This is a genomic window from Marinoscillum sp. HNIBRBA16962 (genome assembly GCF_057801515.1).
This window is the reverse complement of record NZ_CM173603.1, coordinates 1,522,846-1,580,516: the sequence shown is the minus strand read 5'-3', so window position 1 is coordinate 1,580,516 and position 57,671 is coordinate 1,522,846. Positions and strand designations below refer to the sequence as shown.

The 57,671-nt window shown below is 43.4% G+C and carries 47 protein-coding genes, 1 tRNA gene and 1 other RNA gene (2 of these 49 only partly in view); 15 read left to right on the top strand and 34 right to left on the bottom strand.

The window, feature by feature from the left end:
• The 6 genes from AC3E9V_RS06750 to AC3E9V_RS06725 form a co-directional block, all read right to left on the bottom strand.
• Positions 1–130: the 5' portion of an acyl-CoA thioesterase gene (locus AC3E9V_RS06750; RefSeq protein WP_488752432.1), read on the bottom strand. 275 nt of this gene lie to the left of the window's left edge; 130 of the gene's 405 nt are visible here — the first part of the coding sequence; it begins with the start codon at positions 128–130; its stop codon lies beyond the left edge, outside the window.
• Between the two features lie 284 nt (positions 131–414).
• Positions 415–1,302: a hypothetical protein gene (locus tag AC3E9V_RS06745; RefSeq protein ID WP_488752431.1), complete on the bottom strand. Its 888-nt coding sequence runs from the start codon at positions 1,300–1,302 to the stop codon at positions 415–417.
• Between the two features lie 94 nt (positions 1,303–1,396).
• Entirely contained in the window at positions 1,397–3,313 is a 1,917-nt protein-coding gene (locus tag AC3E9V_RS06740) for a hypothetical protein (RefSeq protein WP_488752430.1), read from the bottom strand.
• 10 nt (positions 3,314–3,323) lie between these two features.
• On the bottom strand, positions 3,324–5,192 hold the full coding sequence (locus AC3E9V_RS06735) for a 3-keto-alpha-glucoside-1,2-lyase-like domain-containing protein (RefSeq protein ID WP_488752429.1): 1,869 nt from the start codon (positions 5,190–5,192) through the stop codon (positions 3,324–3,326).
• A 252-nt stretch (positions 5,193–5,444) separates the two neighbouring features.
• Complete coding sequence (locus AC3E9V_RS06730; RefSeq protein WP_488752428.1) at positions 5,445–8,822, bottom strand: methylmalonyl-CoA mutase family protein; 3,378 nt, start codon at positions 8,820–8,822, stop codon at positions 5,445–5,447.
• A gap of 684 nt (positions 8,823–9,506) precedes the next feature.
• Entirely contained in the window at positions 9,507–10,604 is a 1,098-nt protein-coding gene (locus AC3E9V_RS06725; RefSeq protein WP_488752427.1) for a hypothetical protein, read from the bottom strand.
• 230 nt (positions 10,605–10,834) lie between these two features.
• Here AC3E9V_RS06725 and AC3E9V_RS06720 point away from each other — a divergent pair, with 230 nt between their 5' ends.
• The gene (locus AC3E9V_RS06720; RefSeq protein WP_488752426.1) at positions 10,835–11,845 is read left to right on the top strand and encodes a helix-turn-helix domain-containing protein; all 1,011 of its coding nucleotides are present in this window, start codon (positions 10,835–10,837) and stop codon (positions 11,843–11,845) included.
• Between the two features lie 6 nt (positions 11,846–11,851).
• On the opposite strand, the gene AC3E9V_RS06715 is transcribed toward AC3E9V_RS06720, so the two are convergent.
• Positions 11,852–12,334, bottom strand: coding sequence for a DoxX family membrane protein (locus AC3E9V_RS06715; RefSeq protein ID WP_488752425.1), 483 nt, complete (start codon positions 12,332–12,334; stop codon positions 11,852–11,854).
• 126 nt (positions 12,335–12,460) lie between these two features.
• Positions 12,461–13,729, bottom strand: coding sequence for a DJ-1/PfpI family protein (locus AC3E9V_RS06710; RefSeq protein WP_488752424.1), 1,269 nt, complete (start codon positions 13,727–13,729; stop codon positions 12,461–12,463).
• A 140-nt stretch (positions 13,730–13,869) separates the two neighbouring features.
• On the opposite strand from AC3E9V_RS06710, the gene AC3E9V_RS06705 reads away from it, so the two are divergent.
• The 3 genes from AC3E9V_RS06705 (at position 13,870) to AC3E9V_RS06695 (ending at position 17,969) form a co-directional block, all read left to right on the top strand.
• On the top strand, positions 13,870–14,862 hold the full coding sequence (locus tag AC3E9V_RS06705; protein WP_488752423.1) for a GlxA family transcriptional regulator: 993 nt from the start codon (positions 13,870–13,872) through the stop codon (positions 14,860–14,862).
• Between the two features lie 240 nt (positions 14,863–15,102).
• Positions 15,103–16,272: a PDZ domain-containing protein gene (locus tag AC3E9V_RS06700; RefSeq protein ID WP_488752422.1), complete on the top strand. Its 1,170-nt coding sequence runs from the start codon at positions 15,103–15,105 to the stop codon at positions 16,270–16,272.
• Positions 16,273–16,478: 206 nt separating this feature from the next.
• Positions 16,479–17,969: a TolB family protein gene (locus AC3E9V_RS06695; protein ID WP_488752421.1), complete on the top strand. Its 1,491-nt coding sequence runs from the start codon at positions 16,479–16,481 to the stop codon at positions 17,967–17,969.
• A gap of 1 nt (position 17,970) precedes the next feature.
• Here the strand turns inward: AC3E9V_RS06695 and AC3E9V_RS06690 are convergent, their stop codons facing one another.
• Positions 17,971–20,250, bottom strand: a complete 2,280-nt coding sequence (locus AC3E9V_RS06690; RefSeq protein WP_488752420.1) for a patatin-like phospholipase family protein — start codon at positions 20,248–20,250, stop codon at positions 17,971–17,973.
• 59 nt (positions 20,251–20,309) lie between these two features.
• Here AC3E9V_RS06690 and AC3E9V_RS06685 point away from each other — a divergent pair, with 59 nt between their 5' ends.
• On the top strand, positions 20,310–21,131 hold the full coding sequence (locus AC3E9V_RS06685) for an alpha/beta hydrolase (protein WP_488752419.1): 822 nt from the start codon (positions 20,310–20,312) through the stop codon (positions 21,129–21,131).
• A 56-nt stretch (positions 21,132–21,187) separates the two neighbouring features.
• Here AC3E9V_RS06685 and AC3E9V_RS06680 read toward each other — a convergent pair whose 3' ends face one another.
• From AC3E9V_RS06680 to AC3E9V_RS06645, 8 genes are all read right to left on the bottom strand, one after another.
• Complete coding sequence (locus tag AC3E9V_RS06680; protein ID WP_488752418.1) at positions 21,188–21,604, bottom strand: hypothetical protein; 417 nt, start codon at positions 21,602–21,604, stop codon at positions 21,188–21,190.
• A gap of 146 nt (positions 21,605–21,750) precedes the next feature.
• Entirely contained in the window at positions 21,751–23,391 is a 1,641-nt protein-coding gene (gene glgP / locus AC3E9V_RS06675; RefSeq protein WP_488752417.1) for an alpha-glucan family phosphorylase, read from the bottom strand.
• Between the two features lie 433 nt (positions 23,392–23,824).
• Positions 23,825–24,763 (bottom strand): succinylglutamate desuccinylase/aspartoacylase family protein, encoded by a 939-nt coding sequence (locus AC3E9V_RS06670; RefSeq protein WP_488752416.1) that lies wholly within the window; start codon positions 24,761–24,763, stop codon positions 23,825–23,827.
• Complete coding sequence (locus tag AC3E9V_RS06665; RefSeq protein WP_488752415.1) at positions 24,763–25,452, bottom strand: N-formylglutamate amidohydrolase; 690 nt, start codon at positions 25,450–25,452, stop codon at positions 24,763–24,765. Before AC3E9V_RS06665 ends, AC3E9V_RS06670 begins: the two co-directional genes overlap by 1 nt.
• The gene (locus AC3E9V_RS06660) at positions 25,449–26,690 is read right to left on the bottom strand and encodes a carboxylate-amine ligase (RefSeq protein WP_488752414.1); all 1,242 of its coding nucleotides are present in this window, start codon (positions 26,688–26,690) and stop codon (positions 25,449–25,451) included. The genes AC3E9V_RS06665 and AC3E9V_RS06660 overlap by 4 nt, the downstream gene beginning before the upstream one ends.
• Position 26,691: 1 nt before the next feature.
• Positions 26,692–28,143 carry a RimK family ATP-grasp domain-containing protein gene (locus AC3E9V_RS06655; RefSeq protein WP_488752413.1) on the bottom strand — a complete coding sequence of 484 codons (1,452 nt, stop codon included), beginning with the start codon at positions 28,141–28,143 and terminating at the stop codon, positions 26,692–26,694.
• Positions 28,128–28,844 carry a C39 family peptidase gene (locus tag AC3E9V_RS06650; RefSeq protein WP_488752412.1) on the bottom strand — a complete coding sequence of 239 codons (717 nt, stop codon included), beginning with the start codon at positions 28,842–28,844 and terminating at the stop codon, positions 28,128–28,130. The genes AC3E9V_RS06655 and AC3E9V_RS06650 overlap by 16 nt, the downstream gene beginning before the upstream one ends.
• A gap of 21 nt (positions 28,845–28,865) precedes the next feature.
• Positions 28,866–30,185 carry an NAD(P)/FAD-dependent oxidoreductase gene (locus AC3E9V_RS06645; protein ID WP_488752411.1) on the bottom strand — a complete coding sequence of 440 codons (1,320 nt, stop codon included), beginning with the start codon at positions 30,183–30,185 and terminating at the stop codon, positions 28,866–28,868.
• A 270-nt stretch (positions 30,186–30,455) separates the two neighbouring features.
• On the opposite strand from AC3E9V_RS06645, the gene AC3E9V_RS06640 reads away from it, so the two are divergent.
• Complete coding sequence (locus tag AC3E9V_RS06640) at positions 30,456–31,742, top strand: MFS transporter (RefSeq protein ID WP_488752410.1); 1,287 nt, start codon at positions 30,456–30,458, stop codon at positions 31,740–31,742.
• 15 nt (positions 31,743–31,757) lie between these two features.
• Here AC3E9V_RS06640 and AC3E9V_RS06635 read toward each other — a convergent pair whose 3' ends face one another.
• Positions 31,758–33,704 (bottom strand): glycoside hydrolase family 97 protein, encoded by a 1,947-nt coding sequence (locus AC3E9V_RS06635; protein ID WP_488752409.1) that lies wholly within the window; start codon positions 33,702–33,704, stop codon positions 31,758–31,760.
• A gap of 165 nt (positions 33,705–33,869) precedes the next feature.
• Between AC3E9V_RS06635 and AC3E9V_RS06630 the strand changes: the two genes are divergently transcribed.
• On the top strand, positions 33,870–34,310 hold the full coding sequence (locus tag AC3E9V_RS06630) for a type I restriction enzyme HsdR N-terminal domain-containing protein (RefSeq protein WP_488752408.1): 441 nt from the start codon (positions 33,870–33,872) through the stop codon (positions 34,308–34,310).
• Between the two features lie 6 nt (positions 34,311–34,316).
• On the opposite strand, the gene ald is transcribed toward AC3E9V_RS06630, so the two are convergent.
• A complete protein-coding gene (ald, locus tag AC3E9V_RS06625) occupies positions 34,317–35,429 on the bottom strand; it encodes an alanine dehydrogenase (RefSeq protein WP_488752407.1) in 1,113 nt (370 codons plus the stop codon).
• A gap of 284 nt (positions 35,430–35,713) precedes the next feature.
• On the opposite strand from ald, the gene AC3E9V_RS06620 reads away from it, so the two are divergent.
• Positions 35,714–38,119 carry an alpha-ketoacid dehydrogenase subunit alpha/beta gene (locus AC3E9V_RS06620; RefSeq protein WP_488752406.1) on the top strand — a complete coding sequence of 802 codons (2,406 nt, stop codon included), beginning with the start codon at positions 35,714–35,716 and terminating at the stop codon, positions 38,117–38,119.
• A 4-nt stretch (positions 38,120–38,123) separates the two neighbouring features.
• Here AC3E9V_RS06620 and AC3E9V_RS06615 read toward each other — a convergent pair whose 3' ends face one another.
• Positions 38,124–38,867 carry a hypothetical protein gene (locus AC3E9V_RS06615; RefSeq protein ID WP_488752405.1) on the bottom strand — a complete coding sequence of 248 codons (744 nt, stop codon included), beginning with the start codon at positions 38,865–38,867 and terminating at the stop codon, positions 38,124–38,126.
• A gap of 50 nt (positions 38,868–38,917) precedes the next feature.
• Here AC3E9V_RS06615 and AC3E9V_RS06610 point away from each other — a divergent pair, with 50 nt between their 5' ends.
• Complete coding sequence (locus tag AC3E9V_RS06610; RefSeq protein ID WP_488752404.1) at positions 38,918–39,889, top strand: LuxE/PaaK family acyltransferase; 972 nt, start codon at positions 38,918–38,920, stop codon at positions 39,887–39,889.
• A 256-nt stretch (positions 39,890–40,145) separates the two neighbouring features.
• On the opposite strand, the gene AC3E9V_RS06605 is transcribed toward AC3E9V_RS06610, so the two are convergent.
• The 5 genes from AC3E9V_RS06605 to AC3E9V_RS06585 form a co-directional block, all read right to left on the bottom strand.
• A complete protein-coding gene (locus tag AC3E9V_RS06605) occupies positions 40,146–41,303 on the bottom strand; it encodes a sigma-54-dependent transcriptional regulator (RefSeq protein ID WP_488752403.1) in 1,158 nt (385 codons plus the stop codon).
• A 27-nt stretch (positions 41,304–41,330) separates the two neighbouring features.
• Positions 41,331–41,781: RNase P RNA component class A (rnpB, locus tag AC3E9V_RS06600), an RNA gene on the bottom strand.
• Between the two features lie 14 nt (positions 41,782–41,795).
• Positions 41,796–42,194, bottom strand: coding sequence for a type III secretion system chaperone family protein (locus tag AC3E9V_RS06595; protein WP_488752402.1), 399 nt, complete (start codon positions 42,192–42,194; stop codon positions 41,796–41,798).
• A gap of 40 nt (positions 42,195–42,234) precedes the next feature.
• Positions 42,235–43,527 carry a cryptochrome/photolyase family protein gene (locus AC3E9V_RS06590; protein ID WP_488752401.1) on the bottom strand — a complete coding sequence of 431 codons (1,293 nt, stop codon included), beginning with the start codon at positions 43,525–43,527 and terminating at the stop codon, positions 42,235–42,237.
• A 69-nt stretch (positions 43,528–43,596) separates the two neighbouring features.
• Positions 43,597–48,087 carry a translocation/assembly module TamB domain-containing protein gene (locus tag AC3E9V_RS06585; protein WP_488752400.1) on the bottom strand — a complete coding sequence of 1,497 codons (4,491 nt, stop codon included), beginning with the start codon at positions 48,085–48,087 and terminating at the stop codon, positions 43,597–43,599.
• 42 nt (positions 48,088–48,129) lie between these two features.
• On the opposite strand from AC3E9V_RS06585, the gene tsaD reads away from it, so the two are divergent.
• Genes tsaD through AC3E9V_RS06555 form a run of 6 tightly spaced genes read left to right on the top strand, consistent with a single transcriptional unit; the run spans position 48,130 to position 52,351 of the window.
• Positions 48,130–49,134 carry a tRNA (adenosine(37)-N6)-threonylcarbamoyltransferase complex transferase subunit TsaD gene (gene tsaD, locus AC3E9V_RS06580; protein ID WP_488752399.1) on the top strand — a complete coding sequence of 335 codons (1,005 nt, stop codon included), beginning with the start codon at positions 48,130–48,132 and terminating at the stop codon, positions 49,132–49,134.
• Between the two features lie 57 nt (positions 49,135–49,191).
• On the top strand, positions 49,192–49,659 hold the full coding sequence (gene smpB / locus AC3E9V_RS06575) for an SsrA-binding protein SmpB (protein ID WP_488752398.1): 468 nt from the start codon (positions 49,192–49,194) through the stop codon (positions 49,657–49,659).
• Positions 49,659–50,165, top strand: a complete 507-nt coding sequence (locus AC3E9V_RS06570) for an HNH endonuclease (protein ID WP_488752397.1) — start codon at positions 49,659–49,661, stop codon at positions 50,163–50,165. Before smpB ends, AC3E9V_RS06570 begins: the two co-directional genes overlap by 1 nt.
• 1 nt (position 50,166) lies before the next feature.
• Positions 50,167–51,537 (top strand): NAD-dependent succinate-semialdehyde dehydrogenase, encoded by a 1,371-nt coding sequence (locus AC3E9V_RS06565; RefSeq protein ID WP_488752396.1) that lies wholly within the window; start codon positions 50,167–50,169, stop codon positions 51,535–51,537.
• A 54-nt stretch (positions 51,538–51,591) separates the two neighbouring features.
• Positions 51,592–51,981 carry a thioredoxin domain-containing protein gene (locus tag AC3E9V_RS06560; RefSeq protein WP_488752395.1) on the top strand — a complete coding sequence of 130 codons (390 nt, stop codon included), beginning with the start codon at positions 51,592–51,594 and terminating at the stop codon, positions 51,979–51,981.
• Positions 51,965–52,351 carry a hypothetical protein gene (locus AC3E9V_RS06555; protein WP_488752394.1) on the top strand — a complete coding sequence of 129 codons (387 nt, stop codon included), beginning with the start codon at positions 51,965–51,967 and terminating at the stop codon, positions 52,349–52,351. The genes AC3E9V_RS06560 and AC3E9V_RS06555 overlap by 17 nt, the downstream gene beginning before the upstream one ends.
• 56 nt (positions 52,352–52,407) lie before the next feature.
• Here the strand turns inward: AC3E9V_RS06555 and AC3E9V_RS06550 are convergent, their stop codons facing one another.
• The 9 genes from AC3E9V_RS06550 to AC3E9V_RS06510 all read right to left on the bottom strand — a co-directional run.
• The gene (locus tag AC3E9V_RS06550) at positions 52,408–52,872 is read right to left on the bottom strand and encodes an ExbD/TolR family protein (protein WP_488752393.1); all 465 of its coding nucleotides are present in this window, start codon (positions 52,870–52,872) and stop codon (positions 52,408–52,410) included.
• 11 nt (positions 52,873–52,883) lie between these two features.
• Positions 52,884–53,525, bottom strand: coding sequence for an ExbD/TolR family protein (locus AC3E9V_RS06545; RefSeq protein WP_488752392.1), 642 nt, complete (start codon positions 53,523–53,525; stop codon positions 52,884–52,886).
• Complete coding sequence (locus AC3E9V_RS06540) at positions 53,525–53,830, bottom strand: hypothetical protein (protein ID WP_488752391.1); 306 nt, start codon at positions 53,828–53,830, stop codon at positions 53,525–53,527. Before AC3E9V_RS06540 ends, AC3E9V_RS06545 begins: the two co-directional genes overlap by 1 nt.
• 21 nt (positions 53,831–53,851) lie before the next feature.
• The gene (locus AC3E9V_RS06535; RefSeq protein ID WP_488752390.1) at positions 53,852–54,679 is read right to left on the bottom strand and encodes a MotA/TolQ/ExbB proton channel family protein; all 828 of its coding nucleotides are present in this window, start codon (positions 54,677–54,679) and stop codon (positions 53,852–53,854) included.
• A 75-nt stretch (positions 54,680–54,754) separates the two neighbouring features.
• Positions 54,755–54,843, bottom strand: a tRNA-Ser gene (locus AC3E9V_RS06530).
• Between the two features lie 86 nt (positions 54,844–54,929).
• The gene (locus AC3E9V_RS06525) at positions 54,930–55,997 is read right to left on the bottom strand and encodes an asparaginase (protein ID WP_488752389.1); all 1,068 of its coding nucleotides are present in this window, start codon (positions 55,995–55,997) and stop codon (positions 54,930–54,932) included.
• The gene (locus AC3E9V_RS06520) at positions 55,994–56,764 is read right to left on the bottom strand and encodes a TatD family hydrolase (protein WP_488752388.1); all 771 of its coding nucleotides are present in this window, start codon (positions 56,762–56,764) and stop codon (positions 55,994–55,996) included. The genes AC3E9V_RS06525 and AC3E9V_RS06520 overlap by 4 nt, the downstream gene beginning before the upstream one ends.
• Positions 56,751–57,380: a polysaccharide deacetylase family protein gene (locus AC3E9V_RS06515; RefSeq protein WP_488752387.1), complete on the bottom strand. Its 630-nt coding sequence runs from the start codon at positions 57,378–57,380 to the stop codon at positions 56,751–56,753. Before AC3E9V_RS06515 ends, AC3E9V_RS06520 begins: the two co-directional genes overlap by 14 nt.
• Positions 57,377–57,671, bottom strand: partial view of a PP2C family protein-serine/threonine phosphatase gene (locus AC3E9V_RS06510; protein WP_488752386.1) — the 3' portion only. It continues 899 nt past the right edge of the window; 295 of the gene's 1,194 nt are visible here — the last part of the coding sequence; its start codon lies beyond the right edge, outside the window; the stop codon is at positions 57,377–57,379. The genes AC3E9V_RS06515 and AC3E9V_RS06510 overlap by 4 nt, the downstream gene beginning before the upstream one ends.

Here is a 57,671-nt window from a genome sequence, read left to right as displayed (position 1 = left end):
AGTGGGTTTCTGCTATGTTTTGTACCCATTTCAGGTAAACTATATTGTTCACATGATCCAGTCCATCAATATCCGCTTTGGTGACTTTAATATTGAGGGTAAAAACTTCAGCTTCAGACGTTTGATTCATGCAAGAAAGTTACAGGAAGGAATACATATAAAGAAGCCCCGACGTTACAGTCGGGGCCACAAGTGAATTAATTTAATGCGGGTATGAAATTAATTCCTTACTAAAATAAGATAATTTCATGGGATGAAAAAATATTATTATTGACGAGGTGTTAGATTATGACTACAAAAAGTTCCTTTACAGACCCTGAGGTGGAATATTATGTCGAAAAATGAAAATTTAAAAAACGGGAGCCGACCTTTGGCCGTCTCCCGTTAAATCCATCAGGAAGACAAAACAAAAGTCTATTTATCGGTTCTGGAACGATAAGTTGTACGACTCTTTCCACCGCTGCTATTTCCGCGATCTCCCCTCTTACTTCGGTCGTCTTCAGTATATTTATTTCCGTCACCTCTACCTCTTCCTAAACCGTTTCCTTTTCCGGTATCCTTACCCCGACCGTAGGCATTTCCGTTATTTCCGCGATTTCCGCCACGCCCATAACCTTTTCCATCATTCCCTTTATCATCTCCACGGTCATACCCTCCGCCATGACCGCCTTTTCCATGATCATGGTCTCTTCCACCCCGATTTGTATTGAGTCTTGATTTTTCGTAATTAGAAGTCACTCGTACAGAACCGGACCTTCGGGTCGGATATCGCGCATCGTAATCAATCCGATGGCTCTTATTATCCTCATAGTGACCGTGACCTTTTTTCTTATAATATCCATAAGCGTTTCCCTTGGGATGATGGTAATGCTTATTTACCACAACAGGTCGATACACTACATGATTATGTCCGTGGTGATGTGCACTTCCACAGTAGCTATGGTGACTTACATAATAGTCTGAGTGGTATCCGCAAAAGTCATTACATACGTGATTATACAATGGATAGTCATAGGTAACCACACGTCTGAAAATCCTTCCCCTGCGGTCAATGCTCACTCGTACAAACATATCTCCACGCTGTAGCAGCACGTCGAAGTACAAACCATTTTGATCATATACTCTGCTGGCATGAACCCAGTTATATCCAAAATAATGGTGGTCCACTGTGTAGAATACATCATACGGGATGTCCCATCGCTGCTCTACGCCAAAAGATGTGATAAACCTAAAACCCTGTGCCTGACTTTTAGAAGCTAAAAGAAAAACACCTAACACCGAGAGTAAAACTACCTTTTTCATGACTTCCAAACATTTGATTATGCCAGTGTATAACCAAGGATAATGCCAGATTTGAAAAAATCACTTCAAGTAGCTCAAAGCCAATACCTTATAATCAATCTCCAGATCTCAATGAATTGATCCATGCGGCAATTTTCAATGCCTCCTCTTCAGGAACCTGCGGCATTGGCGCCATGGGTGTTGCATAATCCGGCCAGTTTTCGGGCTCAGGACTATAGATCAGCTCTACAATTCTCTTGTTTGAATATCGCCTTTTAGCAATTTCCTTAAACGCCGGACCTACTACCCTTTGATCTAACTGATGACAGGCATTGCAGGTATAGCTCGCCAGAAGTGGCTTGATTTCTTCGTAGGTGAGTACTTCCTGCTTCGGTTTTTGCACCGGTTTAGCTTTTTGTACCGGTTGCTTTTTTACTGCAACGGTTCGAATGGTAGTAAGCTCATTATCACTTAGCTTCTGACCTTCCGGAATGTTATTTAAGGTATAATAGGCTGTAGGATGCAGCACTGGCAAACCTTCATCCCGGGATTTGATCCCGGTGACTTGCAGCTCATGCAGGTAGTATTGCTTCAGGTTTTCTATAACCAAACGTACCTTCATGCCATCTTCAGAAACTTTAACTCCTTTGATCTTCAGCTGCTCATTATCAATAGTAGGGCTCCCGTAAACAGAATGGTACTTATATATAAAACTCTGCCCTGAATAGCTATCAAGATCCTTTGCTGAAGCCATATCTACGGGCCTGGTAAACTCTATTTCAAAACCATCGGGTCTGGCGCTTACCGTTTTCATTTCCATTGGCACTTTTCCAAGCCAGACAAGCCGCTCAAATCCTGAATTCTTACTTCCGGCTGAACCCCAGCCACGGTTTGTTTCACCGACAAACAGTGAGCCATCGTTTCCCCAATCCATTCTCAAAACTCCTGATTGAAATCCTTCTTTAAAATCAAAGGCAACACCCTGGTACTCTCCGTCAACCTTTTCCATAACCACTCGCATGATCTTACTCTGCCCCTGATCACCCACAAAGATCTGCCCCTCGAAAGGACCAAAAGACCCGCCGGTCTCGTCTTTTAAGATCTCAGAATTGGAAATACCCAAAATAGCATGGGGCAACCAAACGGCAGGAAGCCTTACTTCAGGAAACTGCTCTGCGGCTTTGGCCATGGTGAGTGGATTCTCTTCGTTCCGGATGTTCTCCGGTTTGACAGCACGACCGTTCTCTCTCCTTCTTCTTTCATCGTAAGTACTGTAAAACTGCTCCTGAGTTACTTCAACAGGTGAATTAGATTCTGATGCCCACTTCAAACCAGCCGGATGCCCGGTAAAACTACCTTTTTTCACATGCCAGACTGCCCCGGAACCGATCCAGTCACCCTGGTTATCAGCATAGAAAAATTCATCATCAATCAAACCAATTCCACACGGCGAACGCATGCCGGTAGCCCATGGCTCCATGGTGCCATTCTGTGATATTTTCATGGTCCACCCTCTCCAGGGTACCCGGCTTTCTCCTCTCCACCATTCTTCTTCACCAAAAGCAACATTGGTGGTCACATACATATCTCCGGACTCCGTAATCTTGGGACCATAGGAGTACTCATGGTAGTGACCTGAGAGCGGCCAGGCATACACCGTTTCATAAACATCCGCACGATCATCGCCGTTTGTATCCACGAGTTTGGTGAGCTCACCTCGCTGTGCTGTATAAAGGGCATTTTGATAATAGGCGAGGCCCAGAGACTCATGAAGACCTGTAGCGAATAAGGTATATTTCGGCACATTGCTGATCTCCATATAAGGGTCCTCCACCAGCCACACATCTCCCCTTCTGGTAGACAGGGCCACCCTGCCATCGGGTAAAGTAGCTACACCGCCCACCTCCAACAATATACCTTCAGGCACCGGAACGGTTAATATTTTATAATAATCTTCCTCGGTAGGTTGTGCGGTAACCACAACATACAACATAGAAAAAAGTAGGGTCAGAATATAATTGCTTCTTTTCATAGTTATAGGCTTACCAGGTTAATGTATATGTAATTGGGGTATTGTCTACAGCAATAATCAGCTCTTTTTGTCCTTCAGATGACCGGACCATTGGTTCATGACCGGACGAAACACTTATATAGTATTGTTTCCCATCAATGGCATACCAACCATTAGGCAGCTTTTCTATGTTACTGGCTTCTGCCACTTTCAGATACATATTTTCACCAGGATTTTCAACTGTGACCTTTCGAATAAACTGCTTCATGTCCTCATCGGGCTTGATTTCATCCGTAACTTTCACATCTCCCATTTCATACTTAAATGCAGGACGGCCAGACTCTGGGTCAACAGAATATCCTTTGCTCACATAATTTTCACCGCTGGTAAACGGAGCGCTCATGTTATCAAGTGGAGCAAGTGCAGGACCGGTAAAAAGATACTGAATCATTCCAAGAGGCCTGAATGAACCGTCCCCGCGATCATGCCACATGGGGGTAGCATCCACAAAGGGACCTTTCCATACACAAACCAGATTCCCTGCCTTCAAATCATAGATGTAATGGATCCCGGATGGTTCTCCTACGCCAACAGTATGAGTAAGTCGCTGGTCTCGCTTGCCTTCAAAGTCCAGAAAAGCACGTAACAATCGGGGTCTGCTTTCAGGTTCGATCAAAATAGGTGATACACTGCCCCCGCCGGGAGGAGCTGAACTTAACGCATGTAAATTCCGTGGATAAGTAGTTGCCGTGGAGACAGTCAAGCCCAAACGCGGAGACACCCAACCTGTGGATTTATAATAGACGAGCTCAAACGGATAAGCACCCTCCTCCAGATAGATAGAACCTTTCCCTCGTCTCCATCCGGAAAAAACCGCTTTACTATTGACTCTCAAAGATGCGGACCCACCTATTTCTCCGGAAAACCAGTATTCTCCGGCTTCAGGGATATTTAACGTTCCACGATATACGATTCCAAAATTGTTGTCCAGATCCGCTACGTCATAGGTTAACTGCTCAATTTTACCATTGCTTTCTACCGGAGCAGATAAAACCGCTTCCGAATTGACAAACTCACCGTTTTTAGTTTCATAGGTAATGCTCGTCAACGAAACACCAGATGGTCGCATATGCTTGTACCGGATATTCCTGAAAGCTACAGCGCCATGATCTCCCTGTATCATGATCGGACCCTCAGCCACTTCATTGTTTTCCACCGGTCCACCTGTTGGTTTTGGGATTTCAACGTTCTCATGGATTTTCACTCCGTTGAGTTCGGCGGAGATTATTCTTGCATTGGCTATCTTGTTTCCCTGCGGATCAAATCTGGGTGCCTGAAAAGCTATCTTCAGTTGCTGCCACAACCCGGGGGCCTTAGCGGCATTTAATAAGGGCGCTTTGCCCATGTAGCTTTTTTCAGGGTCGCTTTCCCAGTTCCGGTAGATACCCCCAATATCCGTAAACCGGGCAGTCTTCACTCCCCAGCTATCGAAAAGCTGAACTTCGTATCTTCCCTGCAGGTAGAGACCGGAATTAGAACCTTTTGGGAGCATCACCTCCAGTTCTATTTCAATATCTCCATGACTCCAGTTTGTTACCAGGTTGTCTTTCTTGTCTTCCGAGGGTAAGTTTACAAGCACACCAGCACCAGGTTGAGTGATAATGGGGGCAGGTTCATCCCCTTTTTTCTTTTTCTTCTTTTTAGAGGTTTGTTCCTCATGATGGATGTCTTGCGTTGGGTCCATTGTTACATCTCCCACAATCTGCCAGTTTCCCGCTTGCTCCTGAAAAGCAGACAGGTCTTCCAAAGGCATGTTTCTCATGCCATCATCCTGGGCTAACAACGAAAGGTGTGAAACAAAAAAGAATCCAACAATAAACAGTTTTTGGGTGTTGCTCATTTATTCAAAAAGTAAGGGTTGATTTTGAAGGCTTTAAACTAGTTAAAAAAATGGTGTCCGGCAAAACGACCCATTTTCTAACCCTACTTCAAGTTGCGATTAAGTAGTAAAGGAGTATGGGTTTCATAAATTTCTTAACAACCCCCTTGGCCAGGCAGGATATTAAAGACGCTGCTAAATGGTACAATGAAGGCAAGCCCGGACTAGGCAAACGGTTCATCTATTCCTGAAAATTTGGAAGTCAGAACCAGATCACATATTCCTTCTATACTGACCACCCACTTCAAACATGGCCCGGGTGATCTGCCCCAGGGAGCAAAATTTAGCTGTCTCCATCAGTTGCTCAAAAGTATTTTCATTATTCAAAGCAACTTCCTGCAACTTTTTCAGCGTTTCATCAGAGCGCGCTTCATTCCGGTGATGTAGCGCATTCAGGTTTTGGATCTGCGCTTCCTTTTCATCCTTTGTCGCACGGATCACTTCATCGGGAATGATCGTAGGTGAACCCTTTGAGGAAAGGAAAGTATTCACTCCAATGATCGGCAGCTCGCCGTTATGCTTTTTGGTTTCATAATAAAGACTCTCCTCCTGGATCTTACCACGCTGGTACATGCTTTCCATAGCGCCCAGCACACCTCCTCTTTCAGTAATGCGGTCAAACTCCATCATCACCGCCTCCTCAACCAGATCCGTTAACTCTTCCGTGATAAAAGACCCCTGCATCGGGTTTTCGTTTTTGGCCAGTCCCAGTTCCTTGTTGATGATCAGTTGAATGGCCATTGCCCGGCGAACTGATCCTTCTGTAGGGGTGGTTATCGCTTCATCATAGGCATTGGTATGCAGCGAGTTACAGTTATCATAGATCGCATAAAGCGCCTGCAGGGTAGTTCGGATATCATTGAAGTCGATTTCCTGTGCATGCAATGACCGACCGGAAGTCTGGATATGATACTTCAATTTTTGTGACCGGTCATCCGCGCCATATTTTTCTTTCATGGCTTTTGCCCATATCCTCCTGGCTACTCGTCCGATCACTGCATATTCAGCATCTACTCCATTGGAAAAGAAAAAGGACAGGTTCGGAGCAAACTTATTGATGTCCATTCCGCGTGACAGGTAGTACTCAACAAAAGTGAATCCATTCGCCAGTGTAAAGGCCAGCTGTGTGATCGGATTGGCACCAGCTTCCGCAATGTGATACCCCGAGATGGAAACCGAATAAAAATTCCGGACAGCATTATTGATAAAATACTGCTGCACATCGCCCATCAATCGAAGCGAAAACTCAGTTGAAAAAATGCAGGTATTTTGCGCCTGGTCTTCCTTCAGAATATCTGCCTGGACTGTACCTCTAACGGTTGAAAGCGTCCTGGCTTTTATTTCCTCATAGACATCCTTCGGCAACACATCCTCACCCGTCACTCCGAGCAGCATTAACCCTAGTCCGTTATGCCCCTGAGGAAGCTCACCTTTATATGTGGGCCGCTCACTTCCGAGATCAGCATATATCTTTTTGATCTTTCCTTCGATCTCTTTTTCCATCCCCTGCTCCCTGATGTACAACTCACACTGCTGATCGATGGCCGCATTCATAAAAAAGGCCGTAATGGTAGCCGCCGGACCATTAATGGTCATGGAAACAGAGGTAGTAGGATCACAAAGATTGAAACCTGAATACAATTTCTTAGCATCATCGAGGCAGCAGATACTTACCCCGGAGTTACCGATCTTCCCGTAAATGTCCGGACGATGATCCGGGTCCTCACCATATAGCGTTACGGAATCAAATGCCGTGGACAGCCGGGCCGCAGGTAACCCGAAAGAGAGATAATGGAACCGTTTATTGGTCCGCTCCGGGCCGCCTTCCCCGGCAAACATCCGGGTTGGATCTTCCCCTTTTCTTTTGAAAGGGAATACGCCGGCAGTATAAGGAAATTCCCCGGGCACATTTTCCTGTAAGCTCCACTTCAGGATGTCGCCCCAGGCCTCATATCCTGGTAAACTTACTTTTGGGATCCTGGTATGTGAAAGGGATTGCATGGAGGTTTCCACCTCGATCTTCTTCCCTCGCACTTCATAGGTAAAAGAGTCTCCCGCATAGAGCTCCTTTTTCTTTGGCCATTCTTCCAGCAGCTTTTTATTGCGCGGATCCAGATCAAGCTCCAGCTTCTCCTTCGCTTCTTCTATGGCTTTGATAGCAGCCTCTTTATCCAGAGACCTCATCACCTCCAGGGACTTATCCAGACCATACAGTTTTTGCGCAATCTCCCGCTGCTTTTCAGCTGCCTCGTTATAGCCTCGAATGGTTTCGGATATTTCCGAAAGGTATCGGGTACGCTTGGGTGGAATGATGTATATCTTTTCAGAAAGTTCTTTGGAGGTGGCAAAATCAGACTTCAGGTCAGCGCCCGTTTTCTCTACAAGCCGATCCATGATCGCCTTATAAAGCTGATTCATGCCCGGGTCATTGAACTGCGAAGCTATGGTTCCGTAAACGGGCAAGTCATCGTCTTCCGTTTCCCAAAGTCCGTGATTTCGCTTGTACTGCTTTTTCACATCGCGCAGAGCATCCAGAGCACCGCGTTTATCAAACTTATTGAGGGCGATCACATCTGCAAAGTCCAGCATATCGATCTTTTCCAGCTGAGTGGCTGCGCCATATTCTGGCGTCATCACATAAAGCGAAAGGTCCGAGTGATCGGTAATTTCTGTATCAGACTGTCCTATTCCGGAGGTTTCTAAAATGATCAGGTCAAAACCGGCAGCTTTGGTGATATCCACTGCATCTTTCACATATTTAGAAAGGGCCAGATTGGACTGGCGGGTAGCAAGCGAGCGCATGTACACCCGATCACTAAAGATGGAATTCATCCGGATACGGTCGCCCAGCAATGCTCCACCTGTTTTTCTTTTGGATGGGTCCACAGAAATAACTGCAATATTTCGATCCTCGAAATCCATCAAAAACCGGCGCACCAACTCATCTACCAAAGATGACTTTCCGGCTCCTCCTGTACCCGTAATTCCGAGGACCGGAGCGGTTTTTTTCTCCTTAATGGTTTTGCGGATCTCATCCAGGATCGTTTTATTTTCTTCCGGATAATTTTCAGCAGCAGAGATTACCCTTGCTATGGCATTTACATCTTTCCTGGTTAGTTCCCGGATCTGGCCATTCAGGTTTTGACCAATGGCAAAATCACAGTTCTTCACCAGGTCATTGATCATGCCCTGGAGACCCATTTCCCGGCCGTCATCAGGTGAATAGATACGGGTAATGCCGTAATCATGCAGTTCTTTGATCTCCTCAGGCAGAATGGTGCCGCCTCCTCCACCAAAGATCTTGATCTGGGATGCCCCGCGCTCCTTTAATAAGTCATACATGTACTTGAAGTACTCTACATGACCACCCTGATACGAAGTGATGGCAATGGCTTGTGCATCTTCCTGGATCGCACAATCCACTATCTCCTGCACGGAGCGGTTATGGCCCAGGTGGATCACTTCACAGCCGGTAGACTGGATGATCCGGCGCATAATATTGATAGCGGCATCATGTCCATCAAACAGGGATGCTGCTGTGACAATCCTTACATGATTTTTGGGTTTGTATGGGGCAATGGTCTGCGACATAAAACTCTTTTAAGTTTTGGGTAATGATGTATTATTTGGGTACCCACAAAATTAAGGAAAAAGACCCGCTTGATACTCGTATTTTGAAACTTGGTGGAAATGGAAAGGTTTGTTGGGGAGTTGGGTGATTAGGTTTTTGGGTTATGGGGCAGTTGGAGTGGAAGGTTCTTAGACAAAAATTCCAATCCCGAAGGGATGAAACAATTGTAGCATTGTCATAAATTATTTTAATCAACCCCGAAGGGGTGGTATTATAGTTTCACCCCTACGAGATTTAAAGGTGAATTATATCTTATTTCTTACCTCTGTATTTAGCGCATGGGACTAAATCAAGGATCGTGATCGTTATTCCGTCAGGTTTTTGGATCAATCTTGTGACAGGATCGATGCTCCGTCAGATTTTTGAAGCAATCTTGCGGCAAGATCGATACTCCGCCAGGTTTTTAGATCAATCTTGCGACAGGATCGATACTCCGCCAGTTTTTTGGATCAAGTAATATTTTCGGGGCTGAAAAAATGAAACCCTCCAAATCGTAGCGGTCAAATATCTCCCGCTCCGAAGGAAGGACAGAATCGGCGGGAAACTTAACCTTACTACCCCAAGAGTATAGTCCCATCATAAAAAAGCAGGAGCCGACAATAGATATTGCCAGCTCCTATATATAGGCGGTGAACCTGAAGAGATTAGAATGAAGGTTTTTTTGTGGTATTGAACCCTATCGTCAGCCCAATAATCGATCCGTCTTTTACCGGAGAGTAAAATACATTTACGGGAATATTGAGGTATCCGGATTTAAACGTCTTGCCACCTGCCAGGATTATGCCCACGGAAGGACGAATCTCCCCACGGCTATCGATCAAATCCATAATTTCCACACCCTGTGGTACTACTTCTACTTCAGAGACCCGGGTCCACGTTCCGTCCCGATAAAAGCCTTCCTCTGTTTTCAGTAATCTGAGAACTGGTCCCAGAGCAAACTCAAACCCGGATTTATTGAACCGAAAGCCATTTAGCAAGGTGATCGAAGGGATCACTGTTCCACTTTCCAGGCCATTTACAGCCGGAATTACTTCCACCAGCGCCTGAAAGTCGCCTGAGGACATGTACTGCTTCTCGAACTGATACCCAAACATGGAAGTAACCGGAAACATGTTGTACCCGCCATTCCCTTTTGGATCTCTTAAACGCTCCCCATTTTTGCCCATCATATGCACGACACCCATGCGGGGTCCGTTCAGGCTGACGGTGGTCTTGCGGGTGGTAATGGGTAAATTGTAGTTGATCAGCAGATCCACCAGGTGCGGGTCGTTCTCAATACCCAGGAGGTCATTGAGCGAGATCATACACATGGTCTGGATCTCCTGCTGAGCGTTGAGGTATTCCATGACGCTCGTTTGCTCCACGGTTTTGGTTTTCACATCGATCAATCGCAGGATCATGATGATCTTGTCACCAAACAACTCTGCGCTCCCACTCAGCATTTTATCTGCCTCCAGTAGCTGACCGACCTTAATGAGGGAATTCTTCCCAAAAGTCTTGTCCGGATTGATGTTATTGGATTCCAGTGTATTGTTAACGTCATATTTATCCAAAACCTCAAAACGATCGATCTTTTCAAGTTCAAACCGCACCACGTTGGCCATCGTGGTATTATCCCAGTCAAGATTCCTCGAATCAATACTGATCAAGGCGATTTTTTCTTTACCCTGACCATAGACTGCTGATAACAGACCTATGATCATCATCAATAAAAAAAGTAGTCTTTGAATTGGTTTGCTCATTTTATTAAGCCTCTTTGGTTGACGGGTCAAATATCAGCGTAGACAAGATCCATCAAAAACGGATTTTAGAAGGAAATGCTATGGAGCTGGTATTTATCACAATTGGAATGCTCTATTCTCCGGGATCATGGCTCTAATTTGTGATAGTCAATGTCTTGATGATCAAATTGGGGTTTTCTGCAAAAAACATTACCTTCATTTGCAAATTTTGCAAATAATATAGTGTACCAATGAAGCTTGAAAAGCAAATAGCCTTTCTGATTAGTATTGATCAGGTACGGAGAAGCCCTATGTCCTATGTCAATGAGCTGGCCGAACTACTGGAGATCAGCAACGACAGTGCTTACCGGAGATTGCGAGGTGAAACCTCTCTGACCTTTGATGAGATCAGCAAGCTTTGCAAGCATTATGGTATCTCATTCGACTCTTTCAACGCTGATGAGCAATCGAGGGTAGTATCCTTTCACTATCAAAAAATGGTAGGCTCGTATGAGAATTTTAACAACTACTTCGCCGACCTGTTTGAGTCAATGGACAAAGTCAGGGAAAGCAGAGCGGAGGAAAAACAGATCATTTATGCCGGTCAGGGAATGCCTATTTTTCATTATTTCAAGTTTCCGGCCCTGTCAGCCTTCAAGGTATTTCACTGGCTGACCACCGGAGTAAGCAATGGAAACGGATCAGAGCGCTTTGATCCCGGTAAAGTAGATCCCGGCATCATGGAGATTGGTAAAAAGCTTTTTAACAGCTATCTGCAAATACCCTCTACGGAGATCTGGTCGGATACCATTGTTATGGGCACCATTCACCAAATCCAGTTTTATTGGGATTCAGGTATGTTTGCCAATGCGGATGTTGCTCTGCAGGTATGTAATGAATTCAGGTTGCTACTGGAGTATGTACAGGATATGTGTATGCTGGGGAAAAAGCAGGATGATTTTGAAAATCCTACTATCCGTGGAAGCAAACTAAGATTGTATTACTGTGAGATTGAGTTGGAAAAGGTCTGTGTGTTGGTAAAAATGGACGATTTTCAGCGGATCTATCTGGGCCAGCTCACCTTTGGATCGATGTACACTGAAAATAAGGAGTACTACAACGAAACGGAAGAGTGGCTCAACTCCATCATTAAGAAATCCAACCTGATCAGCGAAGTTTCGCAAACCATTCGTCACCAATTCTTTAAGCGTGGATTGAAAAACCTGAATAAGCTGGAAGAGAGGATTAAAGCTGAATCCTGAGTAAAACTACCGCTCCACCTTCTTTTCTTCCATCCTTTTACTGGTATGGTAATAGATCACCAGGAGTGCGGAAATGATGATCAGGTTTTTGAAAATGTATTGACCAACTATCGAAAAGCTAAAAGGATCGGAATTAAAGGCCTGGTCCGGCAATAAAAACAAAGGCAAAAAAGTACACAGCATGTGCCAGAGTGCTAACAGGATCACTCTTCTTACCCAAATATTAAAAATCAACGCCAGGCCGATCACCGTTTCTAAAATAGCCAGGAGTAAGCAAGCCATCCCACTCGAAATCAGGTCAAAAGTCATCATACAGATGGTGTCTGATGCCAGCTTCTCAGCTGGACTGAACCTTGGAAAAAATTTAAGCACCCCGAAAACCAGGTAAATGAGTCCAATGCTGATCCTTAAAATATTGATGGAATGACGATGCAAAAAAGAAAAAATGTGGTCCTCTACTGCATTAAAAAATAACGTCAGTCTCTTCATACTTCTTCAGTTACAGTTGTAAATACTTCTTCAACTGACTAAAATACTCAGAATAACCAATTTATCAAGATGACTTTTATCAGGGCTTCACTGTCCGGGTGGTGGGTCACCACAATGGTGGTTTTGTTATCCCTTCTGTTCGAGTTCTTTGATTGCTTTCCTGGCTGACTCCATTTCCGGGTCCAGTTCCAGGGCTTTTTCATAATATTTCAAAGCCTGCTTTTTATCTCCTTTTTTTAAATTAGCCTCTCCCAGGCTGTCATAAACATTTGGTGAATCGGGATACACCTCTGCATTTAATTTGAAAAATGCGATCGCCATCTCGTATTGTTCCTGCTGCAGATACCTGTACCCAACATAATTTACATAGCTTTCTCTAGCCACCAGCCAGCCAGGATAGGTCTCTCTGGCTTTTCGAAATACGTCAACAGCTCCTTGAGGGTCCTGCTCCATTGCCAAATCCATGAATTCACGTTCCCCCGGAGGAGCAAATTTCCCTTGCTTCTCATACACACCACTTAGTGCTTCATAAGAAGACACAGAGGTTGGGTAAGCTTTCACTGCCATTTCTAAAACCAAAGCCGCCTTATCCCAAACCTCTTGATCAATGTACTCGAAGGCCAGGTTTTTTAATTCTCCCTCATAAAAAGACACTTCTCCTTCTTTTGAATTAACTATACCCGCAGTGACCATATTTTCAACACCTCCTGATTCAATAGACGCAATAAGCGAATTTTCATAATCTACCTGACCATCTCCCCGCTCCCATTTGTCGTACTCCATATATTTAGCTGTAGATTCAGCCACATCTTTCCCTTTGATCCGGTCTACTAAATGAAGCGCTCCGTCAATGCCGGCGGATACCCCGGCAGTGGTTAGGATCTTTCCACTATCTACAAATCGAGTGTTTTCCAGGACTGTAGCGTTTGGAAGCATTTTCTGTAAGCTCCCTGTAAACCCGTACCAGGTGGTAACATTTAAACTATCAAGTAAACCTGAAGCTGCAAGGACCCGGGCACCTGTACATACGGACATTTGAATCGCTCCCTGACGATGGAGGTCTTTTACCCATTTCATAACCCGTGGATCCTCAGATGATGCTCTGGCCCCACCTCCCGGATACACTACAATATCCGGAGCAGGAACATTTTCAAGAGAGTACTCGGGATCTACAGTAACAAAACCCTGAGACTTTATCGGTTCTCCATCCACAGAGACAGTGTATGCTTCAAAACCATTAGTCGCACCGAAAACCTCTCCCGGACCACTAAAATCCAAAAGTTCTACACCATCATAAAGAAAGATAGCCACCTTATAGGTATCCTTTCCCTGGGCATGTAGTTGAGTCATCGTTATAAATAGAAAAAATGGAATAAACAGTATATATCTCTTCATAATTATGTCTTTATTAGTCCCATGATGGAACTTTTTATGGAAAATTTCTATCTCTTTGACACGAATAAGTGATCAGGCAAGATTCTCCTTTAAGAGTATGTTGTCCATAAAAGTCCGGTATTTGTCTATAACCTTCACCTATGAGTCGCAAAATCGTTTTTGTTCTGTTACAGAAAACACACCTGCTGGACCTGTCCGGACCAGCCCAGGTTTTTTATGAGGCCAATCAGATAGGTAGTCTCGGAATAGAGGTAGCTTTTTGCTCATTGAATGAACAATGTACAACTGAGCAGGGGCTGAAACTGTATGACCTGATAAATCCGGAAAAAGTATATGTGACTCAGTCGGATTTCATTATTGTGCCGGGGGTCGACTTTGCTGCATTTCACCGGGGTGAACTCAACGCGGAGATCTTCCAGCTTGCTCCCTGGCTGAATGAGATGCATAGTAAAGGAGTTAATATTGCTTCCATATGCTCCGGAGCGCTGGTTTTAGCAAAAGCCGGAGTATTAAACGGTCATCAGTGCACATCACATTGGAAATGCCTGGACTACATGATCAAAAACTTCCCGAAAATCAAAGTGCAAAAAGACCGGATCTTTGTTAAAGACCGGAATGTTTACACAAGCGCTGGCATGACTTCAGGTATGGACATGAGCCTGTCCATTCTAGAACAGCTATACGGCCCGGTATTGACATCAAAAGTGGCCAGGGAAATGGTTATTTTTTTGCGGCGCGACGATGGACATAGTCAGGAGTCCATTTACCTCGATTACCAAACACATTTTAATGCGGCAATTCACCAGGTTCAAAATCACATTATTTCAAGTCCTGATAAAAATCCTACACTTAAGGAGCTGGCGGATATCGCCAACATGAGTGAGCGAAACCTCACCCGAACCTTCAAAGATGTAACCGGCCGGACTATCACAGAATTCAAGCATGCAGTGAAAATGGACCTGATCAAAACGTATTTACACAACCCTGACCTATCTACTACCGATATAGCACATCGATGTGGGTTTTCCACCCCACGCCATTTGAGAAGGATCTGGAAAGAAAACACAGGTAGCAGCATACGAGAAACCCGTCGGCAATTACAAGCATTAAGTGGCAGCATTAAACTACATTAAAATGTGTCGCAAATAGTTGATTTCCAGTTCGTTGTTTCTATTTACCCTGACAAAAATTTCCTTGAAGCCGGAATTTTTCGTCTTGGTTGATTATTTGTACCATTAGACACTGGGATCAAGGTCTACTTGCTAATATTTATTTTCTTTTTCTTCACCAAATCCACAAAAAAGTTCACGTAACTTTCATTTTACCTGGAATATCCATATTTTCATACCTCCAAAAATTATTGCCTTTAAACCATGAAAAAGTCACTCCTAACCATCTCTGGCATTTTCTTTTTGTTTGCTCTTAATGCTCAGAAGCCTATCACATCCATCCCTTTCCAGCTCTTTGGGGATCACATGATCATCAAGGTCAGTATAGATAATTCCGAGCCTTTGGACTTTATTTTTGATACAGGGTCGGGTCTGACTGTCATAGACAAAGAGGTAGCTGACCGGCTCAACTTAAAAGGAAAGGAAGTCCGTATGAATGAGACTACCAACACCTTTGAGCTGATCAAACACAATGAGATAGAAATCAATGGTTTTCCGATGGAAAAAAATATCAAGGTGTACGCTACGGACCTGGATCACCTGGAGATCAGCCTCGGTCGTGATTTTGATGGCATAGTAGGCTATGACCTGATGCACCATCATACACTTCGTATCAACTATGACACCCAGACAATGGAAATATACGATCACGGAAAGGGTCCGAAAGAAGGCGATGCGGTACCTTTTCACTTACATATATCCATTCCTGTAATTAAAGGCAAAGTTGTTTTAAACAACGACGAACCACATGACGGCACCTTTTTCGTCATGACAGGGGCAGGTACTACGTTGGATTTTAACTCACCTTATGCTGAAAAATATGACGTGATCCATAAAACCGGTAAACACTACTCCTACCTGGTAAAGGGAATAGGTAAGGATGAAACCCCTCATTATGAAGGGCATGTTCTTTCCTTTTCATTTGGAAATGAAATTATTGAGGACCTGCCCATTGGAATCAGTACAGCTAATCACGGCATCCAGGCTGATCCCACTGTATCGGGTATTTTAGGAAATGAAGTGTTAAGCAAGTTCAATATTACCATCGATGTACCAGGAAAAATGCTCTATTTCCAGAAAAACTCACATTATGGTGAGAAGCTCATCGTCAATTGCAGTGGTATTGATGTGCAGCTTGCACCCGATAAAAAAACGGTGCTCATTCACCAGGTCTACGAAGACAGTCCTGCATCAGAAGCAGGAATAAAACTTAATGACGAGCTCTTGGCCGTCAATGAGTTTTCCACCCGAGACATTACTCTCCCGCAGATCAAAATGCTTTTGAAAGAGGTGGGTGAAACTGTGAACGTGAAAGTAAAGCGTGACGGAGAAGAAAAAGATTTTTCCTTTACGCTCAGGTCAATGATCGATTAACTTTTTTTAAAGACGTCCAAAAACAGTGAAGCGTTTTCAAACGGCTCCCACAGGTCGTGATCTCGGTGACTAATAAGATCTTAAAAGGGTATGAGCTAAGGTTTTAACCCCATCGTTTGATTCCAATCAGCGTTCAATCTGTCTTTTGTTCGCTGATAAATCAATGACTCTACGTAAATTTCCTTATCGAACATCCATTCAAAATCATGAAGTGGTCCATACTATTTCTGTCAATCATGCTTTATACCTCGGCAAAGGGTCAGGATCTACAACTCGGCCTTTTTGATTCAAATACTGATGTAGGAGCTCCCGCGATCAGTGGCAATACCCGTTACAATGCCGAAACTCAGGAGTACACACTCAGTGGTAGCGGAACCAATATGTGGGACCGTAAGGATGAGTTTCACTTTGCTTATAAAAAAATCAAAGGCGATTTTATCCTCCGTGCCCGGGCATCTTTTATTGGAGAGGGAGTGGACCCACACCGGAAAATCGGCTGGTCAATCAGGCCTGATCTATCAGGAGCCGGGCAGCATGTAAGCGCTGAGGTACATGGAGACGGACTTACCTCTTTACAATTCAGAAAAGAGCCAGGCGGGCTCACTGAAGAAGTCACCTCTCCGGATAAAGCTCCGGATATTATCCAGCTGGAACGCAAAGGAAACATATACACTATGTCCACAGCCAAATACGGTGAAGAATTCACGTCAGTCACCTTAGAAGATTTTGATTTACCTGAAGAGCTTTATGCAGGGATATTTATTTGTGCGCACAATCCTGATGTAACCGAAAAAGTGATTTATAAAAATGTAAGGATCATCAGGCCCGCCGACGATGATTTTGTGCCTTATCAGGATTATATAGGCAGCAACCTGGAGATTATGGATATAGAAACAGGTCACCGTAAGATCCTCCATCAGGCTCCAAACTCTATACAAGCTCCAAACTGGACTGCTGATGGCAAAACGCTGATCTACAATAGCGAGGGAAAGCTTTACAACTTTGATCTGGCTACCTGTCAATCGTCTGAGTTAAATACCGGATTTGCCACTAACAATAATAATGATCATGTGCTCACATTTGATGGCCAGACATTGGGTATCAGTCATCATAGTGGGAACGATAACGGTCAGTCTATCATTTACTACCTCCCCGTCAGTGGGGGAATACCGGTAAGAGTTACACCACTGGGTCCCTCCTACTTTCATGGGTGGTCACCCGACGGAGAGGAGTTGGTTTACACCGGAGGCAGAAATAATATTTACAACATCTACAAAATCAATAAATCCGGAGGTGACGAAACGCAGCTAACACATACTGAAACACTGGATGACGGGCCGGAATATTCACCGGATGGTAAATACATCTATTTCAACTCAAACCGCACAGGCACCATGCAGATCTGGCGGATGGAAGCAGACGGAAGCAATCCGGAGCAGCTCACGTTTGATAAATACAACGACTGGTTCCCACACATATCGCCTGACGGAAAACAGATGGTTATCCTCTCATTTCCTGCTGACATTGATCCTGCGGATCATCCGTTTTACAAAAGAGTTTATCTGCGTATAATGTCCGTAGAGGGTGGCCAGCCAAAAGTGATCGGCTATGTGTATGGTGGACAAGGCACCATCAATGTACCCTCCTGGTCACCTGATGGGAAGAAGATTGCTTTTGTGAGTAATACGAAGCTTTAAACTACTTCTGATCATTCATTATATTTTTCAGCTTCTTTAAAGCAATCTGATTGTTTTCGAGTTGAATGTTCCGGATAATGTTCTGTTTTTCTCTGGTTGTCAGGTGCCAGCTCAGTGAGGCCCGTTCCAGCTCCTTCCGCTCGATCTCTTTGGAGGATAAGAGGTATTCTTCGCTGATATTAGTGTAGGTATTGTACTCCAGACTGACCACATGGACAGGCAGGTCCATGTAGTCCTTTAATGACTCGATCCGCGCATCATTATTAATATCCTGGATATTTCCCAGGTTATTATAAACACTGGCTATGGGAAAAGTCATTCGCTCAAATAAAGACTGGTTGGAGCGTGGCTCAATGGGTGCGGTTTTTCGGGTATCCCGAATGATAAGTAGAGTGATTCCGTTTGTATTCTCTTCAAACCAATCCTTAAAAACCTGAATAAACCGGATAGCATCTCCCACTCCGAAGTTGTCAGAGATACCAGCATCCATTATTTCGATGGCAGGATCGCTGGGAAGAGAAATCGTGGGAGTGATGTAAGGGAAAGAAGCGGACATCCTCAGAGCAGAGAGAAAACTTAATCGCTCAGCGTCCTGATCATGAAAGAGCTGATTGAAATCAACTCCACGGATCTTATACTCAGTACCGATTTTTACTTCTTTTGATACATTCATGTACGTTACTCCCTGAGGTGAAAGGTAGAGCTTCCGTCCATCATTAGCTATCACCGGGGCCATAAGCATCATGGGGATTTTGGCAGCCGCTTCAGGCTCCTTATAGTCCATCAATGACTTTGAAAAAACTCCATCCAGATTCTTGTTCAGATTTTGCTCAAAGACAAAACCCCGGTCTTTCACATAAGATTTTCCATCATAATCAACCGTCCTGATCCTGAAGAAAGAATCATTAACCAGCAATGAGAATATAATCGAATTGAGATTGTCTTTCCCAATTGCTTTTATCTGAGCATCGATATTCGGGATCTCTTTGCCTTGCTTCTCCATCAGCTCAAGTTCGCGATAGTAAGCAGCCCCAATGATACCTCCGGACGCCCCGGTAATAAGAAGGGTTTTATCCATAAGCCCTCCCCCTGTTACGCTATCTGCATGATACAGTGCGTTTACAGTCCACAGCGCAGCTCTTTGGCCGCCCCCGCTTACACACAGAAAAGTAGCCTGGGGCTTGGTAGTATCCTGCTTTGCCTTCCAGTTATTGAGAATTTGAAGGGTAGCATCCCGGTCTTTTAAGAAATGTTCTTCATTATTCAGCTTCTGAAGGTTTTCAATGGAATAGTCAGCCTTCTCTGTCCGGTAGTCGAGTCCGCGAGCCTGATAGGTTCCTTTGATAAGTCCGGTTTTAACAAGAATATTGGCGGTCAGGAAAAGTGCAAACACAAAAGGAACACTCCAGCTCCTAAACCAAAAAGACACAGCCCCTACCAGCATAACCAAAATAGAAAACATCAGGAGTGAACTGGCTGCCGCAGGGATCTGCACAATTGGATAGTCCATAAAGGTTCCTAAAAAAAGGATCAGCAAAATAATGGCCAGCTCTATGACTACTGAATTAAAGTGATTCTGATCAAATACCTTCAGAATAGCCTCCTTATCATAGAAATCCTGAAGATTGGCGCATGACCTTAGCCGCAACTTCAGATCAAAGTAAGAATTTACCGTGTATTTGCGCTCTCTTGTTTCCTTGAGCCTGGTCATCATTCTCCCCCGGCTCACCTTTGATTTTCTGAGACGCCTATCTACCGAACCGGCCAGAAACTTAAAAATATCCTGATTTGTAAGCCGGAAATAGAAGAAAAAAAAGCTGGTCATGACCAAAACTCCGGTGATGAGTCCTAAAATATTGAAAAGTAAGCTCACTCCGCTGCTAAACTCATTATTGATCTGAAACCGGATAATAAGAACGATATAGATGATCAACGACACCAGTGGAATGATGCTGTTATTAAGTGAAAACTTGGCAAACGGACGCTCCAGTATCCCTATAAACGTAAACTGATGGCTATCCAGGATATAGCATGTGATGTGAAAGGCCATCATAAGGTTACCAAAGGCAAGGCCTACCAGGAAAAAACTCCTGAAATCAACTCGATTTAAATATTCAGGATCCAGAAACAAATAATGGATCCCATAGATCTTACCTATGCCTCCGGAAACAGTAGCAATTAAAATGACCCAGATGGCTATAAGCGCAAGGTTCCTTTTGAGGTGATGAAATAAAAGCTGGGAAGGAAAAGCGTAGACAATTTTGTCTAAAATTCTGGGCATTGATGAATATCTGTTTTAGTCATGGATAATTTATATAATTTCGTTTGAAAGCAATGCTCATGACCGAAGAAACCGATTACTTTTTGAGTCAGGATGGACTAAAGCTGTATTACCGATTTTGGACCGGGGAGACGCCAAAACGTATACTGTGCATAGTACATGGACTTGGTGAACACAGTGGCAGATATGAACACCTCGCACAAACCCTGACAGGTCACGACATAGCAGTTTTTGCTATGGACGTTCGGGGGCACGGGCTTTCGAAGGGTAAAAAGGGGCATTCCAAAAGCTACGAGTTGCTGCTTAGCGATATAGAGGAATTGCTGAAAACTGCCAGGGCCACATATACGGAATTACCCATGTACCTTATGGGACACAGTATGGGAGGCAACCTGGTGGCCAACTACATGATCCGGATGAACACCAATGAAATTGAAGGCTTTATCCTTTCTTCTCCGTGGTTCAGGCTGGCCTTTGACCCGCCCCCGTGGAAGCTAAAACTTGGTAAGATCATTGTGAAAATAGTACCGTCGCTTACCCAGCCAAACGATCTTGAAGCTTCGCACCTCAGCAAAGATGATAGCGTGGTAGAGGCATATAAAAACGACCCCCTTGTGCATGACAGGATCAGTGCAGCCTTGTTTGATCAAATAACCAAAGCTGGTAACAGGGCCTTAAAAAATGCTGCAGCTATTGAAAAAAAGGGACTGATCTATCATGGAGATATGGATCAGATCATTGACTGGAAAGCAACAGAGGAATTTGCAACTAAGTGCAAGACGTGTGAATGGAAGCAGTTGAAAGGAGTATATCACGAACCTCATAATGACCTGGAAAAAGAGGATGTTTTGAAATTGCTTAGCGCCTGGATAAAAAAATAAGCTACCCACAAAAGATCTGCAGGTAGCTTTTCCTCTACAACTGGTCACCTATATTTTCAGGGCAGATGATCTGCCACTTTTGTCATTTGCTTTTGTGTTGCAAGCTTCCCTCGAAAGTGAAAGTTGTACGTGGTTCCATTAAAAAAATGGACTGCAACATGAAAAAAGAGAGATCCCGATCCTGCTAATCTTCCACCATGTACATTGGGCTTTCTAAATACCGATCCCCCCAGCCCGGACAAAATATAATCCCGTGCTACTCGCTCCTCTACCAACATCATGATACCCTCCTCCTGGTCTGACAACATTGCTCTGAACGAAAAGGCCCTTTCATCAAACGTGAAGTGAACTTTTACAAGCAGATCATTAAGTCTCACAACCTCTACACTTATATCGGAAGCTCTCTCTGAAACTGAATCTACCAGAAACCCATTGTACCTGGCAATCACCCTGTCCGCTAAATTCCTCTCCATCTCTGACAGATCTAATTCTTAAATTTGAATTAAAGATGAAGAAAAGGAGACTACCTAAATAATTTTCCCGAATGAGCGGGAATAAAGGCAGGATAAAACCGAAATAGCCTTATGATCCGTAAAAGTCGTGAATCCTGTGCTCCCAGTTAGTAATAAAGATCATTGTAATACTGATCCGCCATACGGTTGCTTCCAAACTCGGGGACCACATCCTCCATGCTTTTAAAAACAATGTCCGACCACTTATCTGATTTTTCATAATAAGTCGGGATAACTTTTTGCTCCAGGATGTAATACAGGCTTTCATAATCCTGCCGGTCATGTTCTTCCACAGACACTTTCAGATCAGCCGGTGGTAATACAAAACAGTTTTCGCCATCTTTTGCAAACTCGGGAATCCACCCATCATAAGTAGATAGATTTACTGAGCCATTCATAGCAGCGGTCATGCCACTGGTGCCGGAAGCTTCCCGAGTGATACGGGGAGTATTCAACCATACGTCGGAACCTGCTTTGAGTAGACGGGACAGCTCCAGCTCGTAACCGACCAGAACTGCCACATTTTTTCGATACCAACTAAAATGATGCAGTTTATTGAAGGTGTCAATGGCCTGAAAATCCCGGGGATAAGGTTTCCCTGCCCAGATAATCTGAACAGGTTGCCTGTCATTGCTCAGAATCTTTTCAAACCGGTCCCTGTCGCACAGCAGCAGGTCGGCACGCTTATATCCCGCAAAACGCCTCGCCCATACAATGGTGAGCACCTCGGGATCAAACAGCTTACCGGTCTGATCCGCCACTTCTTTAAAAAGCTGTGATTTAAGCTCCCGTTTACGAGTGACCAGGGCCTGGGCATCTCTTTTTTCGACTGCCCCCCGTAGTATAGGGTCCTGCCAGTACTTTTGGTTTTGGGCATTGGTGATAGGAATGATATCGCTGATGTTAGTGAACCCTTTCCACATATCCTTCGAGATTTTTGCGTGGATCTTTGATACCGCATTGGATCTCTTGGATAGCCTCAAGGCTGCAACAGTGTAGCTCAGATTACCATTATTAATCACCTCGCTTTTAAGCTCTTTAGCGCTCAGCTTGCGTCCAAAGAAACCCATTTCATTGAGAAAATTCCCGTCGTGCTCTTCATTTCCTGCTTTCTCAGGCGTATGGGTAGTAAAGACAAACTGATCCCTGGACAAACCTCTATCTTTCAGGTAATAAAAAGCAGGCAATCCATGACCTTCATTGAGGTGATAGACATCAGCTCCGCCCAGCTCCTCCACCACCTTGGCACCGCCAATGCCCAATACAATGCTTTGAGATATTCGGGTCAGCTCATTGGCGTCATAAAGGCGGTCGGTAATGGTTTGTGACAAGTGATCATTTTCCGGCACATTGGTGGTCAGAAAATACATAGGAACGGTCTCAAAGATCTCCGGACGTAAACAAAAAGCTTTGACGTGTACATCCGGGTTATGCAGGATCTGTACTTTTACCCGAATGCCGGTATCCTCCAGGTATGGATAGATCTTTTCGATGAATTTAGTCTCCAGAGAGCCATCCTGATTTCTAGACTGATCGTAATAACCGTATCGCCAGAGCATGCCGATCCCTATCATATTTTGCTTTAGCTCATAAGCGCTCCGCATATGGGAGCCCGCCAAAAAACCAAGACCTCCTGAGTAAGTCTTAAGCGCCTGATCCACTGCAAACTCCATACTGAAGTAGACTGCTTTTTTAGCGTATTTTTCATCCGGTGTATAGGGGTGATTCCACTTATTATATTCACTCATTTTATCGAAAGTCTAATAATAATCCCTCGAAATTACGGTTTATAATCCTTATACAGAGAGGTTTAGAGCACGAATTTCGACGAAAAAAGATACAAACGTTTTCAATCGAAGCTGGGCAGATTTTTCAGTTTTGCGCCTATTCACGCTGATCCTTAATGCCGCGCCTTTGCTATCAAATGATTTTTAATTGTAAAATTACTGGTTACTCCAATTCAGTTTGATAAACATATATTTTTGCGTTTTGAATCATCCAAAGATGGGTTATTTATCATTATGGCGGTGAGTCCCTGTCGGTTTTCAGGCAGGGATTTTGTTTTTTTAGGGTTAAATTCCGCTCTTTCGGATTACAAATCCGAAAGAGCACGGGCACTCCTTTGGAGCACCAAACTCCAGGATTCGGATTGTAAATCCAAATCAGCACAGGGCTCAGCTATCAGGATGAACTACTCCCCAAATGAAACAACGCATCTCCCCTGTTCACCACCGGGTTATTATTCACTCCAATGATGTATCCTTTATGAGGGGCTTTGACCTTTACCTCATAGCTTCCATAAGGATCGCTTACAGTCCCGATCACTGTCCTGGCTTCAATGGACGAACCATTCCTGAAATGGGCATAGTGAAGCCCGGCTGACTTTGCCCTCAGCCACGAAGACCTCTCAATCAATATAGAGGGTGAATCAGGACTTTTCGCTTCATTTCGCATGCCTAAATATTTCATCACCCGCAGCATCCCTTCTATTCCCTCATCGATGGCACTTTTCCTCAAACGCAGCGATTCACCTCCCTCATAAACAAGGATTCGCTTGCCAAGCTTAAAGGCTTCTTTCCTCAATGACCGGTCCCTGAATGGAGAGTTAATAATGAAATGCGTATTGAAAGCATGAGCCAGCCTCAGGTTTTCTTCATCATCTGCCTTCACCCGGATCTGTGGGTAATTGTTAATGCGGGCGCCACCAGTGTGAAAATCGATACCATAATCAATATGGGGGATTATCTCCTCCATCAGGAAGTGAGCCACCTGGCTGGCCAGTGACCCGGTTTTAGATCCCGGAAAAGAACGGTTAATATCTTTACCATCAGGCACATCCCTGGAGAAATTGATAAACCCGTAAATATTAATAATAGGTATACAGATAACCATACCGGCATCTACTTTGTAATATTTCTCTGTGATGATCCGCCGCATGATCTCTACACCGTTTATCTCATCACCATGCATGCCGGCAATGAGTAGCAAAGACGGGCCGGGCTTTTTAGCGCGGTATACCACGACAGGTATATCTATCAGGGTTCCGGATGGTAGTTTGGCTATATTGATATCTATTTTGGTGGTCTCTCCCTTTGAGACCTCACTTCCGGCTATTTTCATTAGCTAAATGTTTTCTCTAATGTTGTACAAAGGACCTTTGTAATATCCTCCAGGCCTGAATTTACAAATTTTTGGCTCACCTCCAGCTCCAGCCCGAGATACTGCTCTCCGGTAAATTTGGTTCTCAGGTAAGTAGTAAAGCCATCATCGGCACCTTTGTAAGGTTGATTAAACAAAACCCTGTAGCCGGAAAGGCTTTGTATATGCTGTGCCCACGCCTCGCAAAAGGATTTTTCGGCTTGCCTTTCTTCATCAAAAAGCAAACCTATCTCCACCTCCCTTTGCTTGCCTTCCCAGGCAGGGGTAAAGGTATGAACAGACAGGTGAACCACTCTAAGCCCCAAATCCACTTTTTCACGGATCAATTCAGTTACCCCTTTTCGGTATGGCTTATAGTAATTTTCGATCAGATAGCGCCTGACTGCCGGACTCAGTGATTTGGTATAAGTCGAAAATAGCGCCGGATGCCCGACAGAGCGATTTACCTCCACCAGTAAGCGGGAAAGAAGGTGGTAATGATATTCACAACCCAGGTGAGCAGCAATGGACCTGGTAATGAAAAGTGCACCGGGGTCCCACCCCTGATGGCTTTCCAGGTCTGCCTCTGCGGCTCTAAACAAATATGAATAAGCTTTAGGAATCTGGTTGCCGGCATGCTCGCAGGTTAAAACCAGCACGTTGATTTTCAAGGCAGAAAGAGCGCGTTAGTTTTCAGACAGTGGGCCAACCGGCTGTAGGTTCTGTGCAGATCCTCATGGGTGAAATGATCACCCAGGTCATGCAATATCCGTTCAGCCAGAGTACCTTTCTGATTGATCAGCAGGAGCTGAGCAACGGTGTTACTTAAAGCATCCGGATATGCAGCTGAAGCCTTTTCAATCAAAAAAGCCCAGATATCGCGAGACTTTGCAGGTTCACTAAACCCTAAGGCATCCAGATAGGCCCTATCCTCCACGGTTGCCGTGCTGGCATACTTCACATTGCTTTTGTAAATGGGATAAAGCTGGTCCGTTTCAAAAGATTGTTGCACATCAAAGGAGATCCACTTTTCACTGACAAGCAGTTTGATCAGGTGTACCAGTAAATTTACAACAGCCAGGTCAGCCGCCGGGCACTCCTGTATATCCACAATTCTGATCTCAATGGCTCCCCGGTCAAAACGGGCCATAGCTCCCCGGGAATTCAACCAGACAGGTTTTAGTATGCTATCGGTATCAAAAGGTTTTATAGCGCTGGCGATCCGGTCATAAATATGCTTCTGATAGCTATGCCTTGTGAATAGCTTTTCGGGGATCACCTTCCCGGCAAGTATTGGAATTTTCGATTGGTTTTTTTCATAATAATAAAGCCTCTTGTCCTGGTAACCGGTAAACTTACCATCCAAAACCGGCGAAGATGCGGTAAGCGCAGGGATCATGGGCATCAAAAAACGAATGGCTGTGTGCAACCTGGCAAATTCCTCATCGTCATAAAAGGGCAAATTAATGTGTGTGCTCTGGAGATTGGACCAGCCATGACCTTTACAATTAAAAATGCGGTCATACGCACGATAGATCTCATATGAGTCGTATTCCCAGAGTTTTGTTTCTGTAGCAGGATTCATCCACGGGTGAGCCGCTCCCGGCAGCAACTGAGCGCCATGCTTCTCGAGCTCCCTGTTGATCAGGTTGATATCCTCTACAAATTTCTTTTCAAGGCCTGGCAGGTCAGCCGTAGGGCCATTGCTTTTGAGTTCAATCACGTGACTTACCAACTCATTGCTCCATGCTGTGAGGCCATGCTCTATTTCTCCCTCTACCTCTTTTCGCTCATTGCGGAGGAGAACATCGGCAATTGGTCGCACGTTCAGAGATTCCTGGTCTACAATCATGTATTCCAGCTCTACTCCATAAGCCTCAAACAAATGGAGTTTAGGTTTATTTTCCATCTTAAATCAATCGATTCATAAATTCCTGCATGATCGTGAGGTACAGCTGGCTTTTCAGCACCTGATCCTCCACCCCCTCATCCAGGTTGGGGTTGTCATTGATCTCAATGACGTAAAATTTATTGCCTCGCTGCTTAATGTCCACTCCATAAAGTCCATTACCGATCAGTGAGGTTGCTTTGACGGCCAGGTCCAGCAGTGCTTTAGGGGCCTGGTCTACAGGCAGCGTTTCCGAATCGCCCTCTTCGGGTTTACTGCCGGCTCCCTGCCAGTTGACAATCTGCCAGTGATTGGCCGCCATATAGTATTTACAGACATACAAAGGCTTTTTATTCAGTACTCCTACACGCCAGTCAAAATCAGTAGGTATAAACTCCTGGGCTATTACCAATTCCGAGGTTTGGAAAAAGACTTTTAAAACCTCCAGAAACTCCTTTTCATCCTTCGCCTTTTTTACTCCTTTGGAAAAGGAGCCATCCGGCTGCTTGAGGATGATCGGAAATTCCAGCCGTTCCCTTTTCAGCTGACTGAGCTTATCTTTTTTGATAATCCAGTACTTAGGTGTAGGGATCTGATTAGCGCTAAGCAGTTCACTCAGGTAAACCTTATTGGTGCACCTGAGAATAGAATCAGGATCATCCATCACAATGATCCCCTCGGAAGCCGCCTTCTTAGCAAACTTAAACGTATGGTGGTTCACATTGGTCGTCTCCCGAATAAACAAAGCGTCATACTGAATCAGCTTCGCGAAATCATTTTTAGTGATCAGATCCACGTTAAACCCTATCTTTTCTCCCGCTTTTACAAAATTCTGAATAGCTTTTTTATCTGAAGGTGGCGTCTGTTCGTCCGGGTTCACCAAAATGGCCAGGTCATATTTCTTTCTACTATACTGCTTGCTGAGTCGGTTTTTGCCCTGCAGGTATTCATCCAAAGCCTGCTTCAAATGCGCATGATGATCAGCAGGAAGCTCATTCAGGTTTAGCGGCTTCAACTGGTTTAAGGTCCACTTATCCTTTTTCAAAAACACAGCTTTCAATATCGGGACCTGAAAGAGGTTAAAAATCAGCGTTCCCACCCTGCTGAGGCTGGATATGTGAGGTTTACCAAAACAGATAAAAAGATCAATCCTGTCCTCCACATGTTTTTTAAAAGCTTCCTGAATGAGGCTGTCAAAATCCTCAGCATCCTCCTTTACCAAAGAAGGAAACCGAAAGTCCTGGAGGGTGGCTACCTCAGGCATCACTTTATGTCCCCTGGCTTCTGCCAGCAGGGAAACATAGTAGCCAATACTTTGGTACTGGATCGACCTGCAGAGGTTGACTACCCGGTACTTTCTGGACTTCTGATAAATTGCTCCGGAAAAGTAATCTCCCGGGGTTACAACTTCCACCTCCGGAATAGAGCTTATCCACTCTTCGGGAGTTTCGGTGATGATTAATTTTTGTGCCATTTCTTCGGCTTGATAACTAACAGGTTAGCATCGTAAGTTACAATACCCAGTAAAATTGAATTTATTAGTCGCTGTAATTTGACCTTATAATGTTGCTCATCGCTGATTGGGTTCTTCTCCAAAGGATCTGCTATATGCGCCATCCTGAGAATAGGGTCATACCCCTGAATCACTACAAAATGTCCGACTGGTTCGCCTTTAATGCTATCATAGGTGTTTGTTTCGCCAATTTCCCGGGCACAGTCATACAGATAGGTAGCGCTCAGCCCGGTAAGAATCGGGGTGCCATGGTTCAGTATTTTTTTAATCATTTTGGCTGTCAGCTCCTCAAATCTGATTTTGCCGCCCTGCTCTAAAAAACGGATGTACGCATCAGAAGCAAATTGAAATTTTTTAGAGGTTTTATAGGTCCGCTGCTCCTTTAGCCGGTCAACAATGGATCCGCGCTCTCTAAACCATGTCGGGTCAAACATCATGAGGTTATAGGTATACAATGTTGCTTTGTAACCTCTGCCAAGGGCATGATTTCCAAGAAGGACGGCCAGGGTTCCTCCGGTTTTAAGGGTTTTTACCTGGCTGATAACCTCTGCAAGTGTGATATCATCATCAAAATACCGATACACAGCCTGCAAAGAGGTAGGCCCACATGTTTCGTCGTTGGGCTGTGCGTGGATATCAAGATCAAGTGTCTTGCTACCCATAGAAATACTCTTTAGCAACGCTTAGTCATCATCTAGATCTTTATTGATAATCAATCGATTACCCTGCTTGTAGGTGAAATAGTTCCAAACCCAGTTCGAAAATACCAAAAGTTTTCTTCTAAACCCTATAATGGAAAAAAGGTGAACAAACATCCAGATAAACCACCCTAAAAAGCCACCAATACGGATATTAAACGGCAAGTCTACTACTGCCTTATTTCTTCCTATTGTGGCCATCGTCCCCTTGTTTACATACCTGAAGGGCTTCATATCCTTTCCTTCAAGCAGCCTTCGGAGATTATCACCCAGATTCCGAGCCTGCTGCATCGCTACCGGAGCAAGCTGAGGAAGCCCTTTTGGGTAATTTTCATCAGTAAGCAACGCTACATCACCTACTGCATAGATATACTCATGGCCCTTTACAAGGTTATATTGATTTACCCTGATGCGCCCTTTCTCCACAGCCCCTTCATTTAAGCCAGGGATCACATTTCCTTTTACTCCTGCCGCCCAGATGAGGCAGGTAGTCTTAATCTGCGATTTATCACTCAATGTAGCAATCTCATCTTCATAGCTTTCCACAAACTTGCCGAGCTGCACATCCACTCCGAATTTTTCCAGATACTTTTTAGCTCGCTTACCTGACTTCTCTGACATACCTGCCAACACCCGATCCAGACCCTCCACCAGATAAATTTTCATTTTTGTAAAATCCAATTCGGGGTAATCTTTTGGCAATACGGTATTTCTAAGCTCGCCGATAGCCCCGGCAAGCTCCACCCCAGTGGGACCCGCACCTACGATCACCATATTCATGTGCTTCTCCAGCTCCTCATCATCCTCGATCTGCAAAGCCTCTTCAAAGTTGGCAATAAGCTTGGTCCGCAGTTCAATGGCATCACTGATCTCCCTGAGTTTGAAAGAATTCTTCTGTATCTGTTTATTTCCAAAAAAATTGGTTCCGGAGCCTGAAGCTATCACCAGGAGGTCATATTTCAAAGAGCCAAGATCTGTGACCACCTCTTTGGCCGAGGCATTGATCTTTTGCACTTTAGCCATCCGAAAGTGAAAATTTTTACTTTCCTGTAAAAACCCCCTCAAAGGACTTGAAATATCTCCCGGGCTCAGCCCCGCCGTAGCTACCTGGTACAATAGTGGAATAAACGAATGGTAGTTATGCTTGTCGATCAGTACAATCTGAACATTACACTTGCTCAGCTTTTGTACCAGTTCGATACCAGCAAATCCTCCTCCTATGATCACCACCCTCGTGAGATCTGTTTTCGGGATTCGCTCATTGATTCGGTCTGCCTTGGGGAATGCTTTTGCGAGAGTTTCCAAAGTGCTTTTTATTTAGTCAACAGCCCAGATTAATTCTTGTTATTCCAGTCCTTTAAATACTTGTGTTTAAAACGATATTTATCCATAAAAGATCACTTAAGTCCGAATTTTTTTGCGGATTGTGGGGGACCTTCGAGGTTGCGAGTTTGAGCAGGTTGAGAGGTTGCGAAGTTGCGGGTTTGAACTGTTGCCGGTTGAGCAGGTTGCGAGTTGCCTGCACGAGCCGCAAACCCAAATTTTACTATTTTCGTGAAAGCTAACCTTTGATTCATGGAACCTAACAAGAAAGTAATCACTTCCTGGTGTATGTATGACTGGGCCAATTCTGTATATAACCTCGTCATCAATACTTCTATTTTCCCGATTTATTACACTGCAGTTACCGCTAACGAGCTTGGCAATGACAGGGTTAATTTTTTTGGTTTTGAGCTTATAAACTCCGTTTTATACAGCTATGCTCTTTCCTTTTCATACCTGCTTTCCGCATTCATGCTTCCGCTCCTTTCGGGGATAGCAGACTATACTGGTGAAAAGAAAAAATACCTGAAGATCTTTACCACACTAGGTTCTCTGGCATGTATCGGGATGTTCTTCTTTACCTCTGATACTCTGGAATGGGGAATTATCTGTGTCGTTTTGGCCAGTATTGGTTACAGCTCCAGCCTGGTCTTCTACGATGCCTATCTACCTGAGATTGCTCCTGCTTCTATGACGGACAGGATCAGCGCCAGAGGCTATTCTTTTGGTTATGCTGGCAGCGCACTGCTGCTGATTGTGTCCATAGCGTTGATCGAGGGTTTTGAATTTTTCGGGTTCCCAACACAAGGAGATGCTACCAGAACAGTCTTCCTTTTAGTAGGAGTCTGGTGGATAGGCTTTGCTCAAATCCCCTTCAATAGACTACCAAGTAACATCTACAATCGAAAACCCACGGGCAGGATCATCCTAAATGGATATCGTGAGTTGAGAAAAGTATTCCTTTCGCTTAAGGATGAACCAAACATTAAAAGGTACCTGGTTGCGTTCCTGTTTTTCAACATGGGAGTACAAACGATAATGCTGTTAGCCACTTTGTTTGGAACGAAAGAGTTGAATCTCGGATCCGGGCAGCTTATTCCTGTCATCCTCATTATTCAGTTTGTGGCCATTGGAGGCGCTATTCTTTTTGCCAGACTCTCAGACAGACGGGGAAATATCTTTTCGTTGAGCACGATGATCTTTATATGGATCGGGATCTGTGTTTTTGCCTATACGATCACCACTGTGACCGAATTTTACATCATTGCTGTACTCGTAGGTCTGGTCATGGGAGGTATTCAGGCGCTTTCCAGAGCTACTTTCTCCAAGCTCATCCCGAAAAACACCATCGATCACACCTCTTATTTTTCATTTTATGATGTAACCTATCATGTAAGTGTTGTATTGGGCACCTTCAGTTATGGTTTTATCGAACACCTCACCGGAAGCATGCGAAACAGCACCCTTGCATTGGCCAGCTATTTTGTCATAGGGTTTCTCTTCCTTTCATTTGTAAGGATGCCTGAGAAAAAAGAATGAAACCCGGGAGGTGAGCTATTTCGTAAAAACCACTGCTCCACCTTCCGGCAACAAGGTGAGTTTCAACTTGCCGTTCTTTTTTACTTTATCAAGGCTATGACCTGCTGTACGATCCTGCAGATCATAAATCAGGTTAACCTCCTTTCCACTAAGCATCGGAAGGTCCAGGATGAGTTCTTTGGTTTCCTTTTCGCCATTCACCGCTGCTACATACCACTTTTCACCCTTTCTGCGAGCTATCACCACATGCTTCCCCGGATACCCCTCCACGAAGACAGTCTCATCCCAGACGGTTGGCACCTCACGGATAAAGTTCAGCACATGTTCCGGCTGTTCATCCAGGTTGTTAGGGGTAATTCCAAAATGCTGAACCGGGGACAAATAAAGTACTGAAGTCGCGACCTCAAAGGCGTCGGTAGTTCTTCTAACAGACCCTCTCTCCTGGCTTCTGGAAAGGACGGCATTGAAAAAAACAGGAGCAAAGTCCATAGCCCCTACCGCATTTCTGGTAAAAGGAAGGACAGTGGCATTGAAAGCATGCTTATCTGAAGCGCTTTGTCGGAAAATCAGATTTTCAGAAGCAAGGACCGCCTCAGAAGTAACGAAGTTTGGATACATACGCTCCCAGCCTCTTGGTAATGTGCAGCCATGGAAGGTAATGGCCAGTCCGTATTCATTAGCATCTGCAAGTATATCTTCATAGAGTTTTATGGTTTCCTGCTTATCCCCTCCGAAAAAATCCACTTTTAAACCCTTCACCCCGATCTGTTGCAACCAGGCCATTTCCTTTTTACGTGCAGGCGCTGTATTCATTCGGTCTTGCGGGGTTTGAGGCGCATCATTCCAATGCCCATTGGAATTATACCAAAGCAGTACGCCTACATTTTTGGTCTCAGCATACTGTATCAAATCCTCAATACGATCACGCCCGATATTTCTGTCCCACCAGTTATCGACAAGTACATATTCGAAATCCAGCGCTGCGGCAAGATCAATAAATTTTACCTGATCCTCGTAGTTAATGCTACCATCCTGCCAAACGATCCAGCTCCAGGTAGCCCGACCCATTTGGTAATCCACCGATGGCTCATAAAGTGGTTTTACCACATCAAAAGCAATAGTTGATTCCACTATCGGCTTCAGACTTTCACCAACAGTAATGGTCCGCCAGGGGGTCTGAGCAGGTAGGGCCATAGCTGCATAAGTACCTCCTATCCCATTGTTTTCCCCCGGTTGTGGAAAAGCTATAGAGTACATCCCATTAGCATTGCCTTCGCTAAGCCTTGCTCCCACATATCTGCTATCTACTCCTGTCTCTGATATCAGTACCCATCCTTTGTCACCAAGCTTAAACAAAGCGGGAAACGTATACCCTACACCATTTAATGATGGAGTACTCATCGGCTCATCATAAGTATATTCTTCTTCGTAACTGGGTTTCGTTTTCTCCCAACCGCTCATGGGTAAGGCCTGTGGAGTAATAAAAGTGGTTGCATCATCTGGCAAATTAAATCCGGTTACCTCCTCATTGATCAGCGCATTCGTTTTCCTTTCTTTAGTGGTAAGCCGGTAAGAAAAGGCAATATCATTGTTGCTCAGTCGGAAGATCACATGAAGTGTGTCCTCTGAAGGGTTAGTATACTTAGATATCAACTCGTTAGCATGATAATTCACCTCACTAACCTTACCTTTTTTAAGTGTGTAGGTCTCATCTATTGCTTTAGTGGTATGAGAAACATAGCTGAGATCCTGCGCAAAATCCCCGATTGATGATTTTAGACCAAGCGGCGAATCTTCTATGAATTGTTTTCCATCCAGCCGGACCGAATAAAAAACTTTTCCATCGTTATTTTTCACATCCACTTCCAGTAAGCCATTCGGGCTTTCCTGGTTCACTGTATTCTGGCTAATCGCCAAATAACTAAGACTTAACACTAAAAGGGAGAGAATGAATTTTTTCATTTGGAAAAATGGTTATACAACTTCTGTTTCATGAGTAATTCAAATATCGCAATTTAATGTAAGAGCTTTTAACCTCAATGTTGATGAGTATCAATTCAATCTTGATTCATTAAAAGCAGGTCTGTCCCTTCCAAATCCAGTGTCTATTACTGATCTTTGTTCATCATGGAGAAGTTGAAGCTGCCGGAGTGTAATCTGAAAATTAAAAGTGAAGAAGGGAATCAGTTTGTTTTCGATATTGTACGAAAAAAATATGTGGTTTTAACACCAGAAGAGTGGGTTCGTCAGCACTTTATACACCTTATGATCAACCACTTGAAATATCCCAGGAGCCTGATCAAACTCGAATCAGTTTTTAACTATTTCAAATCCGGGAAAAGAAGCGATATCATTTTGATGAACAGAGATAATAAGCCTTTTTTACTGGTAGAGTGTAAAGCTCCTGGTGTGGAACTGAAAAAAGGAGTTGTCAATCAGGCAGCTGTTTACAATAAAGTAGTAAACGCTCAGTACCTCGCGATCACCAATGGAATAAGAAATTTTGTATGGAAACGTAATTCAGCAGAATACCTTCAGCTGGATCAATTTCCTGAATACCCTGAATAAACCGGATTATAGAAACCGCTCTACATTGGTATGAGACAGATCAAAGGCTTCCGCAACACCTTTATACACAACCTCCCCATTAATTACATTCAGGCCTAGTTTAAGCTCTTCGTTCTCCTGGCACGCCTTTTTCCATCCCTTATTGGCAAGCTGAATCGCATACGGGAGTGTAGCATTAGTCAATGCCAAAGTAGAGGTATAAGGTACAGCTCCGGGCATATTAGCCACACAGTAGTGCAATATGTTATCTACCAAGTATGTAGGATCCTGATGAGTTGTTGGCTTACAGGTTTCGATACAGCCGCCCTGATCCACAGCTACATCGACGAGCACCGTACCAGGATGCATGTCTTTGAGCATTTCCTTTGTTACCAAATGGGGCGCTTTTGCTCCATGAATAAGAACTGCACCTACAATCAGGTCGTGGTTAGCTATTAGCTCTCGAATATTGTATTCATTGGACATGAAAGTATTCACATTTGCCGGCATCACATCATCCAGATACCGCAGCCTTGGTAAACTGACATCCATAATGGTTACATCAGCACCTAATCCGGCTGCCATCTTCGCAGCATTGGTCCCAACTACTCCTCCTCCCAGGATCAGAACTTTAGCCGGTCGAACACCAGGTACACCGCCCAAAAGGATCCCTCTTCCACCCATGGGCTTCTCAAGGTATTTGGCTCCTTCCTGAATGGCCATGCGACCCGCCACTTCTGACATAGGAACAAGCAATGGCAAAGACCTGTCCGCTTTTTCTACCGTTTCATAGGCAAGACACACGGCACCCTGCTCCATCATTGCCTTGGTCAGGGGCTCATAAGAGGCAAAATGGAAATATGTAAAAACTAACTGATCCTTTTTAATAAGTTTGTACTCCGGCTCGATCGGCTCTTTTACCTTAACGATCATCTCGGCTACATCATACACCTCCTCTATCGTAGCAAGTATCTCTGCTCCTGCTTCGTTGTACTGATCGTCAGAAAATCCGCTACCCATTCCTGCAGTAGCCTGAACATAAACGGTGTGACCGTGCTTGGCCAACTCTCTAACTCCTGCGGGTGTTACCGCTACCCTGTTTTCGTTGTTTTTTATTTCTTTAGGAACCCCAATAATCATGGTAAAAAATCATTTTTGGATGTAAACGGATGCAAATATAGCTGGCCAAAATCAGAATAAATCGGCCACTAAAAAATTCGATACATGACAGAGGTTCAACACCCACCACAAGAAATATTATTCTGTTTTTATGTGAAAATTAGAATAATATACTTATTTAGAACGATTCTTCTCCTTAAACATGGAATTATATACCGAGGGCCTTCAAACATTTTTTCCCCGAAATTATTAAATTTGTAAGGGTTATCATTCCCATTTGAACTTAAAACAAACCACAATAGACTATGAGCTCTGTTAAAACCAAGAAAAAGTCTGTTTTGAATAAAACTGAAATCCTTCAGGACTATGCACTTGCTGTAGAAAGTCGAGAAGATAGTCTTATAGGAAGGAAAGAGGTTTTTATGGGAAAAGCCAAATTCGGCATTTTTGGTGATGGCAAAGAAATAGCTCAAATAGCTAAAGCAAAATTTTTTCAGAATGGAGACTGGCGATCAGGGTATTATAGGGATCAAACATTTATGATGGCACTCGGGCAGCTAACTTCCCAGCAGTTTTTTGCACAACTCTATGCCCATACGGACGTCAATGCAGAGCCGGCATCAGCAGGGAGAATGATGAATGGTCACTTCGGTACACGCTCCATCAATAGTAAAGGTGAGTGGAAAACACTTACGGACATGAAAAACAGCAGCTCAGACATCTCACCTACTGCTGCTCAAATGCCCCGCCTGGTAGGGCTTGGTTATGCATCCAAGCTTTACAGGGAAAACGATGCTCTAAAAGATTTCAAAGACTTTTCCATCAATGGTAATGAAGTAGCCTTCGGTACAATAGGTAATGCTTCCACATCAGAGGGTCACTTCTTTGAGGCAATGAACGCTGCCGGTGTGCTACAGATCCCAATGGTCATGTCAATTTGGGATGATGCATACGGAATTTCCGTTCCTCAGAAATATCACACCACTAAAGAATCGATCTCAAAAGCTCTGGCCGGATTCCAAAGAACTAAGGAAGAGCAGGGACTAGAGATATTTACAGTAAAGGGATGGGATTACCCGGCCCTTATCAATACCTATCAAAAAGCAGTAAAACTCGCCAGAGAAGAACATATACCATGCCTGGTGCATGTAGAAGAGCTTACACAGCCACAAGGACACTCCACATCAGGCTCCCATGAACGATACAAGCCAAAGGAAAGACTGGAATGGGAAAAAGAGCACGACTGCATCCTGAAAATGAAGCAGTGGATCCTTGAAGAAGGCCTGACAACAGAAGAAGAACTGGAGGAGCTGGAAAAAGAAGCTAAAGCCAAGGCTAAAAAAGCACGCGAACTGGCCTGGAAGGAGTTTACAGCGGATATCAGAGAAGATTTAAACGAAGCTATCGAACTCATAGGAAAAGCAGCGCTTTCTTCCAAAAACAACAAAGTGCTCCAGCAAGTAAAAGATGATCTGAAAAGTGCCTTGAACCCATTAAAAGCAGATATCATGCGAGCGGCCCGGAAGAGTCTCAGATATCTGACTGAAGAAGAGTCACCCGAAAAAGATCGCCTTACTGATTGGCTAAAAGAAAAGCAGAAAAAATATTACAATGAATACAGCTCTCACCTGGTCAGTGAATCAAAAGATTCCCCGCTACAAGTAGAAGAAGTAAAGCCGGTGTATGACGATGATTCTAATGTTGTAGATGGCAGGGAAGTGGCTCAGGCTTGTTTCAATGCGCTTTTCGAACGCGACCCAAGGGTTGTGGCTTTTGGGGAAGATGTGGGGAAAATCGGGGATGTAAATCAGGGATTTGCCGGTTTGCAGGAGAAGTTTGGCGAATTACGAATCACCGATACGGGAATTCGGGAGCTTTCGATTATTGGACAGGGTATTGGCTTAGCCCTCAGAGGATTACGGCCAATTGCTGAAATCCAGTATCTGGACTACCTCATCTATGCCATCCAAACCCTCTCCGATGACTTAGCTTCTTTGCACTACCGCATGAAAGGCGGTCAGAAAGCCCCGCTGATCATTCGTACCAGGGGGCACCGTCTGGAAGGCGTCTGGCATAGCGGCTCTCCCATGGGCATGATCATCAATTCACTTCGGGGCATACATGTGCTCGTACCAAGAAACCTTACGCAGGCAGCAGGCTTCTATAATACATTGATGGATTCAGATGATCCTGCGTTGATCATCGAGTCTTTGAACGGTTACCGTCTGAAGGAAAAAATGCCATCTAACATCGGAGAGATCAAGGTGCCCCTCGGAGTGCCTGAGATCCTGAAAGAAGGCACAGATATTACCCTGGTCACCTATGGTTCCACCTGCAGGATTGTAATGGACGCTGCCCAGCAGCTCCAGGAGTTTGGCATATCTGCTGAGGTGATAGATGTACAGACACTACTTCCGTTTGACAGACATAAAATCATTGTAGAATCATTGAAAAAGACCAACCGGGCAGCATTTATCGATGAAGATGTGCCGGGTGGAGCATCAGCATTTATGATGCAAAATGTACTGGAAAGGGATGGCGGATATTTTCACCTTGATTCAAAACCAATCACGGTAACAGGAAAAGAACATCGTCCTGCATACGGTACAGATGGAGACTATTTTTCCAAGCCTAACGCTGAAGATATCTTCGAAAGCGCGTATGGTCTGATGCACGAAATAGATCCTGAAAAATTTAAAAAGTTATATTAGATAATTACCGGCTTTCAAGGATATCCTGAAACAGGAACTCGGGAGATTCAACGGTATTGCTTTTATTCAACGCTCGATCGTATAAATAAAACCGAACCTTAAAAGTATCAGGTGTGAGAATGGTCTTGAAACCTCTGGAATAGAGACTGTAGGAAATCGTACCAGACAAAGATTTTCCATCATGTTCAGGGTCAAAAATTGGAATTCGTCCATTAAAATCAACAAGATCACAGCTCCCCGAGCTAAAAACCACCTTTGAATAAACGCCGTTTTTCCGTTCCAGAAAATCTATGTGAAAGTTATTAGTGAATTCGTTTTTCTGAATATAGATCGTATCTGCGGATACATCCTCATCATATAAATAGTTACACCGGTCGTACCCGGGCCGGTTATCCGTATCACTAAAAGACTCCTTCAGATCTACATAGTAATATGGGGGAACGTAAGGAGCTGCATAAAGCGGAGGCACTATATCATTTGAGATAGTCACCACAGAATCACGCGAATCAATAATAATGTTGGTATTATGAAAGGGATAATCCAGGAATTGAGAATTGATACCTATATCGCCATCCCCGTCCTCAAAATCAAATTTAAGAAGCATGGAATCAGATGCATCTTGATACTCGATATATTTGAGGCTATTGAATTTTATATGGGGAACTTCCGAAAACTCTGGCGGTTCAAAACACCCCGCAAAGATCACTATGATTAAAATGATGGATATTTGACTCCAATGAAATCTCATGCTCATATAAACAAAACTATCACAACTTTCCTTTATTCTTTATATAACTGATGTTTAACCCTGAAAATTTCAAATCAGAACTCTTTTTTACTACGAAAGAAAATTTCGAGCAAAAAGCCCTCGACCTGTTCTCCTACCAGTGGGAAAGCAACAAAATATACAGATCGTTTTGCCAAAACCTCAGTAAATCGCCCGATAATGTATCCTCTCTTCAGGAAATACCCTTTTTGCCCATCGAATTTTTCAAGACTCACCAGGTAAAAACGGGGAATTGGAAGACCGGAAAAAAATTTCTCAGCAGTGGAACCACAAGCTCACAGAGAAGTTGTCACGAAGTAAAAGATGTAACCTTCTACCATAAAGCTGCCAGGCAAGCATTTGAAATGCACTATGGTAGTCTTGAGGATTATACCATCATAGCTTTGCTTCCTTCCTATCTGGAGCAGGGACAATCCTCTCTTATAAGCATGGTAGATCACTTTGTAAGCATTAGTCAGCCGGAAAGTGTGTTCGTAAAAACAACTGAAGAGCTAAAAGAGGCATTTGAAAAGGCTTCCGGCAAGGTGCTGATCCTGGGAGTGACTTACGCCCTCATGGATCTTGCTGAATCAAAGGATCTTCCAGACTTATCAGGTGCGATCATTATGGAAACGGGAGGAATGAAAGGGCGGAGAAAAGAGATCACCCGTTTGGAATTGCACAAAATTTTAAAAGATGCATTCAAAGTCCCGGCAATCCATTCGGAATACGGAATGACTGAACTTTTATCACAGGCCTACGGACAGAATGGACTTTTTTCATTCGCTTATTGGACCAAATGTATATTAAGGGACATAAACGACCCATTATCGTCGGTGAAACCCGGAAAAACCGGAGGTATTAATATTATCGATCTGGCCAACATATATTCCTGTGCTTTCGTTGAAACAAAAGACCTGGGAAGGAGTCAAAAAAATGGATTTTTTGAGGTTATAGGCCGTTTTGACAACTCTGACATAAGAGGTTGCAATCTTTTAATTTGACTTTTTTACGACAAAAACTGACACGATCCTTGGTTAGAACTGACGGAAGTCATATTTTTGAAAGAGGTAATAAATAGGTATCTTTAACCTAAGTATAAATACGCCGCTCATGAAACTTAAACTTATCATAGTCGCTCTAGTAATTGTTGGTTTCTCTGCCTGCACTCAGAAAACCTGTCCTACGTACGCTAAATCAGATGCTGAGAAACCTCAAGCTGAAAAAACTATTGACGTTTAAGCTTACGTTTTAATCCTTCTAGATTTCCACATATTTTTTCACGTCCGACTGGGTGATTTCTTGGTTGGACATGATAATGAGTCTTTCCACTATATTTCTTAGCTCGCGGATATTTCCTGTCCATTTATAGCTCTTTAGCTGATCCAGAGCATCTTCAGTTATACTTTTCGGAGCTGCGCCATATTCATTAGAGATGTCAGTGATGAAATGATCCACCAGCAAAGGGATGTCATCTTCCCGGTCCCGTAACGCAGGAACCTGTATGATCATAACACTCAGGCGATGGTAGAGGTCCTCTCTGAATCTACCCTCTTCTATTTCCTTTTTAAGGTTTTTATTAGTGGCTGCTATCACCCGCACATCCACCTTTATGAGTTTGTCACCTCCTACTCTGCTGATCTGGTTTTGCTGGAGAGCCCTTAAAACTTTTGCCTGGGCGGAAAGACTCATATCCCCTATTTCGTCAAGAAATAAAGTTCCTCCATTGGCCTGCTCAAATTTACCAGTCCGCTGCTTGTGGGCTGAAGTGAACGACCCCTTTTCATGACCAAACAGTTCACTTTCAATGAGCTCTGAAGGAATTGCAGCACAGTTTACTTCTACCATGGGTCCGGATGCCCTGCTGCTCTTCTCATGGAGCCATCTGGCCACCAACTCTTTCCCGGTACCGTTCTCTCCGGTAATCAACACCCTTGCTTCCGTAGGAGCTACTTTTTCAATGGTTTCTTTTATATCTACAATGGCCTTTGACTCCCCTACAATATCAAATTTGGAATTGATCTTCTTTTTGAGCCGTTTTGTCTCGGTTTGCAGATTGGACTTGTCCAAAGCATTTCTGACCGTCAGTAGCAAACGGTTAAGGTCAGGTGGCTTTTGGATAAAATCATAAGCTCCCTTTTTAGTAGCTTCCACGGCAGTATCAATAGTGCCGTGTGCAGAAACCATAATAAAAGGTGCTTCTATACCTTCCTCTATTGCTTTATCTAACAGCTCGATACCGTCCATTTTAGGCATTTTGATGTCACAGAGGACCGCATCGATCTGATTGTTTTTTAAAACCTCAAGTCCTTCCACCCCATCGGCTGCTTCACTTACTTCATAAGATTCATCTTCCAGAATCTCTTTCAGCGCTTGTCTTATGGTTTTTTCATCGTCTACAATGAGCACATGTGGCATGGGCAGTAAGATCTAAAGATTTAAAAATAATAAAGCAAGTCTGTAAGCCGGGTTCTGTATACAGACGGTAACCGTCTGTATGCTCATCATTTATCTGGCCCAGATGTTGCCACCTGGGTCTATCAGCCTACCCACTCTGACCCCGATACCTTTCGGGACCGGGAAGGGCGAGCAACCCCATTCAGAGCCTATTTGGCCTTTCAGCCCGCAAGGTTTACCATGCCTCTGATATCACTATCAGAGCGGTGGGCTCTTACCCCACCTTTTCACCTTTACCCGCCGTAGCTCCGATAGCTATCAGAGCGAAGGTGGGATTACCACCTCTTTCCGACAGGAAGTCTGTTTTCTGTGGCACTAGCTGTCCCTGACCCCGATAACAATCGAGATCAGAGCCTTCCTGTTAAGAAGTGCGGCGCTCTACGCTGCCCGGACTTTCCTCCCAGACGTTTACCGTCTGAGCGATGAGCAGACTTGCAATGCAAAAATACGTAATTAGTAAATATCTTTCCCGGTAATTTTGAGCTCCCACTCATCAGCAGTGAAAGCAACCTCATTGATCATCTCTTCGATCAGGTCTTCGGTGATATTATCCAGAAAGATCGACGTATCAATTTTCAGGAAGCCATCCTCCACAATGAAGTTTGTATGAACAAAATCCTTACTGGCTTCAAGCACTTCCGGATAGTTGATAGGCTCGCTTATCGGACAAACCTTGGAAGTAACCTGAACGGTGTCTCGCCCATATTTTTCATGGTGAATAATCTTAGCGATAACTGTCTGAAAACGGTCATCTTTAAGCGGAATGATAAAAATAGAATGATTATCGTCGTATTCGTTATACTCTCCGCCTATTTTTTCTGCAAATGTTCTACTAAAAGCTTTGAAATCCATGGTCTAAAATTGAATTCGGTTAATATACAAAAAATAAGCTTTAGGTGAGTGCTTCTTTATAGGTTTCTATTGCCCGCTCCCGGGCCTCTTTATGAGGAACGATTGGGTCCGGGTAGTCCTTAGTCCCATACTCCGGCACCCATTTCTTTATGTACCTCATGTCCTTGTCAAACTTTTCTTGTTGGCTGTATGGATTAAAAATTCTAAAATAAGGCTGCGCGTCTGTACCTGTCCCGGCTGCCCATTGCCAGCCTCCGTTGTTACTGGACAGCTCATAGTCCAGCAGCCTGGCAGCAAAATAACGTTCGCCCCACCTCCAGTCAATAAGCAGATGCTTGGTTAAAAAACCAGCCACAATCATTCGTACCCGGTTGTGCATATAACCCGTGGCATTCAATTCTCGCATACCCGCATCTATGATGGGATAACCTGTCTTACCTTCGCACCACTTTTCAAATAGCGCTTCATCATTCCGCCAGCGGATAGCATCATATTTAGGCTTAAAAGACGCTTTAACCACCTGCGGATAATGAGCCAGAATCATCATGTAAAACTCTCTCCATATCAACTCATTTAACCACGATTCAGACTGGTCTACCCCTTTCCTGACAGCCTCCCTGATGCTTACCGTACCAAACCTTAAATGAACACTCAAACGTGAAGTTCCATCCTCCGCCAGATAGTTTCTTTTCTCATCATAGTGCTTCAGCACCTTGTCAGAAATTACTGAAGAAGGAAAATCTATCGAAGAAGCTATAAACCCAATAGCTTCTAATGTGGGGACTGCAGGAATTTCAGTTTTAACCAAAGCTTGCAGTTTTTGCTCACTACGATACGGTTCCGTGTGCTTTGGCGTGAATTTTTCCAGCCATTTATTTTTGTAAGGAGTAAACACCTTATAAGGTTCTCCCCGCTCAGTCAATATTTCTCCCTCCTCAAAAATCACCTGATCCTTAAGGTTGAAAAAAGACACCCCGTGTTGAGCCAATAAACTTTCAATGTCCCGATCCCTTTTTTTAGCATACGGCTCATAATCTCTGTTTGTATACACAGCCTGGAGATCATAAGTGTCTATCAGCTTTTCAAAAACCTGTCGGGGTGTGCCATGGAATACCCACAACCCCGAATCATTATTGCGATACGCCCGGTCCAGATCCATTACTTGTGTATGGATGAAATGTACCCTGGCATCCGGAGCATCCAGATGGTCAAGAATATGGGTGTCAAAAATGAAAATTGGAAGAACGGACTCTCCTTCACTCAATGCATAATACAAACCAGCATTGTCATGGTATCGCAAGTCTCGCCTATGCCAGAATACATTCACCTTCATGTGTTCCAAGTTGTTAAAACTAGCAGCCCGTCATTTCATGCATGGTAAACCTACCTGGAAGAAGCTTGTTTAGGTGCCTGGCGGATTATTTGCTCTTTTTTCCTCAGACATGTCCTTTGGCTTGGTTTTAATAGCTTCTTCACGGCTTTTTCTGAGTAGTTCTCTGAAATCATCAAAGGACTTTATATACTGAAAACTTACACCCGTCTCTCTTTGCTGGGCACCGGCTATTTGTTCTGCCTGACTAAATGCCTTGACCCGTAAATGCCCATCTGAGGTAAGTAGGTATCTGACCGACCAGTCCCCTACAAAGTCAGTAGCTGAGGCATCCTCCGCTGCATTTTGAGATATTGCCCCACCGCCACTCACTCTTAGTCGTCCATCCAAAAAGGTATAAGAAAGGCGTAATTGGAAGGTGTTAAAGGCATTCGGGTCTAACGACTCGAGATCTACGTCTACATCCACTTCAAGATTCTCATCCATCTGGCTGACAAAGTATGAAAACTGATTAGACAAAAATTCACTTACACTACTTACACTTGAAGCCCCCGCTCCTACGGAAAAGCTTTGCTGTGGAGAAAATTTTCGCAAAATAAGCAAGCTAAATACCTGTCGCTTCAGCTCCTGCTCATCATTGTTGATCGTCTGAAGGATCAACTGCTGATCAGTGGCTGGAGAAGCCTGGGTGTTATCCATTCTCACCTCAAAATCAATGGTAGGAGAAAGCATATCTCCCTGAAGCTTCAGTACAACCAAAACAGGATACTTTTGATTAACACCATCCGTTTCCAATCCTCGATAATCCTCAAACGAAGCTAGTTGACGATAAGTAGCTTCAAGGTTCAAAACCCCGGAATACGGGTCGCCATACCATGAGATGGTACTCCCCGGCACTACTACAAATTCCTTATTGATGAAATTAGGGATAGTAAAATTGTATGCACCTTCAGTAATACTAATGTCACCGAACAGCTCAAACTCCCCATTCGTATCCAGCCTCATATTCAGGTTTCCGTTACCTCTTCCCCTTATTATATCACCTGTCCTGAAATTAAAGATCAGCTCCACATAGGCATCAGTCGTTACGTCTATTTCAAAATCAAGCCGAACGCCCGAGATACTTTGACGCACTATCTCCTCCAGATTAACCCGCTTCGTAGTATCTGAAAAATCAACAAATGAAATGTAATCCTTCTGAGTCACGTCGCTTTCCGATGATAGGGGGATATAAATTTTGGTTCCCTTCTCGGTGGTCGCATTTGCATCTATGAGTAAATCATTAAATGGCCCGGTGATGGTAATATCACCCGAAGCGTTTGCCGTACCATAATATAGGCTGTTGTCGATTGCCGTAGTGTTTAGAAATGAAAAATTACTGGCGGCAATATGTATGTCTGTATTGAAATCCTGAAATCCCGAATGAGATATTTTCCCACTCAATGAGGCCCGATCTCCGTCACGATCCACCAGCCTGATCCCATCAAAGTTTATTGCCCGATTGTCAAAACTAAGATCTCCTGAAAAATCATAGGTGGTTCCCAGGTAATCAAAAGTCATACGCCCATCACTTACCGACATTTTTCCATTTAATATGGGTCTGGATAGTTTGCCGGAAACCTGAATATTGCCATCAGCACCACCGCGAAGATTTGAAAACAGACCTACGAAAAATGGGTCCAGCAAACCAAGAGCAGCTCCATTAAATTCAGATTTAATATCCAGTTGATCAACTGAATCCGGGTAGTAGTATCCTGAAACAGCAACCGTATTCACCGACTGTCTCGTGATGTCCAGATCTATATTAAGCCCCTTTTTCATTGGATCCCAGTTTGTAGAGCCTTCCAGATTTCCAATGATAAATTCATTGGCCTCCAGATCATTTATATTAATCTGGCTGGTGAGTTTAAAAGGATCCCTAAAGTCATCTCTACTCAGGTCCACCTTGGAATTCAAGATTCCTCCGACTTTTGTCGGGAAGACGGTATTAAGAATGCTCAGGTCAAAATCAGTAAACTCTAAAGCTAAATCAGTAGTCAGGCTATCGGAGTACCTTCCTTTCAGCAAAATGGACTGCTCATTTTGATACAACTCCAGGCGATCAAAAATGATACTCTCACCGATCAGGTTAATCTGATTGTAAGGGTTAAAAAACCACCGGTTACCCATCGCAATAACCCGGGAAGGCAGGAAGTTAAACACCAGGCGATCCTCAAGCAGACGCATCTCAGCGCTGATTGAAGCAGAGCTGTTGTTTCCCGGCTGATCAATATTAAGATTCAAATTGATCTTATTGTTAAACCAAACTCCTTCTACTTCCAGATCTTCGGTGGTTTTGATATTTCGCCAGATCTGTTTTTCAGAAATTAAATAGGCTGAAGCGATGATTCCCATTGAATCCAGATCTTTTGACAGGTTGACATCCAGAGAATTCCCTTTATAACCTATACCCTGATAGTTGATCGAATCAATTTTAGTGTAAAAGGACAGTGTTGCATTGCGTCGCTGGTAATAGGTACCTTCTATTCTTCCATTATCAGATAGGTAAAGGTCCTCTTTAATAAGCTTAACATATTCATTTATATCACCATACTCCAATGTAAAGTCTATTGTATATTGATCAAAATCCTCCTCAAAAACCTCTGGAGGCTGACTATCCCCCGGACCTGTACTGAAGTAATCCTTAACCTCCCGAACAACCTTACGAGCATCCCATAAAAGTGTGGAAAAAAGGAAATTACCTTCCAGATTTGCTCTCAGGTCAGCAAGACTCAGGTCAATTGTTCGATTAGCTGCGTTTCTAAATGATCTTATATGAAGTGAATCGAGATTAATGGATTCACCTCTAAAAGAAAGCATAATATCCTTGAGTTTTATCTCCCCCTCAACACTATCAATATTGAGGCTCGTGACATTAGCATCCAGTGTTGAAGCTATTTGGAATGGTTCATCCGTAAAACCAAGCTCCATGAGATTTAACGTATCTATACGAGACCTGATATTGACAACCTCGGGAGAGGCCCCCAGATCTACATCTCCATATACCGTTAGATCACAATTCTTATCTTCTACCAGTAATTCTCCCTTGAAGAGCTCTGCAGCAAAGTCTCCTTTAGCTTCAATCTTCTCATAAGTATAGCCAAAGAATGTAGAGCGATCCAGCCTCGCATTGAGGAAAAAACGAGCCTTTTGCTGTGTAAGACCCTTCCCATCAATTTTACCATCCAGATTAACCACTCCGATCATGCTGGGTTTATTTATCAAACTGCCAACATTAAAACCATCCAGTTTGAGACTACCGGAATAACTGGCATCTCGCCATGATTTAGGAAACTTAAGATTCAAATCTGAAGACACATTCCCTTTGTCTGTCTGGAACTCCGCATTCGCCACAAAATCATTGGTGAACCCCAGAAATCTTCCGGTAAAACCGATACTTCCCAGGGTAGCCAGATTAGCGGCCACATCTCCTAAAAATGGGTGAAGGTCTGCCGATAAAAGCTCAGCGTCATCAATGCGTGCATCAACAAAAGTTTCTTCAATATTTGGTAAGCCTGTAAAATCAATATCCCCATACAAGTGAGACCTTTGTCCTGTAGAAATCTTTAGCCCGTCAAATGATAAACGAGGTATACTCCCTGAAATTCGTGAAGTAATATCCAACTCAAAATCATCTACGGGAATATTGGCAAAGAGGTCCAGATCCTTCTTTGAAATGGTGGAGCCTACGAGATTGACATCAAAGGTTACACTATCTACAAAATATCCCAGACTTTTCAGGCTTGCATATTCCAATTTAACAAAGTCCCGTACGGTCGAATTTGGTGTTTCGAGCAACAGGTTTTTTAGGGTCAAATTTCGATTACACAGGTGGAAATCACTTTTTAATTTATTAATATCCAATCCTGAGGCCCTGTCCATCCCTTCAAATGACCTGATACTTGCTTCGATGGTGTCATTCCTCAACTTAAAGTTTAGGATAGAGGCGGCCGGAATATCCAGCCGAAAATGCCCATAGTCAAAGTACCCATCTTCCAGCGAATCTTTCTCAAAGTTGTTATAGGAAAAGTAGAAATCGCTAAGCCGAACATTCCCAAAACTGAGCTGTGTTGCTTTCTTTTTGGGTTCCCTTGGTTTTCTATTGAGGTTATTGAGGTCATTGATAAACTCCACCAGGTTTATTGCCAGTGTATCCTGGTACTTGATCAGGTTAAGCTCTCCCGTTTCCAGCACCACCTTATCGAATAACAAATTGCCCTCAGAAATCAAGTGGTTAAGCTGGTAATCCACATCGAGTGATGAAGCATACACCAGTCGGTTTCCCTTGTAGTCCTTCACCTCCAGCCCTTTAATCTCCACAAAATCGAACCATTTAATCTTAATGTTTGTAATCTTTGCGGTCTGTCGGGTTTGTGCATTGATCTTTTCCAGCACAAAATCTGTCAGATAATTTTGAAAGAAGCTGGTTTGAAGAAGCAGTAATGAAATAAGAAGTAGTGATGCCAGGAATGTCAGGGTCCAAAAAAGGATTTTTCTGGCATAGGTCAAAATTTTGATTGTCACATGCTGTCCCTTCAAAGCCTAAATGAATAATTTAAAGAAAAGATGAGTACTCTCATTCTAGGTATCGAGTCATCTTGTGATGAAACCGCTGCTGCCATCTGCAAAGATGGAGAAATTATCAATAACATCATTGCAACACAATCTATACACGAAAGTTATGGTGGAGTAGTTCCTGAGCTGGCCTCTCGTGCCCATCAGAAAAATATCGTCCCTGTAATTAACGAAGCGCTTGATGCCTCAGGTATAACCATGCAGGATTTAAATGCGATAGCATTCACCCAGGGACCTGGACTACTGGGTGCGCTGCTGGTGGGGAGTTCATTTGCAAAAGCTGCGGCAATGGCACTGGACATTCCTGTTATCCCTGTAAATCATATGCAGGCTCATGTTTTGGCTCACTTTATAGACGAACCAAAGCCGGATTTCCCGTTCATTTGCCTTACGGTAAGTGGTGGGCATACGCAGCTTGTTTTGGTAAGAAACTTTCTCGATATGGAAGTGATCGGTCAGAGTAAAGATGATGCAGTAGGCGAGGCATTTGATAAGTGTGCTAAGCTTCTCGAAGTGGGTTACCCGGGGGGACCACAAATAGATAAGCTGGCTCAATCCGGAGACCCTCACAGGTTTACCCTTCCCCATAGCGACATCCCGGACCTGGACTATTCTTTTTCAGGGATCAAAACGGCGTTCCTTTATTTTTTAAGAGATGAAAAGAAGAAAAACGAAAACTTCCTGGAGGAAAACATAAATGACCTGGCTGCCAGCCTGCAGCAAACACTGATTGATATGCTTTTTGTAAAACTGCGAAAAGCAGCTAGGATCAAAAAGATCAAAAACATCGCTATTGCGGGTGGTGTATCAGCTAATAGCAGATTGAGAAAACAACTCCAGGCTGAAGCAGAGAAGCAGGGGTGGAAGGTTTTTATACCAAAATTCGAGTACTGCACAGATAATGCTGCGATGATCGCCACAGCGGGCTATTATCAGTTTTTAGCTGGGAAAGAAGGATCTTTGCGAGATAGTCCTCAGCCCAGAATGGTTTTTTAAGAAAGATTCTTCTATTCTAGCTACAACTTCTTTATTTTTAAATTGATCTAGTGTGTTATGTCCAAAGAGAAGCAACGTTTTTCAAACGATATTCAAATAAGAAACCGGAAAGCCAGCCATGAATACGAGTTTATAGAAACTTATGAAGCTGGTATAGTCCTGAAGGGGACGGAGATCAAATCTCTCCGGGAAGGCAAGGCCAGCATCCAGGAAGCCTATTGCCATATCTTCAGAAATGAAGCCTTTATAAAAGGAATGACCATTTCTCCATACAGAGAAAGCTCATTCCAAAGCCACGAACAGCAACGAGAGAGAAAGCTTCTTTTGAAGAAAAAAGAAATTGAAAAGCTAAAAAGTAAGATTGAAGAAAAAGGACTTACACTTGTCCCCGCAAAACTATACATCAATAAACGTGGCTTTGCGAAAGTGCAGGTAGCAGTAGCTCGCGGCAAAAAACTATTTGACAAGCGAGAAAGCATTAAGAAGAAAGATCAAAAAAGAGAGTTGGAACGAATGAAAATCTAATGAGCACCGTTTTAGTACTTAATCAGGATTACAGCCCCCTGACGCTCTGTTCTACGGAGCGGGCGTTTTTGCTTATGTACCTGAACAAGGCTGAACTCGTTAGTGATATTAAAGAAAAGGCTCTACGCTCTATAAATGCAGCATATCCTTTCCCCTCCGTTATCCGAATCAAAAGATACATCTATGTGCCTTATCAAGGGGTCATACTTACACGACACAATGTTTTCAAAAGGGACCAGTTTTCCTGCCAATATTGCGGAACAAATAAAGATCTGACCCTGGATCATTTAGTCCCTAAGTCCAAAGGCGGAAAGTCTTCGTGGACCAATCTGGTAACCGCATGCAGAAACTGTAATACCAAAAAAGGCGATTTCACCCTGGACCAGGCCGGGATGGAGCTTATAAAAAAACCAATACGACCCACCTATGTTATGTTCATACGGTCAACCATGAAAAGCTTACGACAGGATTGGTTGCCTTATTTAGAACAAAAAGCGATAGCATAGCATGCCCACTTTTAGCACTACTAATCCCGCTACTGAAGTTCAGCTGGCCGAGTATTCCTACCTTGATCAGCAAGAAATTGCAGAGAAAATAGATCTTACCTTCAAGGCCTGGCTTAAATGGAAAGCCACAGGTTTCAGCGAAAGAACAGAAAAACTTATGCATGTAAGTGATCTTCTCAGGACAGAAAAAGAAAAGCTTGGAAAACTCATTACCAGTGAAATGGGGAAACCCCTCTCACAGGCTGTAAGCGAAATAGAAAAATGTGCATGGACTTGCGAATACTATGCAGAAAATGGCGGTTCGTTTTTACAAGATCAACATATAGAGTCTGATGCTTCCGAGAGTCTGGTACATTACGAGCCCCTTGGCCCTGTCCTGGCAATTATGCCATGGAATTTCCCGTTTTGGCAGGTTTTTAGGTTTGCCGCTCCTGCACTAATGGCCGGAAATGCAGCATTGCTTAAGCATTCCCCCAACACTACCGGCTGTGCATTGGCCATTGAAGAACTGTTCAGAAAAGCTCAATTCCCTGAGCATTTGTTTACAACGCTGATTGCGGACGTTCCTGATATGGAAAGTGTCATATCAAATCCTAAAGTCAGGGCCGTAACATTGACCGGATCTACTCAAGCCGGTAAATCAGTGGCCTCCCTGGCAGGGAAATACCTGAAGAAGTCTGTGCTGGAACTCGGGGGAAGTGACCCATATCTCATTTTAGATGATGCAGATCTTGATCATGCAGCAAAGACCTGTGTTGCAGGAAGACTACTCAATACGGGTCAAAGCTGTATCGCTGCAAAACGATTTATTGTCACCCCTGAAAACGAACAGGTCTTTATTGATAAAGTTTTCCAGCTACTTAAGACTAAAAAATATGGGGACCCGGTCAACGACAATCCGGACCTGGGAGCAATGGCACGCGCTGATCTGAGGGAAAAACTCCACTCTCAGGTTCAGCAATCCATTGACCAGGGAGCGTTATGCCTTTTAGGAGGAAAAATCCCCGGGGGAAAAGGTTTTTTCTATCCGGCTACTCTTTTGACCAACGTAAAAAAAGGTATGCCCGCTTATGATCAGGAGCTTTTCGGCCCTGTAGCTGCAATCATCACAGCTACGGATGAAGAGGAAGCCATAACCATAGCTAACGACACCAGCTACGGGCTTGGTTCCGCAGTATTCAGTCAAGACCTGACACGAGCAAAGGAAATAGCCATGAAAAAGCTTGACGCAGGCGCAGCATTTGTGAATGACTTTGTGAAGTCTGATCCAAGACTTCCATTCGGGGGAATTAAAGAATCAGGCTATGGTCGCGAATTATCTATACTTGGGATCAGAGAGTTTGTAAATGCCAAAACAATCTTTATTAAATAATCACAAACATCAGCTTGGAAGGGCTTGTTAGCATAGTAAACAAAACCTGTGTAAATGATGATTGCAGAAAACGAATATCTTTTTATATACAATAGTAACAAGCTTGAAGATAAAGCAGCTAAGGGGTATGCTCTCTCCATAAAATCAGTAAAAATAAATGAGAGGGATATTCATAAAGACCATCTTACTGAGAAGCAGGTGGCTGAAGTAGCCCAATTACTTGGTAAAGATATTTCAGACCTCCATGATGCGAAAGGTCTTTCCAGCTATGATCAGTACGATGATGAAGAGCTAGTCAAGATTCTGGCCAAGGATCCTTCAAAGATGAAAACCCCAATTATCTTATCAAAAGAAAAATCATTCATGGTAGATTCTTCGTATGAATTGATAAAAGAAAAACTGGAAACCAAAAGCGTAAGTGATAAACATGTTGAAAATTCATAAAGCGGGATTGTACTTATTGATTGCCATGGCATTAATGGCGTGTGAAACAGATAAGCGTTCAGGTTCTCTTGCCGACAGAAAAGAGAAACTCGTAGAGCAGCTGGATCAAACCGCTAAAAGACTGGACGAAAAGATAGAACAACTTGAAAACTCTACCGGTGAAATAGCCTCAGATGCAACTTACCAGGTGAAAGAAACCGTAAAACGACTGAAAAAAGAACGAGGCAAGGTTAAAAATCAAATCAAAAAAGTAAAAAAGGCCTCTGACAAAGAATTGAAAAGTCTAAAGACAGAAGCTGAAAACTTATTCGAGGAAGCCGAAGCGTTTTTGGCAGATATAAGTAAAGAAATCATAAAAAAGCAGGAATAAAAAAGGTCATGAATTAAAATGATCCATGACCTTTTTATAAAAAATCAATTAATATATCAGTTTACCTCGGCTCGTTTTATAGAGCTGTATAAAACTCTTCGGGCATTTCCTTCTCTCAATTCTTGCTGAACATCATCTATGATACCAAATTTCACCTCCTCATCCACTTTTAGGGACATTGTGATTTGATCTCGTTCAACTTCCGAAAGCTTATCCTTCTCCTGGTTTACAAACTGAATGATATCCTTTGTGTCCACAAAAACATCATTTGTCTGAATTTTAGGTTCACTACCATAGAGATTGGAATTTTTAGGCTCTCCTATATAGATATAACTAACCAAAGACTTTCTTTCAATCTTAGTGAGCTGTGTAGCTTTTGGGAGTTGTTGCTTCACCATGATGTCTGTTTCTCTCATCACGGTAGTTACCATAAAGAAGAATAACAGCATGAAGATAATATCAGGCAATGCCGCCGTTGGAATATCCTGTGAAGTTCCTGAACTCTTTTTGAATTTTGACATAATTCCTGATTTTATTTATCTGGTTCCGCAATTGATATCGCTCGTGGAATACCCTGACGAGCACGTGTATACATATCCTTTTGGATATCATCGTCTCTGTCAAGGGCTAGCCACTCCTCTACCGTAAGACCAACACGCTCAGCATAGATCTCGTTATAAGCTGCATTCACAGCATCCAGTACCTGGATGTACAGATCATAGCTAGTACCCCGCTGTGCTTTGAAGGATACTACAGCGTTACCGCTGGTAGGATCATCAGAAGACTTAGGGCTTTTGCCGTATTGGTTTACGTATCGTTTCATATCTGACGGAAGACTGTTGTAAACCTTAAGCCCCTCCTCTGTAGGAGCTCCAAAGTTCAAAACAAATTTCTTCACCTCTTCCGTAAGATTAGAGATAGGCTCACGGTAAGGTTCGTCTTCTACCAGCAGCTGATCATTAGAGTTAGCAAGGATTTTGAAAATATTTCGTTCCTGCAACTTAAGGTCAAGCTGCTCCTGATTTGGATCAGGTGGCGGAGGCAAGAGCATCATGATCCCTTTGTCGTTTGCGATGGTTGTAGTCACCAAAAAGAAAATCAACAAAAGAAACGCAATGTCTGCCATCGACCCTGAACTCACCTCAGGTGGCTGTCTTTTCTTACCTCTTGGCATTATTTAATAATTTTAGATATTTCTGTATATACGATACCTACTATCGCTATTAAAAACAAAATGTACATGGTGATAATTCCACCACCTACCATTTTCGATGTGGTTTCAGTAGTTCCTAAAGCATCGCTTCCTGCTACAGAATAGCCGATCAGAAAGATAACGGCCAAAGCAACAATCCCAATACCTGACTTCACCAGGCTCTGCGGATCACCAAAGGACTGAACCAGCGGAATGATAATAGCAGCTAATGCACATAATACAATCAGTATGTAACTAGCGTATAATCCTACGTCTATTAAATCCATGTGTCTTCTCAGTTTTGATGTTTATTTAGAAAGATTGTGCTTTACAAGCATATCTACCAGAGAGATAGAAGCATCTTCCATGCTATTTACAAGGCTATCAATCTTGGATACAAGGTAGTTATAGAACAACTGAAGTATTACCGCAACAATCAAACCACCTACTGTAGTCAAAAGTGCAACTTTAATACCACCTGCAACCAAGGAAGGAGATACATCACCAGCCTCAGCAATAGCGTCGAACGCATCGATCATACCGATTACCGTACCCATGAACCCAAGCATTGGTGCAAGCGAAATGAAAAGTGAGATCCAGATCATTCCCTTTTCAAGCTTACCCATCTCTACAGATCCGTAAGAAATAATAGATTTTTCTACCATTTCGATGCCTTCTGACATCCTCATCATTCCTTGAACAAATATTGATGCTACAGGACCTCTTGTGTTTTTACAAACTTCTTTAGCAGCTTCAACACCACCTGATGACAGGGCGCTTTCCACGTTGGCTAATAGTTTTTTAACGTTTGTTGTCGCTAGATTGAGGTGAATGATCCGCTCAATTGCCACTGCAAGACCTAAAATCAAACAAAGCAATACGATTCCCATGAAAGTAGGTCCACCATCGATGAATTGTTCTTTTACAATCTGGTGAAAACTCCGACTTTGCTCTTCCTCCGGTTCCTCAATGATTTCCTGTGCGATAGCAGCGACTGGTTCTTCTACAACAGTAGTATCATCAGTCATAGCAGTAGTATCCGATGCTACATCGGATGCATCCTCCTGCGCGTATGCATTCACTGAAGAAAAGGTGAAAACACCTGCAAGCATCAAAAGCGTAAGTAACTGTTTCATAATTTGTGTTTGGTAGTCTTCGGTTAAGTTTATTTTATAATGAATCGTAAATATATTAATAATTCGAATACTTAGCGGAGAGAGAGGGATTCGAACCCTCGATACCCCGTGAAGGGTATACACACTTTCCAGGCGTGCGCCTTCGACCACTCGGCCACCTCTCCTTTTTTATGCATTCTTTTAAATCCAAGGCGACAAATAAATCAAGAAAATTAACTTTATGCAAATTTTGAGTCTATTTAGAAAATATTCAATTATCCATTTCGCCATTTAAAGGAATAACCAATTTTCTTCTGATTTCATTATCATTTTTTTCATTCCCTAAAAGAAACATTAGTTTGGTTACAGCAGCTTCTGTAGTAATGTCCCCACCACTGAGCACACCTATATCCTTTAGCCGCTTACTTGTTTCATAACGTCCTTGTATAACCTCACCCCCACTACACTGACTGACATTGTATACGATTATCCCTTTTTTGATAGCCTTCTCAATAATTTCAAGAAACCACTCATGGCTCATAGTGTTTCCTGAGCCGTATGCTTCTAATACAACACCCCTTAAATCCGGGATAGCAAATACACTTTCAATGACCTGCTTATTTATACTGGGGAAGACCTTAAGAATAGCTACACGATCATCAAAATTTCGCTTGATACTTAGCCTGCCTTTTGGATTATACCTGGCCAGATAGTTTCTGCGATACTCAATATCTATACCTGATTCAGCTAGCCATGGGTAGTTTTGTGATTGAAATGCTGCAAACGTACTGCTTCTTATTTTTTGAGATCTGTTACCCCTGAGCAAATAATAATTAAAGTAAATGCATACTTCACTTACTATAGGTTTTCCTTTCTCTTTAGCTGATGCAATTTCCAATGCTGTGAGCAGGTTTTCCCGCGCATCAGACCGAATAAGCCCGATCGGGATCTGAGCTCCCGTAAAAATCACTGGTTTATTGAGACCTTCTAACATAAAGCTCAATGCAGATGCCGTGTAAGCCATAGTGTCCGTCCCATGCAAAATGACAAAACCATCGTATTGCGAATAATTCTCGTAGATGATGTAAGCTATATTCTGCCAATCGTGATAATCTATGTTTGAGGAATCTCTCGGTTCCGGAAATGAGATCACAGTGAGTTTAAGCTTAAGACCACTTAGCTCCGGAATTCTGTCAATGACCCGGCCAAAATTAAACGGGGCAAGAGAACCCGAATCGTCATAGGCCATACCAAATGTACCACCTGTATATATAATCAAAATTGAATCCTTGGGATCAACACTGGCTGTCGTCCTGATATTTACAATTTTGTAATTCATTTTTTCCGGAAGAGGTCAATGGTGTTTGTGGCTGCAATTTCTCCAATTTCCCCGATATCCTTGCCAATAACATCACTGATTTTTTTTGCCACAAGCTTTACAAAGGCTGGTTCGTTTCGTTTCCCACGATTAGGTGCCGGAGCCAGATATGGACTGTCCGTTTCTAACAAAATGTGTGAAAGGTCCAGTTGCTCCACCACAGGTTCCATTCCTCCATTTTTAAAGGTAATAACTCCCCCTAACCCGAGCTTAAATCCAAGCTTTACGATTTCCTCTGCCTGGGAGACCGAACCCGTAAAACAATGAAACACCCCATTCAAGCCTTTCTCAGCAAAAGGACGTACAAGCTCAATCGTCTCATCAATGGACTCTCTGCAGTGGATCACAATCGGGAGCTTATGTTTCAAAGCCAGCTCACATTGTATTTTAAAGGCTTCTTTTTGCTGTGCATAAAAGGTTTTATCCCAGTACAAATCAGTGCCCATCTCACCAACAGCTGCAAACTCACCTTTATCCAGCCACTCTTCCACGAGGTAGAGCTCTTTTTCAAAGTCTTTTTTTACCGAGCACGGATGTAAACCCATCATGGGGATACAATAACCAGAGTGCCGGTCCGCAAGCTCAAGCATATCATCTATCGAAGTGTGATCAATGTTGGGCATGTATATCTTCTCCAGCCCTGCTTCTTTTGCTCTGTCCAGGATGCTCTCAATATCCTCTTTAAATTCCTCTAAATATATATGTGCATGTGAATCAATCAATTGCATATTCTTCTAGTGTTTTGAACTGGTAACCTAACCGGGAAAAATGTTTCAGAACTCTGGGAAGTATAACCCTCAAATTCTTAAATGCTCTTTCACTGTCATGAAAAACGAGAATAGAACCTGGTTTAGCATTTTTAAGACAGGAAACAGACTTTGTAACATCCAGTTTTCTGTCAAAATCCCCTGCCATATGAGACCACATTATAATGCTGCGGTCTGATAATGAGTGCTTTTGCTTGCGGGTTAATTTGCCATAAGGGGGCCTGAAAAACGCGGTACTATAATTCTCATCAAATAACCTTACACCGCGAAGGTATAATTCGTTTTCGGTTTTCCATCCGTTTAGATGATTCTCTGTGTGATTGCCCACCTGGTGCCCGGCACTCAGAACCCGCTCAAACAACGATGGGTACTTTTTAATCCTGTTTCCGATACAAAAGAAAGTAGCTCTGGCATGAAAGGCTGATAGTTGCTGCAAAACATACTCTGTCACAACCGGAGTAGGCCCATCATCAAACGTAAGGAACAAGACTTTATCCTTAGTGGAAACAGACCAGACCAGATCTGAATAAAGCCATTTCATCCAGAAAGGGGTCCGAAAAAAGTAACCTTTCATCATTGGTTTTTCACCAGGCAGGAAAGCATCGTAATGTCATCCCTGTAGGGAGTATCTTCCCTGAAATCATCTATACTGTGTAATATATCAATATGCAATTGATTGATGTCTTCAGGCAACCCATTTTGGAAAAATCTGACCAGACGATCCTCCCCATATTGCTCATCCGATGAATTAAATGTCTCTGTCAGACCATCTGTATAGCCAAAAAAGAAGAAGTTTTTCAGGTTTGGAATGGATACCGTTTCCAGAAATGGAAGTGGGTTAAACATACCCAGGATGGTGGTACCATCA

Bases quoted from the DNA above. Each gene is read 5' to 3' on its own strand.
- AC3E9V_RS06515 (WP_488752387.1), bottom strand. From the start codon at position 57,380: ATGATGAAAGGTTACTTTTTTCGGACCCCTTTCTGGATGAAATGGCTT.
- AC3E9V_RS06570 (WP_488752397.1), top strand. From the start codon at position 49,659: ATGAGCACCGTTTTAGTACTTAATCAGGATTACAGCCCCCTGACGCTC.
- AC3E9V_RS06545 (WP_488752392.1), bottom strand. From the start codon at position 53,525: ATGCCAAGAGGTAAGAAAAGACAGCCACCTGAGGTGAGTTCAGGGTCG.
- AC3E9V_RS06615 (WP_488752405.1), bottom strand. From the start codon at position 38,867: ATGAGATTTCATTGGAGTCAAATATCCATCATTTTAATCATAGTGATC.
- AC3E9V_RS06610 (WP_488752404.1), top strand. From the start codon at position 38,918: ATGTTTAACCCTGAAAATTTCAAATCAGAACTCTTTTTTACTACGAAA.
- AC3E9V_RS06685 (WP_488752419.1), top strand. From the start codon at position 20,310: ATGACCGAAGAAACCGATTACTTTTTGAGTCAGGATGGACTAAAGCTG.
- AC3E9V_RS06620 (WP_488752406.1), top strand. From the start codon at position 35,714: ATGAGCTCTGTTAAAACCAAGAAAAAGTCTGTTTTGAATAAAACTGAA.
- AC3E9V_RS06550 (WP_488752393.1), bottom strand. From the start codon at position 52,872: ATGTCAAAATTCAAAAAGAGTTCAGGAACTTCACAGGATATTCCAACG.
- AC3E9V_RS06670 (WP_488752416.1), bottom strand. From the start codon at position 24,763: ATGAAAATAGCCGGAAGTGAGGTCTCAAAGGGAGAGACCACCAAAATA.
- AC3E9V_RS06650 (WP_488752412.1), bottom strand. From the start codon at position 28,844: ATGGGTAGCAAGACACTTGATCTTGATATCCACGCACAGCCCAACGAC.
- AC3E9V_RS06560 (WP_488752395.1), top strand. From the start codon at position 51,592: ATGATGATTGCAGAAAACGAATATCTTTTTATATACAATAGTAACAAG.
- AC3E9V_RS06595 (WP_488752402.1), bottom strand. From the start codon at position 42,194: ATGGATTTCAAAGCTTTTAGTAGAACATTTGCAGAAAAAATAGGCGGA.
- AC3E9V_RS06540 (WP_488752391.1), bottom strand. From the start codon at position 53,830: ATGGATTTAATAGACGTAGGATTATACGCTAGTTACATACTGATTGTA.
- AC3E9V_RS06735 (WP_488752429.1), bottom strand. From the start codon at position 5,192: ATGAGCAACACCCAAAAACTGTTTATTGTTGGATTCTTTTTTGTTTCA.
- AC3E9V_RS06535 (WP_488752390.1), bottom strand. From the start codon at position 54,679: ATGAAACAGTTACTTACGCTTTTGATGCTTGCAGGTGTTTTCACCTTT.
- AC3E9V_RS06525 (WP_488752389.1), bottom strand. From the start codon at position 55,997: ATGAATTACAAAATTGTAAATATCAGGACGACAGCCAGTGTTGATCCC.
- AC3E9V_RS06690 (WP_488752420.1), bottom strand. From the start codon at position 20,250: ATGCCCAGAATTTTAGACAAAATTGTCTACGCTTTTCCTTCCCAGCTT.
- AC3E9V_RS06605 (WP_488752403.1), bottom strand. From the start codon at position 41,303: ATGCCACATGTGCTCATTGTAGACGATGAAAAAACCATAAGACAAGCG.
- AC3E9V_RS06520 (WP_488752388.1), bottom strand. From the start codon at position 56,764: ATGCAATTGATTGATTCACATGCACATATATATTTAGAGGAATTTAAA.
- smpB (WP_488752398.1), top strand. From the start codon at position 49,192: ATGTCCAAAGAGAAGCAACGTTTTTCAAACGATATTCAAATAAGAAAC.
- AC3E9V_RS06745 (WP_488752431.1), bottom strand. From the start codon at position 1,302: ATGAAAAAGGTAGTTTTACTCTCGGTGTTAGGTGTTTTTCTTTTAGCT.
- AC3E9V_RS06680 (WP_488752418.1), bottom strand. From the start codon at position 21,604: ATGGAGAGGAATTTAGCGGACAGGGTGATTGCCAGGTACAATGGGTTT.
- AC3E9V_RS06640 (WP_488752410.1), top strand. From the start codon at position 30,456: ATGGAACCTAACAAGAAAGTAATCACTTCCTGGTGTATGTATGACTGG.
- AC3E9V_RS06630 (WP_488752408.1), top strand. From the start codon at position 33,870: ATGGAGAAGTTGAAGCTGCCGGAGTGTAATCTGAAAATTAAAAGTGAA.
- AC3E9V_RS06715 (WP_488752425.1), bottom strand. From the start codon at position 12,334: ATGAAGAGACTGACGTTATTTTTTAATGCAGTAGAGGACCACATTTTT.
- AC3E9V_RS06565 (WP_488752396.1), top strand. From the start codon at position 50,167: ATGCCCACTTTTAGCACTACTAATCCCGCTACTGAAGTTCAGCTGGCC.
- AC3E9V_RS06700 (WP_488752422.1), top strand. From the start codon at position 15,103: ATGAAAAAGTCACTCCTAACCATCTCTGGCATTTTCTTTTTGTTTGCT.
- AC3E9V_RS06635 (WP_488752409.1), bottom strand. From the start codon at position 33,704: ATGAAAAAATTCATTCTCTCCCTTTTAGTGTTAAGTCTTAGTTATTTG.
- AC3E9V_RS06725 (WP_488752427.1), bottom strand. From the start codon at position 10,604: ATGAGCAAACCAATTCAAAGACTACTTTTTTTATTGATGATGATCATA.
- glgP (WP_488752417.1), bottom strand. From the start codon at position 23,391: ATGAGTGAATATAATAAGTGGAATCACCCCTATACACCGGATGAAAAA.
- AC3E9V_RS06590 (WP_488752401.1), bottom strand. From the start codon at position 43,527: ATGAAGGTGAATGTATTCTGGCATAGGCGAGACTTGCGATACCATGAC.
- AC3E9V_RS06710 (WP_488752424.1), bottom strand. From the start codon at position 13,729: ATGAAGAGATATATACTGTTTATTCCATTTTTTCTATTTATAACGATG.
- AC3E9V_RS06730 (WP_488752428.1), bottom strand. From the start codon at position 8,822: ATGTCGCAGACCATTGCCCCATACAAACCCAAAAATCATGTAAGGATT.
- AC3E9V_RS06720 (WP_488752426.1), top strand. From the start codon at position 10,835: ATGAAGCTTGAAAAGCAAATAGCCTTTCTGATTAGTATTGATCAGGTA.
- AC3E9V_RS06660 (WP_488752414.1), bottom strand. From the start codon at position 26,690: ATGGAAAATAAACCTAAACTCCATTTGTTTGAGGCTTATGGAGTAGAG.
- ald (WP_488752407.1), bottom strand. From the start codon at position 35,429: ATGATTATTGGGGTTCCTAAAGAAATAAAAAACAACGAAAACAGGGTA.
- AC3E9V_RS06695 (WP_488752421.1), top strand. From the start codon at position 16,479: ATGAAGTGGTCCATACTATTTCTGTCAATCATGCTTTATACCTCGGCA.
- AC3E9V_RS06740 (WP_488752430.1), bottom strand. From the start codon at position 3,313: ATGAAAAGAAGCAATTATATTCTGACCCTACTTTTTTCTATGTTGTAT.
- tsaD (WP_488752399.1), top strand. From the start codon at position 48,130: ATGAGTACTCTCATTCTAGGTATCGAGTCATCTTGTGATGAAACCGCT.
- AC3E9V_RS06655 (WP_488752413.1), bottom strand. From the start codon at position 28,143: ATGGCACAAAAATTAATCATCACCGAAACTCCCGAAGAGTGGATAAGC.
- AC3E9V_RS06555 (WP_488752394.1), top strand. From the start codon at position 51,965: ATGTTGAAAATTCATAAAGCGGGATTGTACTTATTGATTGCCATGGCA.
- AC3E9V_RS06705 (WP_488752423.1), top strand. From the start codon at position 13,870: ATGAGTCGCAAAATCGTTTTTGTTCTGTTACAGAAAACACACCTGCTG.